This window comes from Undibacterium sp. RTI2.2 (genome assembly GCF_035018705.1).
In the GTDB taxonomy this organism is placed as follows: Bacteria; Pseudomonadota; Gammaproteobacteria; order Burkholderiales; family Burkholderiaceae_D; genus Undibacterium.
In genome coordinates this window covers 1-57,671 of record NZ_JASJXN010000023.1, presented here as the reverse complement: position 1 = coordinate 57,671, position 57,671 = coordinate 1, and the positions used below count along the sequence as shown (strand labels likewise).

The following is a 57,671-nucleotide window of genomic DNA, read 5'->3' as shown; positions in this document are numbered from 1 at the left end:
CAATGCATTCTGGACGGCGCAAGTTCGTAAAGAATCTGAGATCGAAACTAAAGCATCCTCTCAGCATGTCGCCCGCAGTGCTGCCAGTACGATGCGATATTTTGCCAGTCTTCCATCCAATTATAGGCCCCTGACGATACAGCTATTTCGTGAAATGGGTGGTACACGTTTTTTTGTCAGCATTAATAAAAATGCGATTAAATTGAACGAGATGAGTGAGAACCGTTTAGCAACGATGGCAGTACATGATATTAAAATTTCACTCAAAGAAGAGCTGCCAGCTTTAGAAAAACTTAAAATCGGATTTGCGTGGCCGTCCGATCTGGTCGTATCCGATGATGGCTCACAAATCAGTGAGGTGCCGGAAAAATGGGTGCAACATATTTTAATCACGCAGCCAAATCCTGCTCCTATCTTAGTGATCCAAACCGAGATGGCAGATGGTCAGTGGTTATATCTCGCGACGTTAATGCCCAACCCTTATTTTTTTAAAAGTGGTGATCCTTTTTCATCTGACCGCGTATTACTCCAGCTACTTTCACTTGCCGCCGTTTTGGTTTTATCTATTTTAGTCGTACGTTGGACAACCAGGCCGCTAGCTGCTTTATCTGAGGCAGCGCAAGCATTTGGTAACGGTGAACATACGCCACCGTTACCTGAAACCGGCAGCAAAGAATTTGTAAAAACAGCCCGGGCTTTTGGCGAAATGCGGGAGCGGATTCAGCGTTATATTGATGACCGTGAGCGACTGTTTGTGTCGATTTCTCATGATTTGCGTACACCGATTGTGCGTCTGAAATTGCGCGCAGAATTACTTGACGATGATGCTGTCCGTGCCGAGTTTCATGATGATCTGGACGAGCTGGATATGATGGTCAAAGGTGCGCTGCAATGCGTGAAGGATAGTGATATTTATGAAAATCCCACTGAAATCAGACTTGATGCTTTATTAGGACGGATGGTAAAAGGTGCGCACTTAGCAGGGCATGAAATTTTATTTATTGAATCCGGTTTAACCGCTTTTGCGAAACCACTTGCCCTCAAGCGAGCGGTTGGTAATTTATTGGACAATGCGATTCACTATGGCAAACAGGTAGAGATTAATGTCTCTGAACAAATCGATCATATAGCCATAGAGATCCGGGATCATGGCCCGGGCGTGCCAGAGGAAGACTTTCCCCATTTATTGGAGCCTTATGTCCGGCTAGAACATGGCCGGCATCAAAATGCAGGTGGTATGGGCTTAGGTCTGGGCATCGCTCATAGTATTGTCAAGGCGCATGGCGGAGAGTTGCGCTTAGAAAATCATCGCGACGGTGGTTTGATTGCGACCATACTCCTTCCAAAACAAGCCGATTAATCTTGGTTTGCGATGATCGGACTTAAGATTTCTGAGTCAATTTATTTGGTAGAGGTCATTCAAAAAAAGACGCAAAGTAATCTTTCTTGCAATGCGTCTTTTGCACGTCTATTTTATGTCGAGTTAATTAGCTGCCTTCCACTTTTTTAGCGCTTCTAAGGTATTGGTTACATGCTTATCTGGAGCCAGGTCCGTGAATGAGTAAATCACCTTGTTATTAGGCGTAATCACGTAAGAAGTGCGGTTGGCGTATTCAGGTTTCATGACGAGAATTGCATCATAGGATTTCATGATCTTTTGATCTGTGTCGGCCGCGACTGCAAATTTGCTGCCACATTCGCTGACCGAAAACTTGTCTAAAGTCTTGATGTCATCATGAGAAACCCCAACGACAGTTGCGCCAAGGGCACGATATTGCTCCACCGATTCTGCAAATAGATGCGCCTCAATCGAGCACCCTTGAGTGAAGGCTGCTGGATAAAAATACAGCACAACAGGTCCTTTTTTAAGTGAATCAGCGAGTGAAAAGGTAAATTCTTTTCCGCCCAAAGATGCCTGGGTTGTGAAGTTTGGCGCGGCATCTCCGACACTTAACGCAGCATACGCTGGTGCTGCAATTGCAGTAGCGAGCATAGCGCAGGCAATAACTGTTTTCATGAATGTTCCCTTAAGGGTTGAAAAGCAAGGTGATGTGAAAGTGGAATTTTGTCAAATCGCTAGAGTCATTGCTGTAACAAGCTTGCCAGTGACCCAACAATAGATGGACTATTTTAGCGAAATTTTAAAAACGCACACGACGAGCGCCAATAATCATTTGATCGGTAGCGATTTGATCGGATTTTTTGGTATGGGATATATTTTTTTAAGCCGTTTTCTTATATCTTCCCGGCATTTTATGATTTGCTAATTAAAATACTCCCCCTCATTTCTAATAAAATCGGCTTGTAAGACAGTATTTATGTGGACAATAATAAATACATATAGGGAGTATATTTTTACGTATGTTGTTAGTACTGTGCACCAACATATAAGTCTGTTTATTTTTCAAGCTTATTTGACTGCAAAAAAGTCGACTAATTTCGTCCGTACTGATTTTTTGTGTGGGAGTATGGTGCTGCTTTATGCCCGCGCTGTTGGAGTCACATTTCGGATTTAGTCGAGTTTGTTGTTTATTCATTGATATGACGGTTGCCTGATCGTTAGCAGGCCAGAATAATTCGTACAAGTGAGTGTTATTTGCTGTGCCATAGAATATGATCAGGCTTATCGAGCGAGAAAAATAGTACGGCTCTGCATAAATATTTAGTGATTTGCTATTTGTTCTATGCCGAATCGGCAGCAAGCGTTTCACATCATCGTGACTGAATATAAAATTTGAGTTAAATTGACGAATGGAAATTCTTGTACTGGATGAAGAAGTCGCCAAGTTAGAGGTCAGCCTGTTGGCCTCGCGTGTACCCAGCCAACTTCTAGATTTGCTTGAACTTTCGTGGCATTTGCGTCAGCGTGATGCGGCGCGGGCAATTTCTCTGGCTTCTGAGGTGGAGGCTTTGAGCGAAATTGCGGATATTCCCCTTGCCGAACGCAATAGAATTCTTGGTCGCCTCGACCTGATTCGTGGTGAAGTGAAGTGGTTATTTGCCGAGCTTGATGTTGCTGAGGCGACGGTGGAGCGCGCTTTGCTTTTGTTTAAAGGTTTGGATGACGCGATCGGATGTGCCGATGCTCATTGGTTGCTGGCGTTAATCATCGCAGACCGTAGCGATCCCAATCGCCGTGATGCCGAGTTGGAACTGGCATTGGCGGATGCGCGTCGTGCTGGCGATAGCTTACGATCCGATTTGATGGAAGCCACGATGGCGCGCTTTGCCGTGTTTCGTGATTTACATAATGCTCAGGCGCGCTGGGGAACGCGGTTTGGTTCTGATCTCAGTAATTTGCATCCTGGTCTTGCTACCTGGGTTTATGATTATCTGGGACTGATCGCTTTCCAAATCAGTGATTTTGAATCTGCCGCGACCTACCGTTTGCAAATGTACGAAAACGCGATGATTACCGGGCAAGTGCAAAGGATCATCATTGCTGCCACGAATGTTGGCTGCTGCTTTAATAATCTCAATGATTATCAGGGTGCATTGGAATGGATGAAACGCGGTCTGGAAATGGCGCGACCAACTGGTTGGCCAGCCAGTATCGGGCTGGGTTTGATACAAACTGCAGACACTTTACGTCACCTTGGGCGGCTAAAAGCGGCGCATGATTTATTGCTAGAGGCGCTGACGATTCTGATCCCACTTTCTGGTTCGCGTACGTACGCAATCACGCTGGAATATATGGGTGATGTCGCGCTGGATCGCGGTGATTATATTGTTGCGCTTGATACTTTCCTTGAGTTGGAACGACGTGCCACTGCCTTAAATCAATCCGACATGCAAACCATTGCTTTGCGCGGTCAGTCGCATGCTCAATTACATTTGGGGCGACCCGAAGAAGCTCTAGCTGCCGGACTAGCATCGCTGGCGCTGGCGGTCGAGCAGCGTAATGGGTTTAACCAGATTGATGCTTTACGCGTGCTGGCGCAAATACATGCACATCATTCTTTGCCAATATCCGATCCGATTTCTACGCCGACCACAGCACCAACTTCCGCTTTGTATTATCTGAACCGGGCATTGGATGTTGCTGCCACGATTGATGGATATACCGTCCCCGGTAGTTTGCTCGATGAGATTGCGCGCGAGCATGCCAATATCGGCGATACGGCCCAAGCCTATGCTATCGCAGTGAAAGCCATTGCCGCCCGCGAGAAAACTAATAGCGCTGATGCGACTAACCGTGCTGCTGCAATGCAGATCAGTCATCAGACTGAGCGCGCCCACGCCGAGGCGCAATATCATCAAGAACTGGCAATGTCGGAGGCAAAGCGGGCAGAGGCTTTGCAACAAACTAGTCTGACGCTTGAGCGTTTGAGTGCGATTGGTCAGGAAATCACAGCACATTTAGATGCAAACGCAGTTTTTCAAACGCTGTATAAGCATGTTCATGGCTTACTTGATGCGACGCATTTTTCGATATTTTTAATGGAGCCAGATGGCGTTAATTTCAGCTGCGCTTTTGGCATTGAAGATGGGCAGCCGTTGCCAGCGCTGCGCGGCCCGATATCGCATCCAAGTTCCAATGTGGCTAAGTGCGCGCGCGAGCGGGTAGAGGTCATCAGAGAGCAGGCGTCGCAAGGATATAACCCGAATCAGATTCCCGGCACGCGTACTTCCTCTAGCGCCTTGTTTTTTCCTTTGACGATAGGGCAGCGTTTGTTAGGTGTAATGTCGATTCAATCACCGCAGACTCAGGCATATGCAGAGCGCGAGCGTTTGATCTTTCGTACTTTGTGCGCGTATGGCGCGATTGCGCTAGAGAATGCGACAGCCTACCGGCAACTAGAGGCAACCTTAAAGACGCTGCGTGATACTCAATCCCAATTGGTCGATAAAAATATTGAACTGGAACATGCTTACCGAGAGCAGCAGCAAGCCAGTCTTACCGATCCGCTGACAGGCTTACGTAACCGGCGCTTTTTGTTGCAGCATATCGATAACGATGTTGCCATGACTTTACGTCGTAATAAAAAGCGTCTGCAACGTGCCGCAGCAGAGATGCCCGCCGATATTGATCTGGTGTTTTTTATGATTGACATCGATCATTTCAAGTTGATCAATGACAAATACGGTCATGCAGCAGGTGATCTGGTTTTAGTGCAAATGCGGGAACGCTTACAAAAAGTAGCACGCGAAACCGATTACATTATTCGTTGGGGCGGTGAAGAGTTTTTGCTGGTAGCGCGTGGCACTGACCGCAGCGAGGCAAAAATAATTGCAGAACGCTTGCGTGCTGCGGTCAGTAGTCTGGCATTTGACTTGGCAGATGGCGTCAAAATCGCAAAAACCTGTTCGGTTGGCTTCGCCTGTTTTCCTTTTTTACCGGAGCATCCAAGACAGTTAAGCTGGTCTCAGGTAGTAGAGTTAGCAGATATCGGTTTGTACCACGCCAAACAAAGTGGTCGTGATGCTTGGGTAGGAATGTATGCGACTTCGCAATCCAATCCTGAGGGATTATTTCATCGTATAACGCATGAGACTGAGCAAGCTTTACGCAGTGGCGAAATACATGCTGTGAGTAGTGTAAAAAATGCGCTGACGATGAAGACGCTGACTGGATAAAAGGTTGCCATTTTTTTGCGTCAGCAGAAAGGATAAAAAAGCTCAAGACCTTTCACGACAGAGGTATAGAGACACACAGGAGCAACCAATGCAGAGAAAAGTGCTGATTTTCTCTTTACCTCTTTCGTGAGAGATTTGGATTTTTGTGTAAATTCTATGAATATTTGTATTCATCATTTACAGTCCTATTCTAAGTCTCTTTCTAAGTCTCTTTCTAAGTCCCTTTGTAAGTCCTATTGCCAGTCCCATTGTCGCTAGCAATTTTCGGGTTTGTCGGCAATAATTGATCGCCTTATCAGTAGTCGCGGCTTATCTACATACTTACCTACAATGCAGCAATAGCAAGGACGATGAACACATCCACTTCGCCAGTCAAGCAAACTAATATTAAGCAAACTACTGTCAAGCTCATTGTCTGTCATGAATGTGACCTGATTTGTCGTGACCTGGAGCTGGTCGTTGGCGAGACGGCTAGTTGTCCTCGTTGCCAGGCCATGCTGTACAGAAATAGCCGGGCTACGTTAGATCAAGCACTGGCGATTGCGGTAACATCGGCGATTTTGCTGCTGATATTAAATAGCTTTCCGCTGCTCACACTCAAGGTGCAGCAAGCCACTAACAATACAACTTTGTTTCATGCCGCTTTATCGATGTGGAACGATGGGATGCACGCGATATCAATTCTGGTTGTCATCACGACGATGCTGGCTCCGGCCTTGCAAATCATGATGGCTTTGTATGTTTTACATTCATTAAAATTTGGCGATCCAGATAAAGCCGTCGGGGCACCTATGAGGTTTTTACAGAAGCTGCGTCCCTGGAGCATGGTAGAAGTATTTATGCTGGGTTTGCTGGTGTCGCTGGTCAAACTGCAACACATGGCAGATATTATTATTGGCCCCGCCTTGTGGTCATGTGCTGCAATGATCTGTGTGAGTGCGGGACTGACATCCATACTGACGCCGCGTAATGTCTGGGTCTGGGCACATCAGCAAAGCACAAGACGGACTTCTGCTGAGGTCAGGCATGTCTGAGCATGATGTCGCATGTGTAGCAGAAAACCTGGCAGGCAAAAACGGTGCCGAGGCCAATCTTGTGAGTTGCGATATCTGCGAAACCTTATGCTCGACTAAAGATGCATCGCTTACGCATTGCCCATGCTGTGGTGCGTCGTTGCATTTGCGTGACAAAGACAGTCTGGCAAAATCTGCGGCTTATCTTTTGGCTGCGGCTATTTTGTACATCCCCGCTAATTTATTGCCTGTCATGCATACCGAAACCATCTTCGGCGGACAAGACGATACTATTATGAGTGGGGTATTGTTGTTGCTAGAAACTGGCTCCTGGCCGTTGGCTCTGCTGGTATTTTTTGCCAGCATCATGGTACCCATGCTGAAGCTATTTTCAATCAGCTTATTATTGCTGACTTGCTGGAGAAAATCGACTTCAAATCCATTACCCCGCACCCAGTTATTTCGACTTATTGAGGCGGTTGGTCGTTGGTCGATGTTGGATGTGTATGTGGTGACTGTGCTGGTTGCGCTGGTGCAGTTTCAGTCGCTTGCCTCGGTGCATCCGGGCGGTGGCGCGTTAGCCTTTGGTGCTGTTGTCGTGTTGACGATGCTGTCGGCGCAAAGCTTTGATTCTCGTTTAATTTGGTCTGCTATAGAAACTTCTCATGAGTGATCCAACATCAGAAAAACCAGATGGCGCAGGTGGTGCAAGTGTTCCCCCAACTGCTAAGCCAATAGCTAGTCAGCAGGCAGCAAATCCGCAGTCTGGATCTGAGCCTGCAATCACCACAAATTCTGCAGATATCCCCAATGTCAAAGTGAGGCAACGTCGTCGTTTGCCTTCCTTCGTTTGGGCAGTCCCGATTATTGCGGCGCTGATTGGTATTTGGTTAGTCGTACATAGCGTTACCAGTCAGGGGCCAGTGATTACGATTAGCTTTAAATCTGCAGAGGGCTTAGAGGCGGGCAAAACTAAAATTCGCTACAAAGATGTGGATGTGGGCCATGTCACTGCAATCACTTTATCGTCGGACCGCAAGCGCGTGCTGGTATCGGCTCAATTGATCAAAAGTGCCTCCGATATTTTAGCGACCGATACGCGTTTCTTTGTGGTCAAACCACGTATCTCCGGTGGCTCGGTATCGGGCTTAAGCACGCTGTTATCCGGTAACTATATTAGTGTTGATGTCGGCGTAGCGGAAGCGACGACGGATGAGTTTGTCGGACTGGAAGAGCCGCCCCTGGTGACCCGTGATTCTGCTGGTCACGAGTTCGTATTACGTGGGACTCAGACTGGCTCGGTCAATTATGGATCGCCGATTTTTTTCCGGCATATTAACGCCGGACATGTCACCAAATTTACGCTGGATCAAGACGGCAAGGGCGTCACGATCAGAGTATTTATTGATGCACCTTATGATCAATATGTGACCGCTGATACGCGCTTCTGGCATGCCAGCGGGGTGGATATGCAACTCGATGCAAATGGTCTGCGTATCACCACAGAGTCACTGACATCACTGATTGAAGGTGGCTTAGCCTTCCAGGATCATGATGATGCGCTGCCAGGGGGTAAGCCTGCATTTGAAGGCTCAATTTTTACCTTGTTTGAAGACAGAGAACAAGCGATGCGCGCACCGGATACCAAGGTGCGTAATTTCCTGATGTATTTCCCGGAATCCTTGCGCGGTTTATCAAAAGGTGCACCAGTGGATTTGCGCGGTATTGTCATCGGCGAGGTCAAATCGGTGGGCGTAGAGTTTTCCGATAATGGCCGGGTGCCGCGCTTCCCAGTCGAGGTTAATATATTCCCAGATCGCCTCAGGTCCAGAGTCAGATCAGGTACCAAACCACCCGATGATGATACCGAGGCAAAAGAGCGCGCTCTGGTCGATCATTTATTGGCCAGCGGTTTGCGTGCCCAATTGCGCAGCGGTAGTTTGCTGACTGGGCAACTCTATATCGCGTTGGATTTTTTCCCCGATGCAAAGCCCGCCAAAATGGATTGGAGCACCGCATACCCAGTATTGCCAACAGTCGGCGGCGGCTTAGGCGAGATCCAGGATACCGTTGGTCGTATCGCTAAAAAAATCGATAAGCTGCCGATGGAGCAAATGTCTGCTCAGCTCGTACAGGCTTTAGAAAAACTTAACACCACACTAGCTAGTACTGAAAAACTGGTACGCCGTCTGGATACTGACGTTACGCCAGAACTTACTTCCACCTTAAAAGAGGCGAAAGCAACTTTAGCCAATGCCAATGCAATCCTGGCTGAGGATGCACCTTTGCAGCAAGACGTGCGCGAATCCTTAAAACAAGTCGCCAAATCTGCCCGAGCCCTGGCTAATCTGGCCGATATGTTAGAGCGCCATCCTGAAGCGCTGCTCTTTGGCAAACAAAAGGTAAAGCCATGATGAAGAAAAATATGATGAGTAAAATAATGATGGCTAAAGTGTTGGTGAGCAGAGTCGTGGCTTCGGTTTTAAATATTCAGGCTCGCAAAGCGCAAGCATCAAAAATCATTTTGACGCTTTTTACTTTAGCGCTGACAGCATGTGCCACGCCCTACACCGAGCGTTACTATCAACTTACCTATCCGCTCAATAATACAAGCGGTGCACAGGCTGACGACGCTAACGCCGCCAAAGTCACCTATGAGTTAATCGTGGGTGATGTGCGTATTCCGGATTCGATCAACAGAAACCAATTGGTCGTCCAAAAATCGGCGACAGAATCGGTCATCGCAGATGATCAGCGTTGGGTCGCATTACTGGACGAGCAGATTGGGCAGGCGGTAGTTGCCAATCTGCGAAGCCAGTTGCCTGGGGCGTGGATTGCAAACAGGGTTGCTGTCAGCAATACCAGTGCAGCCGGACAAAATTTGCCGCGCTACCATTTGGCTATACAAGTAGCCCAGCTATTGATACAGAGCGGAGATAAGGTGACATTAGAGGCAATCTGGATACTACAAGATGGCAGTAAAAATACACTCAAGCGCGAGCGCACTGCCATCACCGTCCCTGTCAGCGGTGCAGGTTACGATCCGATTGCACCCGCTGTGTCTGAGTCAGTCCGGCAATTATCCGAGCAAATAGCCAAAGGCATGTTAGCTGCCAGAGCGACTCAATAGCATTGGTGCAGGTATCTCGGTTAAATAAACTTTATGAGCTGCGTTTACTCGTCTCTATTGAATATACTCCCCATTATTTTTTACTAATCTGCCTTATAAGGCAGTAAATGATTGGACGATTAAATTATACTAATTGGGAGTATAGGAAATACTTGTATGAATTAAACTCCGTCGAAAGGCGGAAATCATATGCAAACTAGAAGACTTATATGTGTCGTCAGGCGTATTTCTAATGTGAGAGCAGACTGCATTTTTCTTCTTCATCCTCTTTAATAACTCGCTTAATACTTCGCTAAAAATAAAACTTGTAGATGTCATTTTCAGTTCGACGATGCGCAAGACACTCTGTTGGAATCCGGTCAAATTGAACTGAAATAAAAAGACGATACGTCTTCGTTTAACAATATAGTTGTGAAGTATATTTTTTGTCTGCGACTTATCTTGCCTGATCTAAGTTAAGAAGGTTTTTGATGGGTTCGTTCTATCTCTAACTGGAGTAGTCTATGCATCGTCGGAATTTTATGAAGTTGAGTGTAATCGCTAGCGCCACTGGTGCTGCTAGTGTCGCTGATGTCGTTAGTGCTTCCGGCACACTTGCTGCGTCCTCAGCAGCGGCTGAAAAAGCTCATAACATCGTTGAAGCCAGTATCGCTGATCTGCAAGCGGCAATGACTGCGGGATCGCTGACATCAAAAAAACTAGTCACGGAATACTTAGCGCGGATCAAAGCTGTCGATAAAGCGGGTCCGAATTTAAACGCAATTATTGAGCTTAATCCGGATGCACTAGCTATCGCCGATGCCCTGGATCGTGAGCTCAAAGCCAAAGGACCACGTGGCCCTTTGCATGGTATTCCTGTGCTGCTCAAAGATAATATTGCTACTGCCGATAAAATGCAGACCACTGCAGGATCGCTGGCGCTAGTCGGCGCCAAGGCGCCACGCGATGCTTTTTTAGTCGCCAGATTGCGTGAGGCTGGTGCAGTAATTTTAGGTAAAACTAATCTGAGTGAATGGGCCAATATGCGGTCTACCCGTTCTACTTCTGGCTGGAGCGCACGCGGTGGTTTAACCAAAAACCCGTATGTATTAGATCGTAATACCAGTGGCTCCAGCTCTGGCTCTGGTGCGGCAGTTGCCGCCAGCCTTGTCGCTATTGCAGTAGGTACAGAGACAGACGGATCGATCACTTCACCAGCATCGATTTGTGGACTGGTCGGTATCAAACCAACTTTGGGGCTAATCAGTCGTGATGGCATTGTCCCTATCGCCCATTCGCAAGATACCGCCGGACCAATGACACGCTCTGTCAGCGATGCCGCGGTAATGTTAACTGCCATGACCGGCGTCGATACGCATGATGCTGCGACGGCAGCTAGTGCCGGCAAGGCAGTTGACTACGCAAAATATCTGAATGCAGATGGTTTAAAAGGTGCACGTATCGGCGTCGCGCGTAATGCGATGGGTGGCAATATGCGCCTACAGCCAATTGTTGATGCAGCTTTGGATGTCATGAAAGCCAAAGGTGCCATTCTGATCGATGTTGAAGTACCTAATATGAGTAAATATGGTGATTCAGAATTAGAGGTTTTACTGTACGAACTGAAAACCGATCTGAATAAATATTTGGCAGAATTTGGCGTTGGTGCTCCGGTCAAAACCTTAAAAGATGTGATCGCATTTAATGAGCAATATCGTGATAAGGAGATGCCTTATTTTGATCAGGAACTGTTGATCCGTGCAGAAGCCAAAGGCGGTTTGGACAGCAAAGAGTATCTCGATGCCTTAGAAAATAATCATCGATATTCACGCCAAGAAGGTATCGATAAAGTCATGAGCGAGAATAAATTAGACGCACTTTTTGCCCTGACAGGTGGCCCGGCATGGTTGACCGATTATATTAACGGCGATCATTCTGGCGACAGCTTCTCATCACCGGCAGCGGTTGCAGGGTATCCGCACATTACGGTGCCTGCTGGATTTTTTAATGGTTTGCCGATTGGGGTGTCGTTTGTCGCGGGCGCCTATGCAGAACCAACTCTGATTAAACTAGCCTACGCGTTTGAGCAAGCGACCAAGCATCGCCGTGCCCCAGCATATTTAAAACATACCACATAGAGTTATCGCAAATAGTGATTGGCAAGCTGGAGCTAATAATCAAATGAAATCGCATGAAAGAATGGTCGATAAATGAGTGAAGTCCCCGCACTAGAGTGCCGCGCCCTGAAGAAAAGTTATGCCGATGGGCGCGTGGTGTTATCCGGTTTAGATTTCACGCTGAATGCGGGGGAGTACATTGCAATCATGGGCGAATCTGGCGTCGGCAAATCCACCTTACTCAACATGATTGCAGGACTGGATACGCCGGATTCTGGCAGTGTTTTGATCGATGGAGCGATCATGTCGCAACTGACGGATGACGAAGCGACCCGCTTACGCCGTCAGAAGCTAGGATTTATTTTTCAGGCTTTTCATGTCTTACCCCACTTAAGTTTGATGCAAAACATCAGCCTGCCACTCTTGCTAAATGGCGAGTCGCCTGCGCGTGCGACACAGATGCTAAAAGCAGTTGGTCTGGATGGACGAGGCAGTGATTTTCCTCGTCAATTGTCCGGAGGAGAGCTACAGCGTGTCGCCATTGCCCGCGCACTGGTGCATCGACCTACATTGGTCATGGCTGATGAACCGACCGGCAATCTGGACCCGGCCACGGCGCAGGGGATCTTAAAATTATTGCGCGATGAAATTAAAGCCAATGGTGCGTCCGCCATCATGGTGACCCATTCCATGGCAGCGGCATCGACGGCAGACCGGATTTTAATACTGACCAGTGACGGGCTGCATCCCCTGGCTCCGAGAACAGAGCACATTGCTGCATCTCTCCATGCTGAGTAGTTTACACACGCAACTAATGAAATGGCTGGTGTTTGGCGAATGGCGTGCGCATCCAGTACGCGCCATGGCTGCGATCGCCGCGATTGCCTTGGGCGTTGCTTTGGGCTTCGCAATTGACCTGATCAATGGTGCTGCATTAAATGAGTTTTCTGCCGCCGCCAAAAGCTTGACAGGGCAATCTGATTTACAAGTACGCGGTAGCCAAAGTCTGTTTGATGAGTCGGTTTATCCTTTGCTTGCCGAGCATCAAGGGGTATCGCTGGCGAATCCTGTTTTGGAAATCGATGCAACGGTACCAGGGCAGCGCAGTGCTCTGAAGGTGCTGGGTATAGATGTATTTCAGGCGATGGAATTGGCTCCGGATTTAATCGGAGTACCGCAGATTGACCATCCGTTTGATACCTTGTCTGATGACGCCATCTTTTTATCGCCAGCCGCGCAAGAATGGCTTGCGGTCAAGCCTGGAGATCAGTTGCGCTTACAAAGTGGTACTGAGACCGTCTCACTACGGGTAGCTGGTGGCATTGTCAGGGCACGTCCCGGACAACGGATTGCTGTGATGGATATCGCTACTGCGCAGTGGCGTTTTGGGCGACTCGGTAAGCTCTCGCGGATTGATTTAAAGCTGGACAGCGGCATCTCCCGTGATGCTTTTCGTCGCAGCTTATCTAAAGAATTTGCGAGTGAATCGACGAACGAATTTACGAACGAAGTTACGAACAACCGCACGAATAAATTTAATAAGCACTTATTGATCACAGAGAGTGCAGATCAGGAGGCGCGCAGTGCCAATATGTCACGTGCATATCGCGTTAATTTGAACGTGCTTGCTTTGGTCGCCTTATTCACCGGCGCATTTTTGATTTTTTCAACACAGGCTTTGTCGGTACTGCGTCGACGTTCTCAGTTTGCATTGTTGCGTGTGATTGGAATGACGCGGTCGTTGTTGCTGCGACAAATTTTGTTAGAGGGCGGCGTACTTGGCGCACTCGGATCCCTGATTGGACTTGCCGCCGGATATGCTATGGCCGCACTGGCACTACGTTTTTTTGGTGGCGATTTGGGTGGCGGTTATTTTCCCGGCATCCGCCCCAGTGTGCAGTTTGATTTGACGTCTGCTGCCGTTTTCTTTTTACTCGGTACGGGTATTGCGTTGCTAGGAAGTTTGGCACCCGCCTTAGAAGCGGCACGTGCGCAGCCGGGACCTGCATTAAAGTCCGGTAGTGAGGATGTTGCGATGACGCGCTTCTCGTCTCCTTGGCCGGCGATGATATGTCTGGCTTTGGGTGGTGTGCTGACGCAATTGCCGCCCGTATTCGAATTGCCGGTATTCGGTTATCTGGCGGTCGCTTTATTGCTCATCGGCGGTATTGGATTAATGCCTCGCTGTTCCGCAGTAGTATTCACGTCTCTCCTGAATTTTCTACAAAGCCGCGCTGCTTTGCTCAGAAAAAATCAGGTCCTGTTGCTGGTTCTTGCTCGCCTAGCCAACACACCAAATCAAGCCTCGATTGCACTGGGAGGTGTGTTATCGAGTTTTAGTCTGATGGTGGCGATGGCGATTATGGTATCGAGCTTTAGGGTGTCGGTAGATGATTGGCTGGCGCAAATATTGTCTGCCAATTTATATGTGCGCACAGCGTCCAACGGTGAAACTGCGGCAATGAACCCAGCACAACAAAAAATGATTAGCACTCTGGCAGGTATAAAGCGCGCAGAGTTTTTGCGCACAATTCCATTAACGCTAGATATAACACGGCCACCCGTCATCATGATCGCCCGCACGACTGATGCAGCAGATCCCGAGCGCACCTTGCCGCTGACTGAGGATGTGATAGATGCTACCAAGATCGCAGCAGAGACCATGCCGGTCTGGGTGTCTGAGGCGATGCTGGATTTGTACGGATATCGTGTCGGGCAACGCGTCAATTTGCCTGTCGGTACAGGCGTGCATCCATTTACAGTAGCAGGGGTGTGGCGTGACTATGCGAGGCAATCTGGCTCGATACAAATTCGCCTATCAGATTATCAGCGGTTGACGGCGGACCTTACTGTGACAGATGCCGCGCTATTTTTTAATCCTGATATCAGTACGGTGTCCGTTATTAAACAGGTGAGGTCGCTACCATTTGGGAATACGGTTGAGTTCGCTGATCCTGGAGAAATCCGCGCAATCAGTCTTAAAATTTTTGATCGTAGTTTCGCAGTCACTTATCTATTGGAAATCGTTGCGATGATGATCGGTTTGTTCGGTGTCGCGGCGACATTTTCAGCGCAAACACTGGCGCGTACCAAAGAGTTTGGGATGTTGCGCCATGTTGGGGTGACGCGCACACAGATATTACAAATACTGGGTGCAGAGGGAAGTTTGCTGACAGGATTGGGGATTATGGTCGGCTTCCTACTCGGTTGGATTATTAGTCTGGTGCTGATTTTTATTGTTAATCCTCAGTCATTTCATTGGAGTATGCAAATGCATATTCCGTGGTTGATGCTGGCATCGGTCGCCGTTTTATTATTGTTATCGTCTGCCGCGACGGCGGTATTGTCAGGTGCGCGCGCTGTGGCCGGTGATTCGGTGCGGGCGGTGAAGGAGGATTGGTAATGTGGAATCGAAAGAAAAGGAATCATAGCGCTGCTTCGTATTTTTCCATTATTTTCGGCTTGTTATTGGCAGCGTTCGGTGCCGTTAGTCATGCAGCCCCGCCTGATTTTAGTGTAGTGCAACCGGGCACATTGCTACAATTTCCCACCGACTTTGGCGCCCATCCCACGTTTCGTACTGAATGGTGGTACGTCACAGGCTGGCTAGACACACCGGATCATCAAGCGCTCGGCTTTCAGATTACCTTCTTCCGCTCGGCAACCGATCATGACCGTAACAACCCCAGCGCGTTTGCACCATCGCAGCTAGTGATTGCGCATGCCGCGCTCTCTGATCCTAAGATCGGACATCTGTTACATGATCAAAAAAGCGCTCGCTCCGGTTTTGGTCTTGCGTATGCCAAGGTAGGGAATACGGATGTGAAATTGAGTGATTGGCATTTGCTGCGAAACGCTGATGGTAGTTATCAGGCGCAAGTGCGTACGCGTGACTTCTCACTGCAGTTACAGCTCACACCAACACAGCCACTCTTGCTACAAGGCGAGGCTGGTTACTCCCGTAAGGGACCAAAACCAGAGCAAGCAAGCTATTACTATAGTGAACCTCAACTGAAAGTGTCGGGTAAGCTGATGCGGTCAAATAGCTCTTCTGCTGTGTCTGAAAGTGCCGCCAAGTCGGGATCACCTAACATGGAGGTGCAGGGTAAAGCTTGGCTAGATCACGAATGGTCTACCAGCGTGCTGGATGCGCAAGCCACAGGCTGGGACTGGCTTGGTGCCAATCTGGATAATGGTGACGTGCTGATGGCGTTTCAAATCCGTAATCAACGCGGTGATACTGTCTGGTCGCATGCAACGCTGCGCGATAAATCCGGCCAAGCTACACAATTTTTGCCAGAGCAAATTCGCTTCCAACCTGTGCGCACATGGCGCTCACCTCGCACTAATGCGACTTATCCGGTTGCTACCATGATCTCTACTGCAAATATGCAATGGCAAATCACGCCTCTACAAGACGATCAGGAATTGGATTCGCGTCGGTCAACTGGGGCGGTATATTGGGAAGGAGCTGTCACGATCCAGAAAGATGGCAAGCGAGTCGGTCAAGGGTATTTGGAGATGACTGGCTATGTTAAACCGATGAAATTGCAATGAGGCATAGCCAATGCGAATTAAATATACTCCCAATTAGTATATTTAATTGTCCATATAATGATTAGGCGATAGGGTGTATTTATTAAAAATAAGGGGGAGTATATTGATTTCAATGCATTTATTTCCTTATTTTTACTGAAAAATACCGTCACTGCGAGTTAATTTAGATCAGCTCCGCTTACGTTCAACATCCGCTTAACATCTGCTCTAAGCAAACTCAAGGTCTGTTCAATTCGGCATCCCGAGCACCATCCCATCCACCACCTAAAGCCTTAATCAGATACACCGATGTCAGCATTTGCTGACCGTTGATTTGTACTGCCTGACGTTGATTGTTGAGCAGAGTTTGCTGCGCTGTGATGACGTTTAAATAGGTGTCCAAGCCGCCTGCGTAGCGATCATTGGCGAGATCTAGTACGCGTTGTGAACTCCGTACGCTGGCGTTTGCTTGTTTGCCGGCGTCGTTTAGGATGCTTAATCCGGTCATGCCATCTTCAACCTCTTGCATCGCAACCAGTACGCTTTGGCGATAACTGGCGACCGAGGCGGTGTAGGACGCCTCGCTGATTTTGACCGTGGCATTCGTTTTTCCCGCATCAAACAGAGTTTGTGTCAACGCTGTCCCCAAAGACCATAACAAGCTGGGCGCGCTAAATAAATTGCTGATCTGATTGGCATCCCAGCCGCCGTTGGTTTGCAACAGTAGAGTAGGGAAATAAGCAGATCGGGCGACGCCGATATTGGCATTGGCTGCGGCAATCGCGCGTTCGTTTGCGGCGATGTCAGGACGTCGCTGCAACACATCAGAGGGTAAGCCGACCGGCAATGTGGGCGGTAGCATTTTAGCCATCGACGGCGCCAGCTTAAAATTGGGTGCTGGCGTGCCTGTCATGGTGGCTAAGGCATGTTCATATTGTGCGCGGCGGTTCTGCAATAAACTGAGTTGCGTTTTACTCGCGTCAAGCAAGGCCTGTTGTTGTGCCAGATCGAGGCCGGAGGCAACGCCTAATTCATGCCTTGCATCGATGAAATTCAGTGCTTTTTCCTGTAGCTTCACACCTTGGCTGAGCACATCAATCTCGGCATCTAGTGCACGCAGATTAAAGTAATCAGCAGCGAGTTCTGAGGTCAGTACTAATCGTGTATTTTCAAAATCGGCAGCCGCTTGCTCTGAGCTTGCCCGTGCGCTGGCCACGGTGTTGCGGACACGACCAAATAAGTCTGCTTCATAATTCACCGCGAATCCGAGCTGAAAATTATTTTGTACTGTCGATTGGTTTGCCGTGTTGTAGGATGCGAGCGGGCGGTCGGCCGAGGTTTTTTGGCGCGCGGCGCCTGCTTGTAATCCGACTTGCGGAAATAAGCCAGCAGCGCTGACACTGACCTGGGCACGTGCTTGTTCCAGACGTGCCGCTGCGACTTGCAGCGTCTGGTTTTGCGCCATCGCTTGTTGTTCTAGCTGGTTTAGTTGTGGGTCCTGAAATATCACCCACCACTGTCCCTTTGGTATGTGATCGGCTGGAGTGCCTTGTACAAATGGTGCGGTGGATTGCCATACGGCTGGCATCGCGACTTGTGGTTTTTTGTAGTCCGGTGCGCTGGAACAGCCAGCTAACAATGCTAGCGGTGCCAACAACGCTAGGATGGTTGGTGCCCCTGTGGAAGAAATGCGAGCTGACTTCATGAGCCTGCCTTCTTCGGTGAGGCATCACTATTAGCTGACTTTTCGGACATTTTTTCAGCCGCTTTTTCCGCTACCTTTGCCGGCATCACGGTTACCGCGTCGTTATCCGCCAGCGAGTCTGCTGGATTGAGTATGAGTTTGTCAGATAAGCTGATGCCATCTAAAATTTCCAGAGCATTACCCAGATCATGTCCGATGCTGACAGTCCGCAGCTTGACATGACTTTGCGCATCTACGACGGCAATTTGAGTGCCTTCCGGACGGAACAAAATCACATTAGAAGGAACAATTAAGGCATTGGACGTCCCGCTGACGGGTAATGCAACCTGTACGTAGGACCCGGCTAATAACTTGCCATCTTTATTGTTTAAATTGATTTCCATCTGCATTGTACGGGTTGCCGCATCGATCGCACCGGCTGTGCGTGCGACCGTACCCTGGAACGTCTGACCCGACATCTCACTCTGAGTCACTTTGACCGTGTCGCCAGTCTTGATGCGTTGCGCATAGGCTTGTGGCACATAGACATACACACGCAAGGTATCAACTTGCGCCAGCGTAAACAGGGCACGTCCTGCGCCGCCATTGCCAGCATCAATTAAGTCGCCGATTTCGACGTTACGTCGCGTTACCACTCCAGAAAATGGCGCAGTAATTTTTTTAAATTCTTCTAATTTTTGCAAGCGGCGCACATTGGCTTCGGCGGAGGCAAAGTTTGCCTGAGCCTGCGTAAAGGCACTGGAACGCTCGTTTAATTCTTGTTGGGTGACGGCGTCCTTTTTACGCAAAGCTTCCCAACGTTCAGCGGACGATTTGGCAAGTTCTAAACTGGATGCAGCTTGCTGGCGGGCGGCGATGGCTTGCGCTAATTGCTGGTCGATTTCTGGTGTGTCGATCTCTGCCAGTACGTCTCCTTTATTCACTTTACTGCCGATGTCTTTATTCCAGCGCAATACATAGCCGCTGCTACGCGCATAAATAGGCGATTCGATCATGCCTTGTAGCGTGCCAGGTAAGGTTAAGGCATCGGTATTTCCAGACGCTTTGGCGTTCACCGTAGTGACATAGATTTTGGCGTGCTCTGCGGTTGATTCTGCTAGTGCGTTCGATTGAACAACGCGCAATCCCATGGTGATGATTGCACCCAGTACCAGCAGCGCTAGCGTTGAGGCGCCGATCAATTTAGCTCGTTTCAAGATAGGGCCCCGGTGGTGATGTGGATGTGCATGAGGATTGGAATGTTGCTCAGCATTTGCCTCATGGCTTTGCGCGCTATGTATGCCAAGGACGGCGTGGCGTTGATCAGACATATCAGGACTTTCCTTCTTCTACAACAGGCGATGATGGAGGTACGGGGGAAGTATTATTTGTGGCAGCAGTAGCTTGCTTGCGATGCTCAAGGTAGCGATGGATGCTGGCAAAGACGATCGGAACAAAAAATAACGTAGATACCGTAGCGAACAGCAAGCCGCCGATCACTGCGCGACCGAGCGGGGCATTTTGTTCTGCTCCTTCACCAAGGCCGATTGCCATCGGGATCATACCGATGATCATTGCCAGCGCAGTCATTAATACAGGTCTGATGCGGGTAGCTCCGGCTTCCAATGCGGCTGACAGCGGCGGCAATCCATCGTTAAGGCGCTGCCGAGCAAACGAGACCATCAAAATACTATTGGCGGTGGCGACCCCCATGGTCATAATCGCGCCAGTCAGGGCGGGAACGTTCAGTGTAGTTCCCGTTAAAAATAACATCCAGACGATACCAGCCAAGGCAGCAGGCAATGCCGTAATGATGATAAAGGCATCTACCCACGATTGGAAATTGACCACGATGAGTAAATACACCAAAACAATCGCCATCAGCAAACCAACTCCCAAACCGATGAAAGACGACTTCATCGTTTGTATCTGACCACGGATATCAATCCGCGTACCGCGTGGCAATGTTGGTCGTAAGTCGTTCACCAGTTTTTCCACTTGATTAGATACACCGCCCAGATCACGGCCTTCTACGCTGACATACAAATCAATCACAGGTGTGATGTTGTAATGCGAGACCACCGCCATTTGTTGCGCTGGTTTTACGCTGACCAGATTACTCAGAATTTGCGAGGGGACGATACCATCGCCCGCTGTATTCGCAACCGAACTGGAGCGCACAGGCGTACGCAATAGGGAATTTAAATCACTGATCTGATGTTGTGGCGTTTGCACGGCGATGCTATACACAATGCCATTTACCGGATTGAGCCAGAAGGCAGGTGCAGTCTGGAAGCTGCCTGACAAAGACACCAGCAAATTCTGTGCGACATCAACCGGATTTAAACCTAGCTGTTTGATCTGGCTACGATCTATATTTAAGGCTAAGGTAGGCTGATCCATCCTTTGCTGGATATGTACATCCACTGCACCAGGTATCTGTTTAATCTGCTTCATCAGATCACTGGCATAACGGTAATTGGACGGAAGATTATTGCCAGCGATCTGGATATCCATGGCTGCCGGTAAGCCGAAGTTCAGAATCTGCGTCACGATATCGGCCGGTTGGAAGAAAAATTCTACCCCGGGGAAACGCTTTGGCAGTTCACGACGCAGCCGCTCAACATAGGTCGCGGTAGGACGATGATCTTCGTTCAGTGAGATCAGAATTTCGCCATCCAGCGTGCCTATCGTGCCTGCATTGCTGTAGGACAGGTTGATGCCGCTATACGGTAAGCCGAGATTATCGAGCACGGTACCGATTTCTTCTTTTGGAATCATCTCGCGGATGACTTTTTCCACCTCATCGGCGATACGGGCAGTCTCCTCAATACGAGTACCTGTCGGTGCGCGCATGTGAAGACGTATCTGACCAGAATCGACACTAGGAAAGAAATCTCTTCCCAAGCCAAATACCAAACCTAAAGACAAAATACAAAAGCCGAGGAACATGCCGCCAAACATTTTTCTATGCGTGAGTAGCGTAGATAAAATAATGATGTAGCCACCGCGAAATTTTTCAAATGCGGCATCAAATTTGCGATAGACCCGTTGCAGCAAACTTGGCTTGGCCGCCGGATCAGTATGTGAATGATCCATCATCAGCATGACCATGGTCGGCACCAGAGTGCGGGATAACACATAGGATGCCAGCATCGCAAAAACCACAGCTTCTGCCAAAGGCACAAATAAATAGCGTGCAACACCGGTTAGGAAAAACATCGGCAAGAACACGATACAAATACACAGCGTAGAAACCAGCGCAGGGATGGCGATTTCACCGGCACCGTCCAGTATCGCTTTGTGCAAATCAGAACCTTGGTGTAAGTGTCGCTCGATATTTTCTATCGTGACGGTCGCATCGTCTACCAGAATGCCGACTGCCAGCGCCAAGCCTCCGAGAGTCATGATATTGATGGTTTCTCCCAGCGTATATAGCGCCAGTATCGACGCCAGAATGGACAAAGGAATGGATACGGCAATGATGCAGGTACTGCGCCAGTTACCCAAAAATAGCAAAATCATGGCAGCGGTCAATACCGCAGCGATCAGCGCCTCGTGGATGACGCCGGTAATAGCGGCTTTGACAAAGACAGATTGGTCAAATAGTTGGGTGATCTTTAATTCTTTAGGTAGGGTTTGTAAGGCGGTAGGCAAGATATTGCGTAGATTATTGACGATGTCGAGTGTTGATGAGCCACCGTTCTTGAGTACTGATAACAGCACACCACGCTCGCCATTCTGCCGGACAATATTGGTTTGGGGCGAGAAGCCATCGCGTACGCGTGCGACTTCTGACAGATAAGTCATGGTGCCGTTTTTGTTCAGTACTGGAATATTGTTCAGTCCCGCAATCGTGTCCGGTGATCCGTTCATGTTGACGTTGAATTCGGTCGCGCCGATTTTAGCGGTACCGGAAGGCAGCGCCAGATTTTGCGCATTCACGGCATTCACTACATCTGTTGGTGTCAGTCCCTTTGCCAGCAGTGCTTGCGTGTCTAAATCTACTGAAACAAGCCGGGATTTGCCACCAAAAGGGAAGGGCACCGCGGCGCCCGGAATAGTGATTAATTGTGGACGTAAAAAATTGACGGCAGTATCAAACAGCGATTGCTCATTCATCGTCGCACTCGATAACCCAAGCTGAATGACAGGGATGCTGGATGCCGAATATTTAATCACCAGCGGCGGTGTAATGCCTGCCGGTAGCTGGCGTAATTGCGCTTGTTCGATAGAGACTACTTGTGCAATCGCCGTCTGGATATTGGCATTGGGCTGGAAAAAAATCTTGATGATGGAAATGCCAGCCAGCGATTGGGACTCGATATGTTCAATATCGTTGACCGTGGTTGTCAAACTGCGCTCATTGACAGCGGCGATGCGCTGCCCCATTTCTTGCGCAGACAGGCCGTTGTAGTTCCAGATAATACTGACGACGGGGATATTAATTTCTGGAAAAATATCGGTCGCCATCTTGGTTAGCACCAGTGGCGTCGATAATAAAATCAATAGCGCCATCACGATAAACGTGTAAGGCCTTCGCAATGCAATTTGAACGATCCACATCTTAAATCGACTTCCCTAGGAAATACTCGGTTTGATCAGGCTTAACAATAATGGCAATCATCATCACCGAGGTGATGGCTAAAAATTTGCAGCGGAGTTTACAGCGATGGTGGTGCAAAAACAGCGTTTAAATTACTCAGGCGTGGTTACTGCGTCGAACGATGAAAAGTGTAAATGAATTCGCTTACCAGCGTCTAAATCTGACCTGTAAAGTTGTTACCTAAAATGCGTAATTTCTGTAGCAAATGCGCGCAAGTACAGACAAAGCTAAGGCGCTTGATGAAGCATTATTTTTGTGAATTTTATAAGACTTAAGTCGCGCAGAATAAATATACTCCCCATTAATTTAATGAAAATAGCCTTATTGTCCAAATAATATATGGACAATTTATATATACATAGTGGGAGTATATTTATTTGATAGATTGTTTAGCTTAGTAAGCTTTAAGTTAAAAATCGTCGTGAGCATAGATAATTTTTACTGCTACGGTGTGCCTTGCGTTTTTGTAACGAAATGTTTTGCAACGCACAAATTAGCTATTTGTATCGTTTCTGACTCCGCCAGTGGCAACAACCAAAGTAGGTATCAGTTTGGAATAATCTCAAGTAACTTCGTGACCAAAAAATCAAAGCATGTTTTGTAGCGTGCATTGAGTTTCAGATCCTCATGCATCACAATCCAAGTCGGAAATTCTATGCAGAAATCGGCAGGCAAAATGTGAACCAGATTTTCATCACGTTTTGCCAGTAAGTCCTGGCAAATTCCTATGCCAAATCCAGCGCGTATTGCCGCTAATTGAGCGACGCCGCTATCGACCCGCAAGCTGAAATGCTCTCGCCGGAGAAAAGGATATGCCTCTTGGAATGTCCGCATATAAGGCATCACGCTATCAAAACCGATCAAACTGTGATTAGACAAATCGCTAATTTCGATCGGTATGTTGTGTTTGTTCAGATAATTTTGATGGGCGTACAAGCCTAATTTGACAACACCAATACGCCTGCTTACCAATACTTCCTGAGTCGGCTTTGCCATTCGTATAGCGATGTCTGCATCCCGATTTAGTAAGTCCTGATTCAGGTCAGATAGCACGAGTTCTATTTCTAAACCAGGATGAAGCTGTCGTAATTCTGCAAGTATGGGCGGCAAGACTTCAATACCGATAACAATCGATGACGTGATACGCACCGCGCCCCGAACTTCTTTCGCCTCTGCAGAAATGGCTCGCTCCAGGGCTGCGGTAGTTGTTTTTAGATTTTCTGCATAAGGACGTAGTGCAAGCGCGCTGACTGTCGGCGTCAATCCGTTTTGAGAGCGGGTAAATAAAGTGACACCGAGCGCTTTCTCCAGCGCTTCAATCTGTCTTCCTATCGTCGGCTGGGTCAAGCCCAATGCCCGTGCCGCACTAGAGAGCGATCCCTCCTCTAACACCGCAAGAGCTGCTTTGTAATGATCCTAATTGATATGATTTTTATCCATACAAAAATGTATATCAGGTGCACGTATTTCGTCAATTGTATTTATCCCGCTTGAGGGCCAAAATTCAAACGTCACTTACATTTAACAAAAGGAAATCAAATGACTTCAATAAAAAAAGCTCTGGTACTCGGTGCAACCGGCGGAATCGGCGGCGAAGTTGCCAGACTCCTCGTCAAGCGAGGATGGGAGGTTACAGGACTGGTCAGAAATATTCACAGTGTCTCTCAGGGACAGGACGGAATTTTCTGGGTAGCGGGAGATGCAATGAATTCGTTTGACGTCCTCAATGCCGCAACTGGAGCGAGCTTAATTGTGCATGCGGTGAATCCACCTGGCTACCGCGATTGGGATAAATTGGTGTTGCCGATGATTGACAACACCATTGCCGCGGCTAAGCAAATCGGGGCACGCATTTTATTGCCTGGGACGGTATATAACTATGCGCCAGACATAAACTCTGATGTAGATGAAAACTCTGCCCAATTACCTGTCACCAAAAAAGGAAAAATTCGGGTCGAGTTAGAAAATCGTCTGCGTATGGCCTCACTTCAGGGAGTGAAATCATTAATCGTTAGAGCCGGAGATTTTTTCGGACCGCGAACACTAAGCAGCTGGTTCTCACAAGCATTGGTTGTTCCCGGGCGAAAAATTGAGTCTATTCAGTATCCAAGCAAAATGGGAATAGGGCATCAATGGGCTTATTTGCCCGATGTCGCGGAAACCATGGTCAGACTTATTGAGAGCAGCGAAAAGTTAAAAACCTTTGATGTATTTCATATGAATGGTCAATGGGATCAAGATGGTACCGAAATTGCTGATTCCATCCGCAGAGTCGTTGGAAACCCGGCGATTAAGATCAAAAGTTTTCCTTGGTATCTGATGCCTTTAATCGCATTTTTTAGTCCTACGGTGAGAGAGATGCTGGAGCTTCGCTATTTGTGGACGTCGCCATTAAAAATGAGTAACGCGAAATTAATTGAGGTGCTTGGTCAAGAGCCAAATACGCCTTTGGACATAGCAATCAATGCAAGCTTAAAAGGATTGCGTTGCATTTAATGAGTGACTTGACACGTTAAGGAGTAAAAAATGAGCATTCTATGTTTAAACCAAAAAGAGGAAATGTATCGCCATCGCATATTTGGGCAACGAGAAAAATGCGATCAGTCACAATTCTGCGACTCCCTCAAACAGATGAATGGAAAATTAGTTAGGGTATTTCATGAACAAAATAAATCGATGGAGCGTTTTCTATTGATCCCGACGGTCTGGCTGCAAAAAATGGGTATTGTTGAAGTATTGTATTCAGCTGGAGGACTCGGTTCTATTTGTGTAAATATGGCTCTGATACTGATGTCGAAGTATTTCTTCAGACTAAAATCGAGAATGAGTCTGCTGATGTTTGTCGGGGCTTAAGAGAAAAAATAATCGTCATGCTCTGAGTTTGCATCAGATCCGGTTATTTAATCCTTTGTTTCTCCAGCTTGCGTGCTAGCGTGCGTCTGTGCATGCCTAGTCTTCGAGCTGTTTCTGAAATATTAAAGTCGGTTTCGGCCAGAACTTCGTGAATCCTTTCCCACTCCAAATTTTTGATGGAGGTGGAGCGGTTGGTAATTTCTACCTCCGCTGTGCCGGCGATATGCCCGAAGGCAGCTTCAATATCATCCGTGTTGGAGGGTTTAGACAGGTACTGGCATGCCCCAAGTTTGACTGCTTCTACCGCAGTCGCAATACTGGCAAAGCCGGTCAGTACTACAATCAACATTTGGGGATTGTGCTGATGCAGAAGCTGCACGCATGCAAGACCGGATGAGTGGCCGTTTAACTTCAGATCAACGACGGCATAGGCGGGAGAATGATCTGATAGTAATTTCTCAGCATCCTCCATACTAGTCGCGTGCAAAACAGTGTAACCACGTCGCTCAAACGAGCGGCTTAGTGTGCGGGCAAAAGCAGTATCGTCTTCGATAATGAGTAACAGACGACTCTCTGACATAGTGAATAAATTCCTGAGGTTAAATCTCGGTTAAAGCATGATCGCTGCAAGTGGCAATGTTAATTGTACGACGGCTCCGCCCTCGTCGCGATTAGATGCCGTGACATAACCACCGAGTTTGCGTGCCACATTGATGACAAAAAATAGCCCTAGTCCGCTACCCGGACGACCTTTGGTCGATTGATAAGGTTCACCGATGCGTGACAAGATGGTGGGGTCGAAACCATGCCCACTATCTGCGACCGTAAATATGAGTGCATCGTTTTCACGCCGGACTTCCATGCGCAGCCAGTCTGGGGACGCTTCTAAGGCATTGTCGAGTACATTACAGACCATTTGCTTGAGAGCGGTGTCAAAGACGATAGGAATATCTTCTTCAATCTGATTATCAAAACCAAACGAGACTATTGGTCTGGTCGAGATAAATTCTCTAGTGAGATCGTTTAGAAAAGTATTGATCGTGGTTTTGACTGCGGATTCGCCACGTGCTTCTCCGGCCGACAGCAAGATGCCGCTGACGATACTTTTACAGCGTTGTAGCTGCGTTTCCATCTCGCTGATTTCTTCCAGCAGTTCGGCGTTATTGCTGAATTCTGGCATCCGTCGCCAGTCTCCCAATATGACGGAGAGTGTCGCCAGTGGCGTACCTAATTCATGCGCGGCACCAGAGGCGAGCAGACCCATGCGTACAATGTGATCTTCCTCGACCGCCCGTTGGCGCAGATCGGCGAGCTGGGCATCACGTGCGCGCAGATTGTGACCAATCCGGGTAATGAAAAAAACTAGCAGGGCGGCATTCAGCATAAAACAAATAATCAAGCCACCGACATACAAGTGCGATAGCCCGCCGTTTTCAGCCGGCGGTAAAGTCAAAGGCTCAGAAAATAGTGATAGTCCGGCCAGACAGGCACTGGTGAAGATGACGATGATCCAGGTTGACCAGGCTTCTAGCAACACGGCACTTAAAATGACTTGTAACAGATAAAGGAAGGCAAAGGGATTAGAGGTGCCGCCACCAAAATAGAGCTGCGCCGTCAGACTAAACACATCGATGAGTAATGCAAAAACCAGTTCACCATTGGTCACATACACGCGCTCATGCCAGCGCAAATGACTGGCAATATTGAAAGCGATTAAGCATACAAGCACAACCAGCATTTTGACTAAGGGCAAATGGATGCCAAAGCCAAGCATCACGATCAAAATGGTTGACAGCTGCCCAAATACGGCAATCCAGCGCAGCTGAATAAGCTGCAGCATATTCTTGTGCCCAGCGGAGTTTTTGTACTCGATGGCGATGGCGGATTGTTCTGCCAGTGTTTTAGTCGCTGACTTCGTTACCGACTTAGCTGCGGTCTCTTGTTCAGTTTTTTGAGGGACGATCTTTTTTACCATGCTCACTATGTCCGCTTATTCTGATTATTCTGGAATGTTTGCAGATCTTAAATCATATTTAAAATTAAGTGCTGAAGCTCCTGGCGGACTAGAGTCTATGCTGACGAGGCTGATATTTTCTATCTCTGATGACATAAAACCAGGCAGCTCCCGTCATGATTGCGAGTAAGAACCAGACCACAGCATAAACTAAATGGTTGTTATGGAAGTTGATCACGGTCAAGCCTGCGACTGGGTAATTTCTTGAGTCCTCATTGCGCTGGGTATTCAGTTTATCTTGTGATGACGTATTGGGGGCATTAGTACCAGCGTCGGCATCGATAAAAAAAGGAGCTACCTGTGTCAGATCATTTGCAGCTGCAATTGCCTGCACATCACGTGAATACCAGCGATTACCAGCAGGGTCATTTTTTCTTAAAAAACCTCCACCCGGTTCGGTCATACGCATTAACCCGCTGACATTGATCGTGCTAGGGCTAGTTAAATTGGAGTGATCTTTTTGGGATAATGTCCGATACGATTCAGCCATCTTTTCCGGGATAAAGCCGCGATTAATCAGGACGATACTTTGATCTATTGTCTTGAATGGCGTCAGTACCCAGAAGCCGCCTCCCAATTCTGTGGACGCTTGTACCAGAGTGTTTTTTTTAGCCAAAAAATTACCGGTAACTTGGACATGGCGATATTCATCCGCACTTGCATTGATGCGGGGCCATTGAGCAGAAGTAGGGGCGGGTGTTGCAGCAGCATGAACGCGTTGTTCAACACGTTCAATTAAATCAAGCTTCCACTGAAGACGTTTGACTTGCCAGGTTGCAAGTGAAATAAAGCCTGCAAAGATAATACCCATGCAGGCAGTGAATGCTAATCTGAATAACATGGAATGGCGGCTGGCACGATTTGGTGATTCTGTGGTTAGCGTCAGGCCGACGCCATCGCCTGCCATTCCTTGTTCTGGCTTACTCATTGCATAGACGGCATAGTCTTCATGTTATCCGGCGCAGGTAACGGTAATGATGCTGGCGTTGCTGCTTGTGTTGATTGTGTCGCCGGCATTGGCATCACGCTAATCGATTCCGGTTTGGTTTCTGTTTCATGCATCATGCCAGGCATCATATTGTGATTTAAGTGATACATGACCCAGAGCGAACCACTCATCATAATGAAGACCAGCATGCCGGTGAACAGCAACGCCAGCATTGACCAGCCGCCTTCAGACTTAGTATTCATGTGCAGGAAATACACCATATGCACCACGATCTGTACAGCCGCAAATCCCAACAAGATAAATCCAGTCGTACTTGATTTATCAAAGACTTTGCCCATGACTAACCAAAATGGGATTGCCGTCAAAATCACTGCCAGGATAAATCCTGTGGCATAGCTTTTCAGACTGCCATGATCCGCATGCATATGACCATGCTCGTGGTGAGCATCATGATGGCCGCCGTGACCGTGAGCCATGTGTTCTTGGTTTGCGCTCATGGTAAAACTCCCATCAAATAAACAAAGGTAAATACACCAATCCAGACCACATCAAGAAAGTGCCAGAACATTGACAAGCACATCAGTCTTCTGCTGTTCTCTGGCGTAATACCATGACGACCAACTTGGAACATCAATGTAATCAGCCAGATAATGCCGAAGCTCACGTGCAGGCCATGTGTGCCAACTAAGGCAAAGAATGAGGTCAGAAATCCACTGCGCTGAGGACCTGCACCTTCGTGTATCAGATGCACAAACTCATATAACTCAAAGCCAATAAAGCAGGCACCAAGTAGGCCGGTAATGGCGAGCCAGATCAAGGTGGCTGGGACGCGCTTACGCTGCATTTCCAACATGGCAAAGCCGTAAGTGATGGACGATAACAATAGCAACGATGTGTTGATCGCAACCAGGGGCAGGTCAAACAATTCTGCACCTGTAGGGCCACCTGCATAGTTACGACCAAGTACCGCATAGGTTGCAAACAGGCAGGCGAAGATCAGGCAGTCGCTCATCAGGTAGAGCCAGAAGCCGAGCAAAGTGCCATTTTCCGGATGGTGCTCTTTGACATAAAAATCGCTGCTGGCATGCATGCCAGCGTGTGGCGTTGCACTGGTGTTCAAACTGGTATTCAAGTTCGTGCCCTCGTTTGGAAAAGTTACAGTATTAGACATAGCTTGCACCTTGGCCGGTACCTAACAAGTGGGTACGTTCGCCTTCAGTACGGACAACATCAGCAACAGGGATGTAGTAGTCACGTTTGTAATTGAAGGTGTGAACAATAATTGCCACCATCATTGCAGTAAAGCCCAAGCCTGCCAGCAACCACATTTGCCAGATCAGGGCAAAACCACATACGGCACTCAGTAAGGCGATGATAAAACCGGCACCAGTATTCTTTGGCATATGGATTGCCACAAAACCATCTTGAGGGCGAGCGTATTGGTTGCTTTTCATATCCGCCCACGCATCGTTGTCATAGACTTTTGGTGTGAACGCAAAGTTATATGCTGGTGGTGGTGAAGATGTCGACCATTCCAGTGTACGGCCACCCCAAGGATCACCAGTAAAGTCACGCAGGGAGTCACGGCGCTTGAAGCTGACGTATAACTGAATGATGAAAGAGGCGATACCCAAAGCAATCAGGAAAGCACCGAATGCAGCGATCTGGAACCAGATTTGTAAAGACGGATCTTCAAAATGGCTCATGCGTCGTGTCACACCCATCAGGCCGAGTACATACAACGGCATGAAAGCGAAGTAGAAACCGATAGTCCAGAACCAGAAGCAGCATTTACCCCAGAAATCATCCAATTTGTAGCCGAAAGCTTTTGGGAACCAGTAGTTGATTCCAGCAAACATACCAAACAATACGCCACCAATAATCACGTTATGGAAGTGAGCGATCAGGAACAGACTATTGTGCAGAACAAAATCGGCAGGCGGTACCGCCAACAACACGCCTGTCATACCGCCGATGACGAATGTGATCATAAAGCCCAAAGTCCATAACATAGGTAATTCAAAACGAATACGACCACGGTACATTGTGAACAACCAGTTAAATATCTTCGCACCAGTCGGGATAGAAATAATCATGGTGGTGATACCGAAGAACGAATTGACACTCGCGCCAGATCCCATGGTGAAAAAGTGATGTAGCCACACTAGGTAGGACAAGATCGTGATTACGACTGTCGCGTAGACCATTGATGTGTAGCCGAACAGACGTTTGCTGCAGAAGGTCGATACAATTTCAGAGAAAATACCGAAAGCAGGCAAGACCAAAATATAAACTTCGGGATGACCCCAAATCCAGATCAGGTTCACATACATCATGGCGTTGCCGCCCATATCGTTGGTGAAAAAGTTAGTGCCGACCATACGATCCAGCGACAACATACCTAATACCGCTGTTAGAACAGGGAAGGCTGCAACGATCAACACGTTGGTGCACAGAGCAGTCCAGGTGAACACAGGCATTTTCATCATGGTCATGCCAGGGGCACGCATTTTAACGATTGTCGCAATCAGATTAATCCCCGAGAGCAAAGTCCCGACACCTGCGATCTGTAGCGACCAGATGTAATAGTCCACCCCCACATCCGGGCTGGACATAATGCCAGAGAGCGGTGGATACGCCAGCCAGCCAGTGCGGGCAAATTCACCCACAAACAATGACGCCATTACCAGGCCACCGCCGAATGCAGTCATCCAGAAACTAAAATTATTCAGGAAAGGAAAGGCCACATCGCGTGCACCTATTTGCAGTGGTACGACATAGTTCATCAAGCCAGTGACCAAAGGCATGGCGACGAAAAAAATCATAATCACGCCATGTGCCGTAAAAATTTGATCATAGTGATGTGGCGGCAAAAAACCGGCAGAATCACCAAACGCCAACGCCTGCTGCAGTCGCATCATGATCGCATCAGCGAAGCCGCGTAGCAGCATCACCAGTGCAAAAATTACATACATAATGCCGATTCTTTTGTGGTCGATACTGGTAAACCAGTCACGCCACAACATGCCCCATACACGGAAATAAGTCAGTGCCGACAGAACTGCTACACCACCGATACCGACAACAATAAATGTCGCCAGCAGGATAGGTTCATGGAAGGGAATTGCATCCCAGGTGAGACGGCCGAAGATCAGCTTCGTCAAATCGATATGGTCTTGCATCATTGTTTTCCGATGGTAAGAGGGGATGCTGTACAAATTTCAGCGTCGATATTGAAGGACAATCGTGTTGCGTTATCTTGCTTAAGGCGTTGCGTAAAAATACTGGTGAAATCTGCTTTGGCATTGGATGCAGCATAGGCTTTTGCGTTAGCTCTGGCATCGCTCATCATCATTTTGTCCATGCAGACTTCGCCTGCACCAACGCAACGATTCAGGATGGCATGATACAAATCCGCATCAACGCTCGCGTAATGACGCACCGGGTCACGCTGACTCGGTTTTTCTAGTTCCAGATAATTTGCCCGATCCAGTGTTTGTGCTTTCGCTTTGGTAGCTTGTACCCACAGATCGAAGTTTTTGGCGCTCATGCCATGAAACTTGAAACGCATATCCGAGAAACCTGCACCGCTATAATTTGCAGAGAAACCCTCAAATTCGCCTGGCTTGTTAATTACCGCGTTGAGTGAGGTTTCCATTCCAGGCATGGCATAAATCTGACCAGCCAGCGCAGGAATGAAGAAAGAGTTCATGACACTGGATGCTGTGATCTTGAAGTGAACAGGTACATCCACTGGTGCCGCCAGCTCATTTACCGTAGCGATACCAAGATCCGGGTAGATGAATAACCATTTCCAGTCCAGCGCTACTACTTCGACATTTAACGTCTTGGTACCCATAGGAATAGGGCGGTTTTCATCCAGGCGCGACAGCTTACGGTAAGGATCTAAGGTGTGCGTGCTGATCCAGGTGATCAGACCCAGAGCGATAATAATTAGCAGCGGTGCGCCCCAGATCACGAGTTCTAACTGGGTTGAATGATCCCAGTCAGGTTCATATGTCGCTGCGGTATTGCTTTTCCGGTAGCGCCATGCAAATACGATGGTGAGAATGATCACCGGTACGATGATCAGTAACATCAGTAGTGTTGAAACCCAGATCAGGTGACTTTGCTGAGCAGCAATATCACCTGATGGATTCATTACTACCGTGTTGCAGCCTGCCAACAAAACTGCAGGGAGGAGAGCTAATCCGCGACGTGCAAATAATGGAATCATGATGTGATAAGTCAGTAGGTGTGAAAATTTATGCTAATGTACTCTTACCGATATGCCTTGGCGATTGGACGTTTTGTCCTAGTTTTCAAATAAGCACGAAAAAAAGAGTAACGTTCAGCGACCTAACTAAAATTCGAGAGACAACTATGGCCAGCATGAGTACAAACGATAACGAACTGCCTTCCAACTATATGACAGATTCTACAATTAGGAATGTCAGAAATACTAAATCTGATCATTCCTCGATTGCCCCGGGAGAGATCGCAATTGGTGTTGTGATCGGTCGAGCATCAGAATATTTTGATTTCTTCGTGTATGCGATCGCGTCGGTGCTGGTTTTTCCTCAGGTTTTTTTTCCTTTTGAGCAACGATTAGAAGGCACTCTTTACGCCTTCGTGATTTTTTCATTTGCATTCTTAGCCCGTCCGTTTGGTACAGTGACTTTTATGGAAATCCAACGGCGATTGGGGCGTGAAGCTAAGCTCACCATTGCCTTATTTTTGCTTGGTATTTCCACCGCTGGGATCGCGTTCCTCCCGACTTACTCCCATCTTGGCGTAACTTCTATCGTGTTACTTTCTTTGCTGCGGATAGGGCAGGGCATTGCGCTGGGCGGCTCTTGGGACGGTTTGCCTTCTTTACTTGCTCTAAATGCGCCACAAAATAAACGTGGCTGGTACGCGATGTTAGGGCAATTAGGCGCCCCGGTTGGCTTTATGATTGCTGCCGGTTTGTTCGCTTATCTGGTCACAAATTTGTCTATTGAAGACTTCTTGGATTGGGGCTGGCGCTATCCGTTTTATGTCGCGTTTGCGATTAATGTAGTCGCGTTATTTGCCCGTTTGAGGTTGGTTTCTACTAACGAATATAAGCGACTATTGGATGAGCGTGAGCTGGAGCCAACGAATATCGTTGAGATGACCCGCTCACAAGGTCGTAACCTGTTGATTGGTGCGCTCGCGGCTTTGGCTAGCTACGCACTGTTTCATCTTGTCACGGTGTTCCCGTTATCCTGGATTACGATTTATTCCAAACGCTCGCTAAGTGGGTTTTTAGAGATACAGATGATAGGCGCGGTGTTGATGATCGTCGGCATTATTATCTCTGGCCTGGTCGCAGATCGTATCGGCCGTCGTAAGATGTTATTCACCTTGGCGCTGATGATTGCCGTACTGAGCGGATTTGTACCGGCTTTGTTAGGTGGTAGCGAGCTTGGGCAAGATATTTTTATCTTGTTAGGTTTTAGTATATTGGGGTTATCTTACGGCCAAGCTGCCGGTGCCGTGACTGCCAATTTTGCACCTAAGTATCGCTATACTGGTGCTGCCTTAACCTCTGATCTGGCATGGCTAGTGGGCGCAGGCTTTGCACCATTAGTGGCACTTGGACTGTCTTCTCATTTCGGTCTTGAATACGTCAGTCTGTACCTGTTATCCGGTGCAGCGTGCTCGATGGCAGCACTTAGCTTGAATCGAGCTTTAGAGATTAAGAATTAAGCTAGTTTTATTGTTTTGAGTGGAAAATTAAAATACACGGCTCATTGTTTTGAGACGTGTATTTCAGCCCGGATATAAGCTGATAGCTAACAACGTTAGTTATAATTTTTATATCTTGGTTTAAAAATTCATGAACGTCAGATTTTTATAAATCTATTTAAAGTGCTTGGTGCCTCAATACTGTAATAAGGCATTTTTATGTGAATTTACAGGAAAATTGTTACAACGAATCCACCATTACTATGATTTGAAATACGCAGCGTACCGTCATGTTGTTGAGTAATTTTTTCTACAATAGCTAGTCCCAACCCTGAACCATTTGCCTGGCTTCGTGATACATCACCTCTTGTAAAGGGGCGCAATAATCTGATCAAGTCTTCCTCGTTCACCCCATTACCGTAGTCTCTCAAACTAATAATAAAGCCTTGTTTTTTTTCTTTATTTTTATATTCACAGTGGAGATCGATGTTGACTAAATCGGTACCGGATGTTTTTCCATAGCGCCGAGCATTTTCAATAATATTGTTAAATAGTCTTTTTAGTTCGATCGCATTGCCATTGATCCACATGTCAGGAAGTATCGACGAATTTATCTGAACATCGGTTAATCGTGAAAATTCTTCTATTACCCGCAAAAGTAAATCGCTTAGATCAATTTGATTGAGTGTTGCTGCATCGATGGGTTTAGCATAGTCAAGGAATTGCCCGATGATCTCGTCCATTTGACCCAAATCGGATTGCATGCCTTGTCTTGACTCAGCAGATAAATTTGCCATTTCTACTTCAAGTTGCATGCGAGCTAATGGGGTTCTTAGGTCGTGCGATATTCCAGCAAGAATAATTGTACGGTCTAAATCTATTCGCTCTAAGTCTTCCATCATTTGATTGAAACTAGAGTTGGTTTCCCTAATTTCTTTTGGCCCTTTTTCTGGTAAAGGCCTAGGCTGTTTTCCTTTGGCTAACATGCGTGCCGCAACACTGATTCTTGCTAATGGATCATTAATCAATTTTGAAATAATTGCTGCACCTATCAATGTTAAAAATAAAGTAATTGCAGCCCAACCTAATACCTGTATTCCAGTTGCTTGTTCTATTCGCTCTTGATCTAGTCTCAGCCAGTATCTATCGTCATCAATTTCAAAGCTGACCCAAAAACCGTCTACGCCATTCATTTTTTTGGCAAAACGAGTATGAGTTCCTAATTTTTTTTGAACTGATGCGCGCAATTCTTCAAATGCTGGAGTCCTGTCTTGCGATTCAATGTCATCGGTTTCTTCTAATAAGTAAACACGAATTCCGTCATTACTTGCCAGGTCGAATAGTAGCTCGCGTCGTTTATCTGGCGCTGAGTGGGTCAGAGCCGCACGGGTAATAGTGACAATGGAGGATATTTGTGCGGCTATTTGCTGGGCTCTTGGTGCGCGTTCCACCATTCTAAAACTGGCGAACCAAACTGCCATACTACTCATGACGAGTAAAGCTAACAAAAAAAATGTGCGCCAAAACAGACCACTTTTTGGCCATTCGAAACTATTCAGGTAAGAGCGCATTAAGTGATGGCTTGGGTAGCGTTAGTTGAACTGCTAAGTCATCACGCGTAGTTGCAATGTGAGTACAGTAATTTTGCAACCACTACACCAAAAGGATTTAACGTGATTGGCCGTCGGGGATGAATACATACCCTAAGCCCCAAACTGTTTGTATATACAGAGGATTTGAAGGATCCGGCTCAATTAATTTTCTAAGGCGTGAGATCTGGACGTCTAGACTGCGATCAAAGACTTCGTATTCACGGCCACGTGCCAATTCCATTAATTTTTCGCGTGAGAGAGGTTGTCTTGCATGCCGCGCAAACACTTTAAGTACTGAAAATTCACCAGTAGTTAAGCTGATATTTTCGTGATCTTTTTTCAGTGTTCGAGTAGCCAGGTCGAGTATAAAATCACCGAACTCGAATGTTTGAGGCCCCTCCGATGGAGCGCCAGGCAATTCAGTCGGAACTTTTCGGCGCAAAACAGCATTAATACGTGCGACTAATTCACGTGGGCTGAAAGGTTTAGGTAAATAATCATCCGCTCCCATTTCCAAACCAATAATACGATCAACCTCTTCCCCTTTTGCCGTTAACATTATGATTGGCGTTTGATCTCCTGCCCCTCGAAGACGACGACAAATCGCAAGTCCATCTTCTCCTGGTAACATTAAATCTAACACTAATAAGTCATAGCGCTCGCGTATCCAAAGCTTATTCATTGCTTGAGCATTCTCGGCACTGACAACATTAAAGCCTTGTTCTGTGAGGTAGCGGCGCAACAAATCTCTCAAGCGCACGTCATCATCCACAACTAAGATTTTAGCTTTGCTAATGTTTGGACTGTCCATAGAGGAATTTATATTATTCATAGCGTTATGTTACCGCTAGAAATAAAATTGATTAGCTTTTTTTGTGAGCCATTACAAACTGTTACACACTTTACTGATTTGCTGCGTGGTTTGAATATAACAAGGCATAGACTGAAACTAAGCTATGAAATATAGTAAGTGATAGAAAATAAATAGGCTATGTTTATTTGTTTGATAAGTAAAAAAATATTGTTATATTAAATCGTCCTCATTTTTTGAATACTAAATAAATATGCTGTACTCAAGATACTCCTTTGTTTTTGCACTTGCGATATTTGCCTCATGCGAGGTAGGTGCCGACCCTGGGCATGCCAAAGTGGGTTTTCTTGGATTTGGCAAGTCTCAAAATAATAAATCATCAGAACACAAAGACGTTCAAGCACAGCGTCAAGAAGAGAAAAAAGCCAACAAAGAAGTTAGCATTGACGCTGCAATGGACGATGTTAACGCAGATAAAAAAAATTCAGGCCGTGCTGACGGTAAATCGGGCGCAATTCAAAAACGCAGCCGCCTTACAGCAGACGAGCGCCGTGCTTTAAGGCGGCAAATTCAAGATGCAGGACAAGAAATTTATATCCCTGCAAAGTAAATTATTTTTTCTTGCTACCGACGATTCTGTTTCATGATTTTCTGCTGTTCTCTCTGCCAGTCACGATCCTTTTCTGTGTCTCTCTTATCATGCTGCTTTTTACCCTTAGCTAAACCGATCTGACATTTAATTCTTCCATTGGTATAGTGCATGTTAAGAGGAACTAATGTGTAGCCAGCTCGCTCCACTTTTCCGATCAACTTCTTAATTTCTTCCGCATTTAATAATAGTTTGCGAGTGCGTACAGAATCTGGATGGATGTGAGTTGAGGCTGTTGGCAAGGCGCCAATGTGCGCGCCGAATAGAAAAATCTCTCCACCCTTGACGATTACATATGCTTCTTTTAGTTGGACGCGTCCAGCTCGGATGGACTTGACCTCCCAGCCTTGTAATACAACGCCAGCCTCGAATTGTTCTTCCACAAAATAATCGTGGAAAGCTTTTTTGTTATCAGCAATACTCATGCAGTATAAAAATTAGTTTTATATTCACTTTCTTCATGTTTTGATGCAAACAACGTGCATTTTTTCATTTGAAAAGGGAATGAGTCGGTTAAAATTTCAGATACGAAAATATGATTTTAGCAAATGGGTCTGATCAATGGCAGTCGTACATAAAACGGTTTTTGTTACCTACAGCGCAGCACAAATGTTTGCATTAGTTGAGCGTGTAGAGGATTATCCTCAATTTTTGCCTTGGTGCGGTGATGTGAGCGTCGCACAAAGAACCGAGCAAGATTTAGTCGCTTCATTATCCATCAATTACCATGGTATCAAGCAAAGATTTACTACCAAAAATACTAACACTCCGCCGAATTTGATGGAGATGACCTTGGTTGATGGCCCGTTTAAGCAATTGCTTGGCCGGTGGAAATTTAGTGAATTGCGAGAGGATGCATGCAAAATAGACTTCGATTTAAACTATGAATTTTCTAGCACGATACTAGAACATTTGATTGGTCCTGTGTTTAGTAAAATCGCGAATAGCTTCGTCGATTCTTTTTGCGCTCGTGCCGAGAAGCTGTATGGGTGACTCCAACATGATCGTTGTGCAAGTTTGCTACTGCGACCAAAAAGAAATAACGCTACTCAATATTTGTGTTTCAGAAGAATCCACTTTATTAGATGCATTTAAAAAAAGTCGAATCTGTGAGCTGCGTCAGGATGTTAATCTAGCTAAGTGCAAAATTGGAATCTTTGGTAAGTTGAAATCAGAAAATACGATTTTGCGTGCTGGTGACCGAGTTGAAATTTATCGGCCATTACTGGCTGACCCAATGGAGGCTCGCCGCCGAAGGGCAAAAAAATATTCAACATAAATTATTTGCAATCAGCAATCGCTCGTTTGACGTCCGCCGACTCTTTAGCTCTTTGGGCGTCGTCCATATAATTTCTTTCACCGTTTTTATCTGTCGTCGCTATTCTTGCTCCTGAGTCCAATGTCTGTTGGTAAGATTTGGCTCGTTCGCAGTTTTTTCCCCTGTCAGCTTTGTTTTGAGTTTCTTCTGCAGCTTTTTTTTCTGCTTCTGCTTGCTCTGTCCGCCTTTTCTGAAAATCTTCGTTTTTGGTCGCAGTAGTCACCGGTTTTTCGAGTTTTTTTGGAGTATTGCTTTTATCTGTATTTTCTGAAGCGCCAGTTGCTACTGATTTATCTTCCGCAGTTTTAAATGGTGTTTTTAAAATCCGACTTTTCGGTGTGTTGATTGGCGGCGGCATATCAGAAAATTGTTTGCTACCTTTTTCGTCCAGCCATATATATTGAGCATATGCAGACACATGTACCGTAGCAGAAGTTAAGGCAATCAATGCGCTTCCAATGATGAAGGTTTGATATTTAGACATATTCAGCTTTCAGGTTTTATAAACAATTGTAATTATAAATATTACTTAGACTATCATTTACAAGAGTTTTACACTTGGCAAGACGAGTCTGCAAGTTTTCTGTATAATTCGGTTTTGCGCCTATAGGAAATACTATGCGTTTACTCCAAAAAGCACTCACTTTTGATGACGTGCTACTCGTTCCAGCATACTCGGACATCCTCCCTAAAGATACATCCCTTACGACGTTTCTAACGCGTAACATCAAACTTAATATTCCTTTGGTATCGGCTGCAATGGATACCGTTACTGAAGCTAGATTGGCGATTGCTATGGCACAGGAAGGTGGTATTGGTATTGTTCATAAAAATCTTACTGCAAAAGAGCAGGCAAGAGAAGTTGCTAAGGTTAAGCGGTTTGAGTCTGGTGTATTGCGTGATCCAATTACGATTCCGCCGACTATGAAAATCCGTGATGTCATTGCGCTCTCCCAGCAGCATGGCATCAGTGGTTTTCCAGTAGTTGAAGGTAAGGCAGTTGTTGGAATTATCACAAATCGTGACTTGCGTTTTGAGGAAGAACTTGATGCAGAAGTCCGCGCCAAGATGACACCACGCGACAAACTTGTTTTTGTCAAAGAGGGCGCTGATCTCGCCGAGGCTAAGCGTTTAATGAACAAGCATAGGCTTGAGCGTGTTTTAGTTGTTGATGATCAATTCGAATTACGTGGATTGATTACAGTCAAGGATATTCAAAAATCGACCGAGCATCCATTTGCATCGAAAGACGAACATGGCAAGCTGCGCGTCGGTGCTGCCGTTGGTGTTGGTGCTGATAATGATGAACGTATCGATTTACTTGCTAAAGCAGGGGTCGATGTTATTGTTGTTGATACTGCACACGGTCACTCTAAAGGTGTTCTCGATCGGGTTCGCTGGGTAAAAACAAATTATCCGCATATCGAAGTCATTGGTGGCAATATCGCCACAGCCGCCGCAGCGTTAGCGCTAGTTGAACACGGTGCGGATGCTGTGAAAGTTGGTATTGGCCCAGGGTCTATTTGTACTACGAGGATTGTTGCTGGCGTTGGTGTGCCGCAAATCACCGCGATCGCGAATGTCGCGAATGCACTTAAAGGTACTGGAGTGCCATGTATCGCCGATGGTGGCGTGCGTTTTTCTGGTGACGTCTCTAAGGCCTTAGCCGCAGGTGCATCAACTGTGATGATGGGAAGCATGTTTGCCGGTACTGAAGAAGCGCCTGGCGAAGTTATTTTGTTCCAGGGCCGTAGTTATAAATCCTACCGCGGCATGGGAAGTCTGGGAGCAATGGCAGACGGTTCCGCGGATCGTTATTTCCAAGATGCTTCTAACAACGCCGATAAACTGGTTCCTGAAGGAATTGAAGGACGCGTAGCCTATAAAGGTAGCGTTTTAGCTATTTTGTACCAATTGGTTGGTGGTGTGCGCTCGTCCATGGGCTATTGTGGTTGTGCTTCTATCGAAGACTTGCATACCAAAGCAGAGTTTGTTGAAATTACTTCGGCTGGTATGAAAGAGTCACATGTTCACGATGTCCAGATCACGAAAGAGGCTCCAAACTACCGGGCTGATTGATTAAGACATATCGGTTGACGGCCCGCTTGGCTTAGTTTGTATAAAAATAGAAGGAGAGACATGGCAACACAGCTAGAACGTTCTAGCCTGACGACATCAATTCAAATGAACGTGGGCAGTAGCGGCCTTCCTTCTGAGACATTTGAAGTCAAGATCGCAAGGTTTGAACGCGTCGCATTAAGACTGTTTAATGTGTCAAATTGCCTTATTAATTTGGGTGATTTTTCTACCAGATTTGATCCCAATGAACGCTCTATGGCGTCATTTGAAGCCATGTTTTGCCAGAGTCTTCCGCTAGCCAGTGATTTGTTAGTCGCAGGAGATGCGGCAAATCATCCTGTTTTATCGACGCATGAGTTGGTATTGGGCGCGCCGTATATCCGTTTTTATGTGGCTTACCCGATTACTGATCAGACCAATAATGTTATTGGCAATATTGTATTGATCGACTACCAGGCACGTGAATTCGATGATGAATCTCGCCTCTTGCTTGCTGATTTAGCTGTTTTGATTGAGCGTGAAATAGCATTTGGCGTCATGCATCAGGCTCAGCTGGAATTGATCAAACAAAATCGCAGTCTCAAGCGCGACTCATTAATTGATCCGGTTTTAGGTACCTGGAATAAAGCCGCGATTGTTCGCTCGCTCAAAATTGAGATGGAGCGATGTAGCAAGGCTGAAAAGCCACTGTCATTGATTTTTTCTACTCTCGATCAGATACTCAGCATCAGAGATAAGCACGGGATAGCTTTCAGCGATATAGCGATGATCCGGGTTGTTAGTCGTATTCGCTCATGTGTTCGTCCATTTGATGCATTGGGTCGGTTTGGCAACGATATTTTTTTGATTGTCTTGCCCGGCGCCTCGCATTTGGTTGCAACTGCTGTTGCTGAGCGTATCAGAATATCAGTGATGTCACACCCGGACACTATAGAGCAAGAGTTAGTCAGTTTGACCGTCAGCGCTGGCATCGTTTCGACTGATATGTTTCCTGCCGCAGAACCAGAGGTTTTAATTAGCCTCGCAGAAAAAGCGCTTCTATCAGCTAAGCAAGCAGGCAGCAATCATGTAGCGCAAGCGACAATTGATCAGCCAGATATCATCATTTAATCTGGATATTGAGCTAATTTATTTACTAAGCTTTCAGACCGAATTTAATTGCCGAATTACCAATCGAATTACTAATCAGATTTTACATCCAACGCCATGCATTCCAAAATTCTCATTCTTGACTTCGGTTCACAAGTCACCCAATTAATCGCTCGTCGTGTCCGCGATGCTGGCGTATTTTCTGAAGTACATCCTTACGATGTTAGCGACGAATTTATTCGTAACTACGGTGCTGCCGGTATTATTTTATCTGGCGGCCCGAGTAGCGTGACCGAAGGCGATACTCCACGCGCACCAGCGGCTGTGTATGACGCTGGTGTACCCGTCTTGGGAATTTGTTATGGCATGCAAACCATGGCCGAGCAATTAGGCGGCAAGGTAGAAACCGGTAAAGTCCGTGAGTTTGGCTATGCAGAGGTAAGAGCCCGCAGCCATACCGCTTTGCTTAAGGATATCCACGACTTCGTCACGTCAGAAGGTCATGGCATGCTCAAAGTCTGGATGAGCCACGGCGATAAAGTGAATGAAATGCCGTCCGGTTTTAAACTAATGGCTTCAACAGACAATTGCCCGATTGCAGCAATGGCAGACGAAGATCGCCGGTTTTATGCGGTGCAATTTCATCCCGAAGTTACTCATACTCTGCAAGGCGAGGCGATTATTGCCCGCTTTGTACACGATATTTGTGGCTGTACATCGGATTGGAATATGCCCGATTATATCGCCGAAGCAGTCGCGTCTATTCGTGCACAAGTTGGTAGCGATGAAGTCATTCTGGGTTTATCTGGAGGCGTCGACAGCAGCGTGGCTGCTGCATTGATCCATCGCGCAATCGGTGATCAATTAACTTGCGTATTTGTCGACCATGGATTGTTACGTCTGGATGAAGGCAAAATGGTCATGGAAATGTTTGCCAATAATCTCGGTGTCAAAGTGATTCATGTCGATGCAACTGCCCAGTTTATGGGACATTTGACTGGTGTTACTGATCCAGAGGCCAAGCGTAAAATCATTGGCCGTGAGTTTGTTGAAGTGTTCCAGGTAGAATCCGCCAAGCTCGAAAACGCAAAATGGCTGGCGCAAGGGACGATTTATCCCGATGTGATTGAAAGTGCAGGCAAGGGCAAAAAAGGTTCGCACACGATCAAGAGTCATCACAATGTAGGTGGCTTGCCAGATACGCTGAATTTGAAATTGCTTGAGCCTTTGCGTGAATTGTTCAAAGATGAGGTTCGTAAACTCGGTGTAGCACTTGGTTTGCCTCATGGTATGGTATATCGTCATCCTTTCCCGGGTCCCGGTTTGGGCGTCAGAATTTTGGGCGAAGTGAAAAAAGAATTCGCCGATTTACTGCGTCGTGCTGATGCGATTTTTATTGAGGAATTGCGTAACACTCAAGTTGAAGGTTTGGCCGCGGACAAAGCCATGTCCTGGTATGACGCGACCAGTCAGGCATTTGCCGTATTTTTGCCGGTCAAGTCAGTCGGCGTGATGGGCGATGGCCGTACGTATGAATATGTAGTCGCTTTGCGCGCAGTTCAAACTCAAGATTTTATGACAGCGCATTGGGCACATTTGCCGCATGAGTTGTTAGGTCAAGTATCTAACCGTATTATTAACGAAGTACGTGGCATCAACCGCGTTGTTTATGATATCTCCGGTAAACCACCAGCCACGATCGAGTGGGAATGATTTTAGGTCTTTCGGCAGCTTTCGCGGACTATCGGAAAAGTAACTTAACTTATTGATTTATATAGGTTTATATCGCGAAAGCTATCGGCATCTATTGACGACAAGCGAAACTTTTTGTCGGTAATCCTGACGGTAATGAAAGCTAGGCAAGTCATCTAAAAATATTTACCGTCTGACTGTTTTCGGCGCTGACGGTAAAAAATAAGAGAAAAGGCTAGTATTCATGCGGGTTTCAGAGCATTCTGTGTCTTTTGAGCCGTTGACGGTAAAATTGCCGTTCTCAGGAGGACACCATGCTGACCGATACCGCACTGAAGAATCTCAAACCCAAGGATGCGCCCTACAAGGTGACGGACAGGGATGGCATGTATGTGACGGTCTCGACGGCGGGTACCGTCACGTTCCGTTATGACTACCGGATCAATAGCAGGCGCGAAACGCTGACGATTGGCCGTTATGGGCCAGGCGGTCTGTCGCTGGCCCGTGCACGCGAAAAGTGCATCGACGCGAAGCGGGCAGTTTCGTAAGGACAGTCCCCGGCGCAGGAAAAGCAGCGAGAGAAGAGGCGCCTTTCGGACGCCAAAACCTTCCAGGAATTTACCGACGAGTGGTACGAGGGTGCGCGGATGGCCGACAGCACGCGGTCGATGCGCAAGAGCATCCTTGACCGGGATATCCTGCCTGTGTTCAAGAGCCGCTTGCTGAGCGAGATCAGTCCTGATGACCTGCGCGATCTGTGCGACAAGGTGAAGGGGAGGGGAGCGCCAGCAACGGCAATCCACGTTCGCGACATCATCAAGCAAATCTACGGTTTTGCCATCTTGCACGGCGAGAAGGTGGCCAACCCTGCTGACGACGTTGGACCATCGTCGATCGCCACTTTCGTGGCACGGGATCGAGCGCTGTCGCCGTCCGAGATACGCATCATGCTCAAGCAGTTGGAGTACGTCGCTTCGTACCCGACCATCAAACTGGGTCTGCGGCTGATCTTGCTCACGCTGGTGCGCAAAGGCGAACTGATCCACGCGACGTGGGATGAGATCGACTTCGAGAATGCACTGTGGACTATCCCAAAAGCCCGCATGAAGGCCGGCAAGGCCCACAACATCTATCTGTCCCAGCAGGCGCTCGACATCATGATCGCACTGCGCACCTGCGCCGGTGGTTCAAGATACCTGTTGCCTTCGCGCTATGACGGCGACAAGTGTATGTCGAACGCCACGCTGAACCGTGTCGGGCAGATAGTCGTGGAGCGGTCGAAAGCGAAGGGTCTGCCAATCGAAAATTTCACTGTGCATGACCTGCGCCGCACCGGTTCAACCATCCTCAACGAGCTGGGATTCAACAGTGACTGGATCGAGAAGTGTCTTGCCCACGAAGATGGCCGTTCATCACGCGGCATCTACAACAAGGCTGAATACGCCGAGCAGCGCCGCCACATGCTGCAAGAGTGGGCCGATATGGTTGACGCCTGGGTGGCCGGCGAATCGCACACCCCGACGTTGCTGCCCCCGTCGATGAAGATCATCACGACACAGGCGTTGCTTTGACGGGGCGGTGCTTGCGCTGACGCACGTCCGGCGAGGGGGCTCGTTTTATCTGCGCGCTGTCGGAAGCTTGGCGACGCGCATCAAGCCATGCCTCTACCTCCGTCAAATCCCACACCACGCAGCGTGCGGTTAGATTGAACCTGCGCGGAAATTCACCGCGCCGTTCCATGTCGTAGATCGTGGTGTCGGCCAGAGGCACGATTTGTCGCAACTCGGGACGGCGGATCGTGCGTCGGAACGGCAAGATATTTGGCGCGATCAGTCGTGGTAGCGGCATGCCGTGCAGGTCGTTTGCATCAGAGTCGTTGTTCGACCTCGCGGCCTGCAAACTTCGATCTGCTTTGTTCATGATCTTCTCCATCAGCAGGGCAGTTGCTGCGTGCATTGCAACGGCCGATATAAATACGGTCCTGTGATGGTGATCTTTCCGGCATCTATTGAAAACTCGCTCAGGCGTGCATGAGCGTATTCCGATTGCGCTCACGCGGTGTGGTTGTGCATCACTTCGCCTTGCTCTTCTTGAAGCCGCGATCCCGCGCCATGAACGCTTCGAGCATGTGCGGGATCAGCGTCGTGGCATCAATCGGCTCGCCGTAGGTCTGAGCATGTTGCGCGGCGTAGCGTTCCAAATCGGTCTTCAACGCGGTGGTGAGCGCAATGGTGATTTTGACTGTCTCGGTCTTGGTCGGCAGCGGCCCCAGCCGCAGCTTGCTGGTGGATATGCTCATTGCGACGATCCCCTCTGGAAGAACAGCGGTTGATATGGCCGCAGGATCAGATCCTTGTTCACCATGACCCGCATCGGAAAGCCGGGCCGGATAGTGAGCGTCGGCTGGATGCTCACATTGCGTTTGGTGATCTCCTGACCGACCTGGTTCACTGTGTCCTGCCCGCTCTGGCGCGTGGCAATGATGATTTTGCTATCGCTGCCGGTGCGATCAGGCGCAGCCAGTTCGGCACCGACTCCGAGCAGCGTGGACAACGCAGCGCCAGCGAGGATGCGATCCCAATGCCAATCGACGCCATCTTCCAGTCCGGCATAACCCGCCGGGTCGATGCCGGGCAGGCGGTCGAGCGAAATGGATGAGGTATCGGGCAAGATCAACCGCGTCCAAACGAGCAACACGCGCCGCTGGCCGAACGACACCTGGCTGTCGTAGCGGCCGATCAAGCGCGAGCCTTGCGGAATCAGCAGGAAGCGACCCGTGGCCGTGTCGTAGACCGCCTCGGTGACATTGGCGATGACCTGTCCCGGCAGGTCGGAATTGATGCCCGTTACCAGTGCTGCCGGAATGATGGTGCCCGCCATCACCTGGTAGGGAGAGGCTGGCAGTTGCAAGCTGGCCGGATTGCGGGTCGCGGTGTCGCCGCCAGTGGCGACAAACGCCTGCTTCTGATCCTGCCGGTTTTGCACCGCCGTCGGGTCGGTCGGTTGCGCCGATGCGGCCGCAGGCGCCATCGGATTGAATGGCTGGTTGGCAGATACCGACTCGGGCATGGCCGTAGCCGCAGTGGGCGACGGTGCTGCCTTGACCGCACCGCTGCGAAAGAAAACCCCCGAATGTGCCGCGTCTTCGGCATCACCCGGCTGCGCAGAGCGCCCAGCCTGCGCGGGCGCTCCCGCATTACGCTGCGCCACTATGGCCGGACCCAAGTCGCCCGGCAATGGCTCGCCCAAAACGGGCACCGGTTTGGCAGCCACCGGCACCTTGGAATAATCCTTGGGCAACTGGTCGAGGTTCTCGGCATGCGAGACACGGTCCACGTTGTACAGCTCGGCGGCCGCGTTGCGCTCGCGCTTGTGCGATTGCAGCGACCACAGTGTGCCGCCCAATACGACCGCACCCAGCGTTCCCGCAAGGACGGCCAGCATGCGCCGGTTCAGTCGCGTGACCGGGCGCGGCGAAGCGCGCAGAGCCATGGTGTCCGGGTCGGCCTTATTCGACCCAGTTGGTGGTGGCGTGGCGGGCGTGCTCATGCTCAATGCCTCCGTGCCGTGTTGCCCACACCATCGGTGCGCTCAATGCGAACAACGGCGGCCTTGTCAGCGCCCAGTCGCAACTCGGCCGCACCGAACAATCGATCCACCACGTAAAACGGCGAGCGGAAGCGGTAGTTCACGAGCTGGCCATCCCCCTGCGCTCCGATCACGAACAGCGGCGGCAACTCGCCTTGCGCGATGCCGGCGGGGAACTGGATGTAGACCCGCTCGCCGTCGTCGAAGGCGCGCAGCGGCTTCCACGGTGGGCTGTCGCCGGAAATCGCGTAGCGGAACTTGATCTGCTCCAGCGACAAACCGGAGTCCACCGGCGCAGCCGTCTGAGCCTGTTGCGCTTGCTTTTGCAAGGCCAGCAGGCGGTCCTTCGGGTAGTCCCACGATGCGGAGGCCATCCACGCCTGCGGCGTCGAAGACAGTTCAAGCAGGTAGGTGCGGCGATTGGTGGTGATGACCAGGTTCGTCTTCAACCCGACGCGCGTTGGTTTCACAAGGATGTTAACACGCAGGCTGGCGCCCGCACCGCTGGCCGTGTCGCCGACGATCCAGCGCACGGTGTCACCGGCCGAGACCGTCACCAGTTCTTCGCCCTGCTGCAAGGCGATGACGGTGACGCGGCCCGGACTTGTGTAGACCTGATATAGCGCGCCGTCCGCATAAGGCCAGACCTGGATGGCGTTGATGTAACCTTCGCGGCTGGGGGCCACGCGCGCTTCGGCATTGGCGCGCGCCACGCGAGTTTTCTCATCGGGCGATTCGGTTGCCGGTTTGTCCTCGGGTGCGTTGCGCAAGGACTTCAACTGCTCGGGCAGCGGCAGCGGTTTCGGCACCTCGACTACCTCGATGGGTTTGGGTGGCTCAGGCAACGCGTGCGCCGCCACAGATTCATCCAGCGTGATTTCAGGTGGCGGCTGTCCATACGTGGCGCAGCCGGCGACGGTTGCCAAGGTGGCACTCAGGATCAACGGCAAAGCGACAATGCGGATTTGTGTTTTCATGGTTTCTTCACTCCTTCAGTTGCGTCGAGTTCACGGCTCCAGGACAGGCCGTTGACATAGATTCCCAGCGGGTTCTTGCGCAGTCGCTCTTCGGTGCGCGGCGGCTGCAACACCACGGATAGCATGACGGTCCAGCGCTCGGTGCCCGAAGGCGAACCGTTCGCATAGTTGCGTTCGATCCAGCGCACCTGGAACGAGGATTCGCTGGCGCGAACCACACTGGTGATCTCCACCGCCGTCGAGGTCTGGCCGATGCGCGCGAATGGATCGTTGGTGCGTGCGTAGTCGTTCAGCGTGGCCGCACCCTTGTCTGTCGTGTAGTCGTAGGCTTCGAGCCAGTTTTGGCGGACGACGATCGGATCGATCGACAGCGAACGCACGTCGGTGACGAAGCGCGCCAGGTGGTAGGCGATCTGCGCGTCGTTCGGCTTGTACGGCGTGGCCGCTTCGCCGACCGCACGCACCTGGCCACCGGCGGCCACCTCCACCACATACGGTGTGACGATGGATTGCGCTGAGCGCCACACCAGACCGCCCGCCATCAGCAATGCCAGCGACAGACAGCCGAAGGCCATCAGCCGCCAGTTCTTTGCCTGTACGCGGGCACTGCCGATACGCTGATCCCAGACCTGCGCAGCGGCTTGGTAGGGGGTGACAGGCTCGGGCGTTTCCGAGTAGCGCACCTGGGGTCGTTTGAATAGCATGAATTTTTCTCCTCAAGGGTTAGCGTCAAGTGCTGGATTCATCGCGCAGGCTCGGGCTGGCGCCGCTGCCACCATGGTCGCCCGAGCGCAACGTGTGCGCCGCCGTCGAGACCGCACTGCTTGCCTGCTGTTTGCGCCGCATTTGTTTGGCCCAAGCGGGCTCGCCCGCAGGGGGCTTGGCGTCAGTAGATTCGGCTAATTCGGGTGCACCGCCTGCCGCCGCAGGCGCAGCAGCCTCCGCGACGAAATTCGCTACACGGTCCTTGACCGCTTTCGCACCCGCTGCGACACGCTGGCCGACAGCACCGGCACCGCTCTTGGCCACATTGGCGAGGCCAGCGCCAGCGGCGCGAACGCCGCTACCGCCCGATGCCGCAGCACCGGCCTGGTAAGCGGACTTCGCACCGCTTGCCATAGAGCTGGTTGCACGCCCGGCCGAAGCGGCGCTGCCGATGGCCGCGCGCGCGGCACCCGGCGCCATGCGTGCACCTGCCGCCAACGCTGCGCCACCTGATGCGATAGCGGCACCACCAGCCACTGCCAAACCAGCGACACCCAGCGCCGTTCCGGCAGCAGCACCAGCGCCGAGCTGCGGTGCGCCGGACACCAGTCCGGTCGCAATCCCAGGCCCGAAGATCCCCAGTCCCAGCATCGCCAGCGAGGCCAGCATGATGGTCAGCGCCAGGTCGATGGATGGTTCGGTGCCGGGCGGCACCTGAAACTGCGCAAACAGTCCTGTACCGATGCCCACGATCACGGCCAGCACCAGCACCTTGATGCCCGACGACACCACGTTGCCCAATACGCGCTCGGCCAGAAATGCCGTCTTGTTCCACAGCGCAAACGGCACCAGCACGAATCCCGCGAGTGTGGTCAGCTTGAATTCGATCAGCGTGACGAAGAGCTGCACCGCCAACACGAAGAAGCTGATGATCACTACCAGCCAGGCGAGGAACAACACCGAGATGACATCAAGGTGCGCGAACACTTCCGGGAAGCCGGTCATGCTGGTGATCTGCACCATGATGGGCCGCGCTGCATCGACGCCGACCTTGGCCAGTAGGCCCGGCCGCAGAAACTGCGCTTGCGTCAGGGTGGAACCCGACGCCACCAGCCCGAGCCCGGCAAAGGAGCGAAACAGAATGCCCGCCAGATTGTTGAAATTGCCGATGATGAAAGCGAAGGCGCCGACGTACAGCGTTTTCTTGATCAGCTTGCCGATGACTTCTTCGCCGCCCATGGCCCAGAACAGCCCGGCCAGCGTCATGTCGATCACCACCAGCGTGGCGGTGAGAAACGCCACCTCACCATGCAGCAACCCGAAACCCGAGTCGATGTAGCGCGAGAAGACATCGAGGAAGTGGTCGATGACCGACAAGTCGTTCATGGCTCAGTCCTTCGGTGCGGAACGTGGCGTAGCCGGTGACGCAGGTGTAGGTGTGTATGGCGTGCCGCTGCCCATGAAGCGCCGGCGCGTGGCCTCGGCGGCCATGTTGCATAGCGCATCGCCGACCTTGGCGTGGTCGGCTATGCACTGGGCGCGGACATCTTTCAGTCGTTCGGGATTGGCCATCAGCGATTCGACTGACTCGGTGGGTGCCGGCTTGCCGCACGCGGCCAGTAGCAGGGTGCAGGCGGTAACGGTGACAAGGGTCTTCATGGTCGAGTCCTCATTGGTTGTAGTAGTTGACTGGGGCGGGCGTGTAGGGCGTGCCGTCGCCCTGGAAGCGCCGACTCACCTCGCGGGCACGTTCCTGCACCGCGACCTGCCGGGCCTGCTCCAGCGCGGTGGCCCGGTCCTGCGTGATCTGGAGCTGTTGTGCCTGGATGGCTTGACGGGATTGCAGCGCCAGCAATTGGTTCGTCGCCTGCGTGGCCTGCAGCGCGCCAACGGCGGACTGGCTGCGGTTCACGAGGTCGGTCAAGGTCTGCTCGTCGGATGCGAAGTTCTGTACTGCTTGCGATTGCACCTTGGTCGCGGTGCGCAGCGCCTCCAACGAATTGCGCCAGCGCGTGCGGGCGTCGGTTGACATCTGGCTACCCGACGTGGAGGCGGAATAGGCATTGGGATAGAGCCGCGCGAACTCGGTTTCCATCTGCGACAGGTTGAAGGCAAGCCCCTGCGCCTGTTGCAGGAGCTGGTTCGTCGCGGACAGTGCTGCACGTAGCTGATTAAGTGCGCTGAAGTCCAGACTGGTCAGATTCTTGGCGTCGTTCATCAGCATCTGCGCCTCGTTCTGAAGCTGCTTGATCTGGTTGTTGATCTGCTCCAACGCTCGGGCGGCCGTCATGATGTTCTGCACGAGGTTGGTCGGATCGATCACGACCCACTGCGCCTGCGCAGCAGGCATGGTGCCGACCAGAACGGCGACGGCGATGGCAAGCAAGGTTTTCTTCATGGCTGTTTCTCCTGGGGTGTGAAGGGGCGCGATGGGTAAGAGGGGATCAGGTCTGCGGCCCAGTCGAGGCCGCGATGGCGCAGCCAGGCGGCTGCGAAGTCCGCAGGTGGAACTGAGGCGGAAACGGTGTCGATAGCGCGTTGGTCTTCGGGTTTCGCTGCACCGGCAAATGCCAGCGCCACCGGCCCAAGTCCCAGATCGAAGACCCGGTTGCCGAGCCTCGACTGGTAGTAGTAATCGCGCTTGGGCTGGGCGGTGGCCACGATATTGATCTGCCGCGCATTGAGGCCGAAGCCTTCGTAGATTGAGCGAATCTGCGGTTCGGTCGCCTGCGGATTGGGCAAGAAGATACGGTTCACGCAGCTCTCGATGATGGCTGGCGCAATACTGGAATCTTTGATGTCCGCCAGAGATTGCGTGGCGAAGATTACCGACACGTTCTTTTTGCGCAGCGTTTTGAGCCACTGGCGAATGCGCGCGGCGAATACCGGGTCATCGAGGAACAGCCATGCCTCATCCAGGATCAACAGTGTTGGGGCACCATCCAGGCGCTCCTCGAAGCGCGCGAACAGGTAGCGCAGCACGGCCAGCGCAGCCGCCTTGCTGTGCATCAGTTCTTCCATCTCAAAGCATTGCACGTCGGCGAAACCGAGCCGGTCGTGGTCGGCATCGAGCAGCTTGCCGTGCGCACCGCCCAGTACATAGGGTTGCAAGGCTTGTCGCAACGCGTTCGATTGCAGCAGAACAGACAGGCCGGTCATTGTGCGCTGATCAAGCGGCGCGCTGGCGAGACTGTTCAGCGCGGACCACACAGCGTCCTTCACGTCTGGCCCAACCACCACGCCTTCGTGAATCAAACGTCCTTCGACCCACTCGGCCGCCCAGGCGCGGTAGCTGTCCTGGTCGATGCGGGCCAGCGGCTGGAAGGCGATAGCGCCATCTGCGCCCAAGTCGTAGTGCTCGCCACCGAGCCCGAGCACGGTGGCGCGAATCGAACGCCCCATGTCGAACGCGAAAATGCGTGATCCGGCATAGCGGCGGAACTGCATCGCCAAAGTGGCCAGCAGTACCGACTTGCCCATGCCGATGGGGCCAACCACCAGCGTGTTGCCCACGTCGCCGATGTGCGTGACCAGCCGGAACGGCGTCGCACCATCGGTGCGGGTCACGATCAGCGGCGGGCCGTCAAGATGCGCATTGCGCTCTTGACCGGCCCACACTGCCGACACCGGCAGCATGTGGGCCAGATTTAAAGTCGAGACAATGGGCTGGCGCACGTTGGCGTAGGCGTGCCCCGGAATCGACGACAGCCAGGCATCAACCGCGTTCAAGGTTTCGGGGATCGTCACGAAGCCGCGCCCCTGGATAGTCCGCTCCACTGCGCGCAACTTTTCGTCGGCGGCCGTCGCATCGGTATCGAATACCGTCACGGTGGCGGTGACGTAGCCGAATGACACCTGGTCACTGCCCAGTTCCTGCAATGCGGCATCGGCATCCGCTGCCTTGTTCGAGGCATCGGAATCCACCAGCGGGCTTTCCTGTTGAAAGATGGTTTCGCGCAGCAGCGCGACGATGTTTTTGCGCTTGGAGAACCACTGACGGCGCAGCCGTGTCAGTTCCTTCTCCGCCTCGGCCTTGTCCATGCACAGGAAGCGGGTGCTCCAACGGTAGGCAAAGCCCAGGCGGTTGAGGTCATCAAGCAGGCCGGGCCAGGTCGAGGTCGGGAAACCGCGCACCGACGCCACGCGCAGGTGCTGGTTCCCGAGCATCGGTGCCAGCCCACCCGTCAGCGGCTCATCGGCCAGCAGCGCATCCAGGTGCATCGGTACTTCGGGCACGGCCACCGAATGGCGGCGCGTGGACACGCAGGCATGCAGGTAGGTCAAGGTCTGGCCATCGTCGAGCCAGGCAATCTCCGGCATCACCCCTTCGAGCAAACCGAAGAAGCGTTCGGTCTCGGACACGAAGCCCTCCAGCCGTTCGCGCCAGTCCACGCCTTCGACCTTGCTGTTCTCATACAGCAGCTTGGCGGCGCGAGCCGTTGATTCCTCTGGCGGCAGGTAGAGCAGCGTCAGGTGGTATGTGCTCTCGAAGTGGCTATCGGCTTCCTCAAAAACGGCGCGGCGCTCTTCATCGACCAGCCACGACAGCGGCTCGGGAAATACCGACTGCGGGTAGTCGGCCGCTTCGCGCCGTTCGGCCTCCACGAAAAGCGCCCAGCCCGAACCGAACCGGCGCAGCGCGTTGTTCAATCGCGCCGCCGTGGCGATCAGTTCGCCCTGTGTCGCGCTGTCCAGGTCCGGCCCGCGAAACCGCGCCGTGCGCTGGAACGAGCCGTCCTTATTGAGTACGACACCCGGCGCGACCAGCCCGGCCCAGGGCAACCAGTCTGACAACAGCGCGGGGCGTGTGCGGTATTCGGCAAGATGCATCATGGCGTGTTCTCCGTGGGGCTCATACGTCTAACAACATGCGGTGCTTGATGTGTCGCGCGAACACCGCCATGAATTGCGCGTCCATTCGCGCGCCCCACACCGCCAACGAGTGCCCGACGATCCACAGTGCAAGACCGGGGAGCCAGAGTTGCAACCCGAGACCGACCGCAGCCGCGAGCGTGCCGTTGGCAATCGCCACCGTGCGCGGCGCGCCGCCCAACAAAATCGGTTCGGTCAATGAACGATGCAGCGGCACTTCAAAGCCGGGTGCGTCAGCAGGCAGCGTGTTCATGCGATCACCGCTCCACCGGCAAAGCTGAAGAAGGTCAGGAAGAACGAGGACGCGGCAAACGCGATTGACAGGCCGAAGACGATCTGCACCAGCTTGCGAAAGCCGCCGCTGGTGTCGCCGAACGCCAGCGTCAGGCCGGTGGTAATGATGATGATCACCGCGATGATGCGGGCCACCGGCCCCTGGATGGACTCCAGCACCGATTGCAGCGGTGCCTCCCACGGCATGTTCGAGCCCGCCGCGTGCGCAGGCAGCGCCACGCACAGCAACAGCGCCGCCATGACGATGATCTGCATACCAACTTGAAGGCGGGCGTTGTGCAGAAGCGGATTTACGGAAGTGTTTGAAGTGTTTGAAATGTGCAAAGGTGTCATGACAGTTCTCCGGGTGTTGATAAAAGTGAAGGGAAAGAAGGCATCAGCTCCGTGCTGAGTTGGTAGCCGTGGCTGTCGAAGCCGGTGACGCGGGCGATTTCCTGCACGCGGCGCGCATTGCCGCGACCGGCGATATAGACGATGACGTTCACGGCCTCGGCGATCAGGGCGCGTGGTGCGGTCACGGCGACTTCAAGAATCAGTTGTTCCAGCCGCAGCAACGCACCCGCTGCGGAACCGGCATGGACGGTTGCGATGCCGCCCGGATGGCCGGTGCCCCAAGCCTTGAGCAGGTCGAGCGCTTCGGCGCCGCGCACCTCGCCCACGACGATGCGGTCCGGCCGCAGCCGCAGGGTCGAGCGCACCAGCTCGGCCATGGTCACGACGCCCGCGCGAGTGCGCAGCGGGACATGGTCGAGTGCCGTGCATTGCAGTTCCACCGTGTCTTCGAGCACAATCACGCGGTCGCCGGTGTCGGCGATCTCGGCGAGCAGGGCATTGGCCAGCGTGGTCTTGCCGGTGCTGGTGCCACCCGCAATCAGGATGTTCTGGCGTTCGCGCACGGCGCTCCGCAGGAAGGCCGCCTGCGCCTCGGTCAGGATGCCGTCGGCCACATAGGTGTCGAGCCGGATCAGGTTGACTGCGCGCTTGCGTAGCGCGAAGACCGGCCCCGGTGTCACGGGCGGTAACGCGCCCTCGAAACGCTCGCCCGTTTCGGGCAGTTCGGCGGATAACAGCGGCTTGCCCGCATGCACTTCGGCGCGCACATGGGCGGCGACCAGTCGGATGATGCGTTCGCCGTCGGCGGGCGTGAGGCTGACTCCCAGCGGTTCGCGCCCGCTGCTCAGTCGATCGATCCACAACGAACCGTCGGGGTTGAGCATGACTTCCACCACGTCGGGGTCGTTCAAGGCCTTGGCGATGTCCGGCCCCATCGCCGTGCGCAGCATGCGCACGCGACGTTCCAATGCCAGCGAGGCCGACAAGCCCTGATCGCGCGGCGGGTTGCTCATGACGGTGCTCCCGCAGCTTCGTCGGCAGGCGCTGCGGCGTGAGCGTTTTCTTGCTGGCCGAAGAACTGGCTGGGGTCGGGCTGGATTTCCTCCACCACGTCCTTGACCAGGCTGCGCCCGCGCAGCAAATGCCGACCGAGTTGTTCGACAAACTGCTCGAAGCGTGCGCGCCCCTGAGCGCGGGCCGCTTCCTGATGCGCTTCCGGCACCGGCGTGCTGACGGTCAGGAAGTAGCGCACATAAAGCGCCAGCGTCTCGATCAGGATGTTCTGATCCCGCTCCAGCTTGTCGAGCTGGCGGGATAGTCGATCCAATCGCTTGGCGATGGCGGCTTCGCGCTGGTCGCCGGAGTCGGGCGACAGGAACGAGGCCAGCGCGGCGGCGATGATGGAGGACTTGGACAAGCCCTTCATGGTCGCCAGCTCGTCGAGCCGCTTGGCGTGCTCGTGTTCGATGAAAAGGTTCAGGCGTGTGCGGCTCATAGGGATATCCCGTCATCAGGGTCAAGTGCGGCTAGCCGCGCCGTGCGTAGCAGGCGTGGATCGAGCTGGGTGGGCAGCGACAAATCGTCGTCATCGAACAGGCCCAGGTCGTCCATTGCGTGTTCTGGTTCCGGCGTGAATACGACTTCGGACAGTTCCGGCTGCTGCTGGTGGCCGCCGTCGTCGATGGCCCCGCCGTGTGCGGGGATGACCAAGCCGGAAGTCGGTGCGGCGGGGGCGGGTATAGCCAGCCCGGTCCAATCGTCTGGCCGCAATGGCGGTGCGTCGGCGTAGTGCCCGAGTTGCAATGGCGGCGGCGGCTGCATGCGCGTCTTGAAATTCGCATCCAGGTAGTAGCGAATTTTTTGCGCCCTGATCGGTGGATGACCGGACACCATCACCACCTCGTCGTCGGGCGGCAGTTGCATGACCTCGCCGGGTGTGAGTAGCGGTCGTGCCGTCTCTTGCCGCGATACCATCAAGTGACCGAGCCACGGGGCCAGGCGATGGCCCGCGTAGTTGCGCTGCGCGCGCAATTCGGTTGCGGTGCCCAATGCTTCGGAAATGCGTTTGGCCGTTCGTTCGTCATTGGTGGCGAACGCGATGCGCACATGGCAGTTATCGAGGATCGAATGGTTTTGGCCGTAGGCCTTGTCTATCTGATTCAAGGACTGCGCGATCAGGAAGGCGCGCAGTCCGTAGCCCGCCATGAAGGCCAGGGCGGACTCGAAGAAGTCGAGCCGACCCAGTGCCGGAAACTCGTCGAGCATCAGCAGCAACTTGTGGCGGCGGGCGATGCCGTCCGAACCGTCGAGCGACTCGGTCAGGCGTCGCCCGATCTGGTTGAGGATCAGGCGGATCAAGGGCTTGGTGCGGCTGATGTCCGAGGGCGGCACCACCAAATACAGCGACACCGGGTGATCGGCATCAATCAAGTCGGCGATGCGCCAGTCGCAGCGCGACGTGACTTCGGCCACAGTGGGATCGCGGTACAGGCCCAAGAAACTCATCGCGGTGGACAGCACACCGGATCGTTCGTTTTCGCTCTTGTTCATCACCTCGCGCGCCGCTGATGCGACAACCGGGTGCGTTGTTTCGCCCAGGTGCCGTGTCGTCATCATCCGGTGCAGCGTCACCTCGAACGGGCAGGCCGGATCGGACAGTAAATTGGCGACGCCACGCAGCGTTTTGTCTTCGTTGGCGTAGAGCACATGCAGGATCGCGCCGACCAGCAGTGCATGCGAAGTTTTTTCCCAATGGTTGCGCCGCTCCAGCGCGCCTTCGGGATCGACCAGGATGTCGGCGATGTTCTGCACGTCGCGCACTTCGTGCATGCCGCGCCGCACTTCGAGCAGCGGGTTGTAGGCGGCCGAGCGTGCATCGGTCGGGTTGAACAGCAGGCAGTGCGAGAAGCGCGAGCGCCAGCCGGCCGTCAAAGTCCAGTTTTCGCCCTTGATGTCGTGGATGACGGCGGAGCCGGGCCACGAAAGCAGTGTCGGCACCACCAGGCCGACACCCTTGCCGGAGCGGGTGGGCGCGAAGGCCATCACATGCTCGGGACCTTCGTGGCGCAGGTAGTCGCCATCTTTGCGGCCCAGGAAAACGCCGGCAGGGCCGGTCAGCCCGGAACTGCGGATTTCAGCGGGCAGCGCCCAGCGTGCCGAACCGTAGGTCGTGACCAGCTTGGATTGTCGTGCGCGCCACACCGACATGGTGACGGCCACCATGGCACCGGCTAAGCCGCTGCACGCGGCGATTGCACCGCCGCGCAGGAAGATGTTGGGTGCATAGGCGTCGAAGAAGTACCACCACTCGAACAGCCGCCACGGGTGATAGATCGGCGTGCCAAACAGGTCGAACCATGGCGCGCCGAGGCGCATCTGATATCCCAGTGCTGCCGCCGTCCACTGGGTGGCACTCCATAGCCCCAGCTGTCAAACAGCGTGCAATACTTACCAGATTAGGGGTGGAAACAGCGTCCAAAAGTTTCCACCCTAGTGTGTCACC

General features: G+C 50.9%; 49 protein-coding genes and 1 pseudogene (1 of these 50 running past the window's edge). 20 read left to right on the top strand and 30 right to left on the bottom strand.

The window, feature by feature from the left end; translation table 11 throughout:
- On the top strand, positions 1-1,360 hold the 3' portion of the coding sequence (locus QN395_RS13720; RefSeq protein ID WP_416200098.1) for an ATP-binding protein. The gene continues 149 nt to the left of window position 1, outside the view; the window shows 1,360 of its 1,509 coding nt (coding positions 150-1,509); its start codon lies off the left edge, out of view; the stop codon is at positions 1,358-1,360.
- Positions 1,361-1,483: 123 nt separating this feature from the next.
- On the opposite strand, the gene QN395_RS13715 is transcribed toward QN395_RS13720, so the two are convergent.
- Entirely contained in the window at positions 1,484-2,017 is a 534-nt protein-coding gene (locus QN395_RS13715; RefSeq protein ID WP_322118332.1) for a peroxiredoxin, read from the bottom strand.
- A gap of 734 nt (positions 2,018-2,751) precedes the next feature.
- Between QN395_RS13715 and QN395_RS13710 the strand changes: the two genes are divergently transcribed.
- From QN395_RS13710 to QN395_RS13670, 9 genes are all read left to right on the top strand, one after another.
- Positions 2,752-5,577 (top strand): sensor domain-containing diguanylate cyclase, encoded by a 2,826-nt coding sequence (locus QN395_RS13710; protein WP_322118333.1) that lies wholly within the window; start codon positions 2,752-2,754, stop codon positions 5,575-5,577.
- A 350-nt stretch (positions 5,578-5,927) separates the two neighbouring features.
- Positions 5,928-6,611 (top strand): paraquat-inducible protein A, encoded by a 684-nt coding sequence (locus tag QN395_RS13705; RefSeq protein WP_322118334.1) that lies wholly within the window; start codon positions 5,928-5,930, stop codon positions 6,609-6,611.
- Between the two features lie 28 nt (positions 6,612-6,639).
- Positions 6,640-7,263: a paraquat-inducible protein A gene (locus QN395_RS13700; RefSeq protein WP_416200152.1), complete on the top strand. Its 624-nt coding sequence runs from the start codon at positions 6,640-6,642 to the stop codon at positions 7,261-7,263.
- Positions 7,256-9,004 carry an intermembrane transport protein PqiB gene (locus QN395_RS13695; protein ID WP_322118336.1) on the top strand — a complete coding sequence of 583 codons (1,749 nt, stop codon included), beginning with the start codon at positions 7,256-7,258 and terminating at the stop codon, positions 9,002-9,004. The genes QN395_RS13700 and QN395_RS13695 overlap by 8 nt, the downstream gene beginning before the upstream one ends.
- Positions 9,001-9,720, top strand: coding sequence for a PqiC family protein (locus tag QN395_RS13690; RefSeq protein WP_322118337.1), 720 nt, complete (start codon positions 9,001-9,003; stop codon positions 9,718-9,720). The genes QN395_RS13695 and QN395_RS13690 overlap by 4 nt, the downstream gene beginning before the upstream one ends.
- 503 nt (positions 9,721-10,223) lie before the next feature.
- Positions 10,224-11,837 carry an amidase gene (locus QN395_RS13685; protein ID WP_322118338.1) on the top strand — a complete coding sequence of 538 codons (1,614 nt, stop codon included), beginning with the start codon at positions 10,224-10,226 and terminating at the stop codon, positions 11,835-11,837.
- A gap of 72 nt (positions 11,838-11,909) precedes the next feature.
- Positions 11,910-12,614, top strand: a complete 705-nt coding sequence (locus QN395_RS13680) for an ABC transporter ATP-binding protein (protein WP_322118339.1) — start codon at positions 11,910-11,912, stop codon at positions 12,612-12,614.
- On the top strand, positions 12,604-15,219 hold the full coding sequence (locus QN395_RS13675) for an ABC transporter permease (protein WP_322118340.1): 2,616 nt from the start codon (positions 12,604-12,606) through the stop codon (positions 15,217-15,219). The genes QN395_RS13680 and QN395_RS13675 overlap by 11 nt, the downstream gene beginning before the upstream one ends.
- Positions 15,219-16,373: a carotenoid 1,2-hydratase gene (locus tag QN395_RS13670; RefSeq protein ID WP_322118341.1), complete on the top strand. Its 1,155-nt coding sequence runs from the start codon at positions 15,219-15,221 to the stop codon at positions 16,371-16,373. The genes QN395_RS13675 and QN395_RS13670 overlap by 1 nt, the downstream gene beginning before the upstream one ends.
- Before the next feature lie 217 nt (positions 16,374-16,590).
- Here the strand turns inward: QN395_RS13670 and QN395_RS13665 are convergent, their stop codons facing one another.
- From QN395_RS13665 to QN395_RS13650, 4 genes are all read right to left on the bottom strand, one after another.
- The gene (locus QN395_RS13665; RefSeq protein WP_323492391.1) at positions 16,591-18,057 is read right to left on the bottom strand and encodes an efflux transporter outer membrane subunit; all 1,467 of its coding nucleotides are present in this window, start codon (positions 18,055-18,057) and stop codon (positions 16,591-16,593) included.
- Positions 18,054-19,367: an efflux RND transporter periplasmic adaptor subunit gene (locus QN395_RS13660; protein WP_322118343.1), complete on the bottom strand. Its 1,314-nt coding sequence runs from the start codon at positions 19,365-19,367 to the stop codon at positions 18,054-18,056. Before QN395_RS13660 ends, QN395_RS13665 begins: the two co-directional genes overlap by 4 nt.
- A 1-nt stretch (position 19,368) precedes the next feature.
- The gene (locus QN395_RS13655) at positions 19,369-22,602 is read right to left on the bottom strand and encodes an efflux RND transporter permease subunit (protein ID WP_323492390.1); all 3,234 of its coding nucleotides are present in this window, start codon (positions 22,600-22,602) and stop codon (positions 19,369-19,371) included.
- A 586-nt stretch (positions 22,603-23,188) separates the two neighbouring features.
- On the bottom strand, positions 23,189-24,034 hold the full coding sequence (locus QN395_RS13650; RefSeq protein WP_322118345.1) for a LysR family transcriptional regulator: 846 nt from the start codon (positions 24,032-24,034) through the stop codon (positions 23,189-23,191).
- A gap of 147 nt (positions 24,035-24,181) precedes the next feature.
- Between QN395_RS13650 and QN395_RS13645 the strand changes: the two genes are divergently transcribed.
- Both QN395_RS13645 and QN395_RS13640 read left to right on the top strand, forming a co-directional pair.
- A complete protein-coding gene (locus QN395_RS13645) occupies positions 24,182-25,138 on the top strand; it encodes an NAD(P)H-binding protein (protein ID WP_322118346.1) in 957 nt (318 codons plus the stop codon).
- Positions 25,139-25,168: 30 nt separating this feature from the next.
- Complete coding sequence (locus QN395_RS13640; protein ID WP_322118347.1) at positions 25,169-25,495, top strand: hypothetical protein; 327 nt, start codon at positions 25,169-25,171, stop codon at positions 25,493-25,495.
- Between the two features lie 43 nt (positions 25,496-25,538).
- Here QN395_RS13640 and QN395_RS13635 read toward each other — a convergent pair whose 3' ends face one another.
- The 7 genes from QN395_RS13635 to cyoA all read right to left on the bottom strand — a co-directional run bounded on the left by QN395_RS13635 (position 25,539) and on the right by cyoA (position 32,695).
- Positions 25,539-26,075 carry a response regulator transcription factor gene (locus QN395_RS13635; protein WP_322118348.1) on the bottom strand — a complete coding sequence of 179 codons (537 nt, stop codon included), beginning with the start codon at positions 26,073-26,075 and terminating at the stop codon, positions 25,539-25,541.
- Between the two features lie 30 nt (positions 26,076-26,105).
- The gene (locus QN395_RS13630; RefSeq protein WP_322121555.1) at positions 26,106-27,470 is read right to left on the bottom strand and encodes an ATP-binding protein; all 1,365 of its coding nucleotides are present in this window, start codon (positions 27,468-27,470) and stop codon (positions 26,106-26,108) included.
- Positions 27,471-27,558: 88 nt separating this feature from the next.
- Positions 27,559-28,437 (bottom strand): SURF1 family protein, encoded by an 879-nt coding sequence (locus QN395_RS13625; RefSeq protein ID WP_322118349.1) that lies wholly within the window; start codon positions 28,435-28,437, stop codon positions 27,559-27,561.
- On the bottom strand, positions 28,434-28,955 hold the full coding sequence (gene cyoD, locus QN395_RS13620; protein ID WP_322118350.1) for a cytochrome o ubiquinol oxidase subunit IV: 522 nt from the start codon (positions 28,953-28,955) through the stop codon (positions 28,434-28,436). Before cyoD ends, QN395_RS13625 begins: the two co-directional genes overlap by 4 nt.
- Positions 28,952-29,548 (bottom strand): cytochrome o ubiquinol oxidase subunit III, encoded by a 597-nt coding sequence (cyoC, locus tag QN395_RS13615; protein WP_322121556.1) that lies wholly within the window; start codon positions 29,546-29,548, stop codon positions 28,952-28,954. Before cyoC ends, cyoD begins: the two co-directional genes overlap by 4 nt.
- A gap of 73 nt (positions 29,549-29,621) precedes the next feature.
- Positions 29,622-31,640: a cytochrome o ubiquinol oxidase subunit I gene (gene cyoB / locus QN395_RS13610; protein WP_322118351.1), complete on the bottom strand. Its 2,019-nt coding sequence runs from the start codon at positions 31,638-31,640 to the stop codon at positions 29,622-29,624.
- Positions 31,640-32,695 carry a ubiquinol oxidase subunit II gene (gene cyoA, locus QN395_RS13605; protein ID WP_322118352.1) on the bottom strand — a complete coding sequence of 352 codons (1,056 nt, stop codon included), beginning with the start codon at positions 32,693-32,695 and terminating at the stop codon, positions 31,640-31,642. The genes cyoB and cyoA overlap by 1 nt, the downstream gene beginning before the upstream one ends.
- Before the next feature lie 191 nt (positions 32,696-32,886).
- Here cyoA and QN395_RS13600 point away from each other — a divergent pair, with 191 nt between their 5' ends.
- A complete protein-coding gene (locus QN395_RS13600; protein ID WP_322121557.1) occupies positions 32,887-34,191 on the top strand; it encodes an MFS transporter in 1,305 nt (434 codons plus the stop codon).
- Positions 34,192-34,397: 206 nt separating this feature from the next.
- Here the strand turns inward: QN395_RS13600 and QN395_RS13595 are convergent, their stop codons facing one another.
- Both QN395_RS13595 and ompR read right to left on the bottom strand, forming a co-directional pair.
- On the bottom strand, positions 34,398-35,741 hold the full coding sequence (locus QN395_RS13595) for an ATP-binding protein (protein WP_322118353.1): 1,344 nt from the start codon (positions 35,739-35,741) through the stop codon (positions 34,398-34,400).
- 97 nt (positions 35,742-35,838) lie between these two features.
- Positions 35,839-36,594 (bottom strand): two-component system response regulator OmpR, encoded by a 756-nt coding sequence (gene ompR / locus QN395_RS13590; protein WP_323492389.1) that lies wholly within the window; start codon positions 36,592-36,594, stop codon positions 35,839-35,841.
- 316 nt (positions 36,595-36,910) lie between these two features.
- Between ompR and QN395_RS13585 the strand changes: the two genes are divergently transcribed.
- Positions 36,911-37,183: a hypothetical protein gene (locus tag QN395_RS13585; protein WP_322118355.1), complete on the top strand. Its 273-nt coding sequence runs from the start codon at positions 36,911-36,913 to the stop codon at positions 37,181-37,183.
- Positions 37,184-37,197: 14 nt separating this feature from the next.
- On the opposite strand, the gene smpB is transcribed toward QN395_RS13585, so the two are convergent.
- Positions 37,198-37,647, bottom strand: coding sequence for an SsrA-binding protein SmpB (smpB, locus tag QN395_RS13580; protein WP_322118356.1), 450 nt, complete (start codon positions 37,645-37,647; stop codon positions 37,198-37,200).
- A gap of 136 nt (positions 37,648-37,783) precedes the next feature.
- Here smpB and QN395_RS13575 point away from each other — a divergent pair, with 136 nt between their 5' ends.
- On the top strand, positions 37,784-38,215 hold the full coding sequence (locus QN395_RS13575; RefSeq protein WP_322118357.1) for a type II toxin-antitoxin system RatA family toxin: 432 nt from the start codon (positions 37,784-37,786) through the stop codon (positions 38,213-38,215).
- Complete coding sequence (locus QN395_RS13570; RefSeq protein ID WP_322118358.1) at positions 38,208-38,501, top strand: RnfH family protein; 294 nt, start codon at positions 38,208-38,210, stop codon at positions 38,499-38,501. The genes QN395_RS13575 and QN395_RS13570 overlap by 8 nt, the downstream gene beginning before the upstream one ends.
- A gap of 1 nt (position 38,502) precedes the next feature.
- Here QN395_RS13570 and QN395_RS13565 read toward each other — a convergent pair whose 3' ends face one another.
- The gene (locus QN395_RS13565) at positions 38,503-39,024 is read right to left on the bottom strand and encodes a DUF4124 domain-containing protein (protein WP_322118359.1); all 522 of its coding nucleotides are present in this window, start codon (positions 39,022-39,024) and stop codon (positions 38,503-38,505) included.
- Between the two features lie 134 nt (positions 39,025-39,158).
- On the opposite strand from QN395_RS13565, the gene guaB reads away from it, so the two are divergent.
- The 4 genes and pseudogenes from guaB to QN395_RS13545 all read left to right on the top strand — a co-directional run bounded on the left by guaB (position 39,159) and on the right by QN395_RS13545 (position 44,971).
- Positions 39,159-40,619, top strand: a complete 1,461-nt coding sequence (guaB, locus tag QN395_RS13560) for an IMP dehydrogenase (protein WP_322118360.1) — start codon at positions 39,159-39,161, stop codon at positions 40,617-40,619.
- 60 nt (positions 40,620-40,679) lie between these two features.
- Positions 40,680-41,729, top strand: a complete 1,050-nt coding sequence (locus QN395_RS13555) for a diguanylate cyclase (protein ID WP_322118361.1) — start codon at positions 40,680-40,682, stop codon at positions 41,727-41,729.
- Between the two features lie 96 nt (positions 41,730-41,825).
- The gene (gene guaA / locus QN395_RS13550; RefSeq protein WP_322118362.1) at positions 41,826-43,421 is read left to right on the top strand and encodes a glutamine-hydrolyzing GMP synthase; all 1,596 of its coding nucleotides are present in this window, start codon (positions 41,826-41,828) and stop codon (positions 43,419-43,421) included.
- A gap of 293 nt (positions 43,422-43,714) precedes the next feature.
- Positions 43,715-44,971: pseudogene (locus tag QN395_RS13545) on the top strand (tyrosine-type recombinase/integrase).
- Here the strand turns inward: QN395_RS13545 and QN395_RS13540 are convergent.
- The 14 genes from QN395_RS13540 to QN395_RS13475 form a co-directional block, all read right to left on the bottom strand.
- Positions 44,949-45,320 (bottom strand): helix-turn-helix transcriptional regulator, encoded by a 372-nt coding sequence (locus QN395_RS13540; RefSeq protein ID WP_322118364.1) that lies wholly within the window; start codon positions 45,318-45,320, stop codon positions 44,949-44,951. The pseudogene QN395_RS13545 and the gene QN395_RS13540 overlap by 23 nt on opposite strands.
- Before the next feature lie 151 nt (positions 45,321-45,471).
- Positions 45,472-45,699 carry a DUF2274 domain-containing protein gene (locus tag QN395_RS13535; RefSeq protein ID WP_323492760.1) on the bottom strand — a complete coding sequence of 76 codons (228 nt, stop codon included), beginning with the start codon at positions 45,697-45,699 and terminating at the stop codon, positions 45,472-45,474.
- Complete coding sequence (locus QN395_RS13530; protein ID WP_323492759.1) at positions 45,696-46,949, bottom strand: TrbI/VirB10 family protein; 1,254 nt, start codon at positions 46,947-46,949, stop codon at positions 45,696-45,698. The genes QN395_RS13535 and QN395_RS13530 overlap by 4 nt, the downstream gene beginning before the upstream one ends.
- Positions 46,950-46,951: 2 nt before the next feature.
- The gene (gene trbG / locus QN395_RS13525; RefSeq protein WP_323492758.1) at positions 46,952-47,965 is read right to left on the bottom strand and encodes a P-type conjugative transfer protein TrbG; all 1,014 of its coding nucleotides are present in this window, start codon (positions 47,963-47,965) and stop codon (positions 46,952-46,954) included.
- On the bottom strand, positions 47,962-48,669 hold the full coding sequence (trbF, locus tag QN395_RS13520; RefSeq protein WP_323492757.1) for a conjugal transfer protein TrbF: 708 nt from the start codon (positions 48,667-48,669) through the stop codon (positions 47,962-47,964). The genes trbG and trbF overlap by 4 nt, the downstream gene beginning before the upstream one ends.
- A gap of 25 nt (positions 48,670-48,694) precedes the next feature.
- The gene (trbL, locus tag QN395_RS13515; RefSeq protein WP_323492756.1) at positions 48,695-50,056 is read right to left on the bottom strand and encodes a P-type conjugative transfer protein TrbL; all 1,362 of its coding nucleotides are present in this window, start codon (positions 50,054-50,056) and stop codon (positions 48,695-48,697) included.
- Positions 50,057-50,059: 3 nt separating this feature from the next.
- Positions 50,060-50,329: an EexN family lipoprotein gene (locus QN395_RS13510; RefSeq protein ID WP_323492755.1), complete on the bottom strand. Its 270-nt coding sequence runs from the start codon at positions 50,327-50,329 to the stop codon at positions 50,060-50,062.
- Positions 50,330-50,339: 10 nt separating this feature from the next.
- Positions 50,340-51,068, bottom strand: a complete 729-nt coding sequence (trbJ, locus tag QN395_RS13505) for a P-type conjugative transfer protein TrbJ (RefSeq protein WP_323492754.1) — start codon at positions 51,066-51,068, stop codon at positions 50,340-50,342.
- On the bottom strand, positions 51,065-53,503 hold the full coding sequence (gene trbE, locus QN395_RS13500; RefSeq protein WP_323492753.1) for a conjugal transfer protein TrbE: 2,439 nt from the start codon (positions 53,501-53,503) through the stop codon (positions 51,065-51,067). Before trbE ends, trbJ begins: the two co-directional genes overlap by 4 nt.
- Positions 53,504-53,522: 19 nt before the next feature.
- Complete coding sequence (locus tag QN395_RS13495) at positions 53,523-53,795, bottom strand: VirB3 family type IV secretion system protein (protein ID WP_323492752.1); 273 nt, start codon at positions 53,793-53,795, stop codon at positions 53,523-53,525.
- Complete coding sequence (locus QN395_RS13490; RefSeq protein ID WP_322125596.1) at positions 53,792-54,169, bottom strand: TrbC/VirB2 family protein; 378 nt, start codon at positions 54,167-54,169, stop codon at positions 53,792-53,794. Before QN395_RS13490 ends, QN395_RS13495 begins: the two co-directional genes overlap by 4 nt.
- The gene (trbB, locus tag QN395_RS13485) at positions 54,166-55,182 is read right to left on the bottom strand and encodes a P-type conjugative transfer ATPase TrbB (protein WP_323492751.1); all 1,017 of its coding nucleotides are present in this window, start codon (positions 55,180-55,182) and stop codon (positions 54,166-54,168) included. Before trbB ends, QN395_RS13490 begins: the two co-directional genes overlap by 4 nt.
- Positions 55,179-55,664 (bottom strand): CopG family transcriptional regulator, encoded by a 486-nt coding sequence (locus QN395_RS13480; protein ID WP_323492750.1) that lies wholly within the window; start codon positions 55,662-55,664, stop codon positions 55,179-55,181. Before QN395_RS13480 ends, trbB begins: the two co-directional genes overlap by 4 nt.
- Positions 55,661-57,595 carry a conjugal transfer protein TraG gene (locus QN395_RS13475; protein ID WP_323492762.1) on the bottom strand — a complete coding sequence of 645 codons (1,935 nt, stop codon included), beginning with the start codon at positions 57,593-57,595 and terminating at the stop codon, positions 55,661-55,663. Before QN395_RS13475 ends, QN395_RS13480 begins: the two co-directional genes overlap by 4 nt.
- Positions 57,596-57,671 lie beyond the last annotated feature (76 nt).

Coding starts and splice junctions, on each gene's coding strand:
- cyoD (WP_322118350.1), bottom strand. CDS start 28,955: ATGAGCGCAAACCAAGAACACATGGCTCACGGTCACGGCGGCCATCAT.
- QN395_RS13715 (WP_322118332.1), bottom strand. CDS start 2,017: ATGAAAACAGTTATTGCCTGCGCTATGCTCGCTACTGCAATTGCAGCA.
- QN395_RS13480 (WP_323492750.1), bottom strand. CDS start 55,664: ATGAGCCGCACACGCCTGAACCTTTTCATCGAACACGAGCACGCCAAG.
- cyoB (WP_322118351.1), bottom strand. CDS start 31,640: ATGCAAGACCATATCGATTTGACGAAGCTGATCTTCGGCCGTCTCACC.
- guaA (WP_322118362.1), top strand. CDS start 41,826: ATGCATTCCAAAATTCTCATTCTTGACTTCGGTTCACAAGTCACCCAA.
- QN395_RS13640 (WP_322118347.1), top strand. CDS start 25,169: ATGAGCATTCTATGTTTAAACCAAAAAGAGGAAATGTATCGCCATCGC.
- QN395_RS13675 (WP_322118340.1), top strand. CDS start 12,604: ATGCTGAGTAGTTTACACACGCAACTAATGAAATGGCTGGTGTTTGGC.
- QN395_RS13635 (WP_322118348.1), bottom strand. CDS start 26,075: ATGTCAGAGAGTCGTCTGTTACTCATTATCGAAGACGATACTGCTTTT.
- QN395_RS13665 (WP_323492391.1), bottom strand. CDS start 18,057: ATGAAGTCAGCTCGCATTTCTTCCACAGGGGCACCAACCATCCTAGCG.
- trbB (WP_323492751.1), bottom strand. CDS start 55,182: ATGAGCAACCCGCCGCGCGATCAGGGCTTGTCGGCCTCGCTGGCATTG.
- cyoC (WP_322121556.1), bottom strand. CDS start 29,548: ATGCATGCCAGCAGCGATTTTTATGTCAAAGAGCACCATCCGGAAAAT.
- QN395_RS13600 (WP_322121557.1), top strand. CDS start 32,887: ATGACAGATTCTACAATTAGGAATGTCAGAAATACTAAATCTGATCAT.
- QN395_RS13490 (WP_322125596.1), bottom strand. CDS start 54,169: ATGACACCTTTGCACATTTCAAACACTTCAAACACTTCCGTAAATCCG.
- trbG (WP_323492758.1), bottom strand. CDS start 47,965: ATGAAAACACAAATCCGCATTGTCGCTTTGCCGTTGATCCTGAGTGCC.
- trbL (WP_323492756.1), bottom strand. CDS start 50,056: ATGAACGACTTGTCGGTCATCGACCACTTCCTCGATGTCTTCTCGCGC.
- QN395_RS13685 (WP_322118338.1), top strand. CDS start 10,224: ATGCATCGTCGGAATTTTATGAAGTTGAGTGTAATCGCTAGCGCCACT.
- QN395_RS13670 (WP_322118341.1), top strand. CDS start 15,219: ATGTGGAATCGAAAGAAAAGGAATCATAGCGCTGCTTCGTATTTTTCC.
- QN395_RS13535 (WP_323492760.1), bottom strand. CDS start 45,699: ATGAGCATATCCACCAGCAAGCTGCGGCTGGGGCCGCTGCCGACCAAG.
- guaB (WP_322118360.1), top strand. CDS start 39,159: ATGCGTTTACTCCAAAAAGCACTCACTTTTGATGACGTGCTACTCGTT.
- QN395_RS13555 (WP_322118361.1), top strand. CDS start 40,680: ATGGCAACACAGCTAGAACGTTCTAGCCTGACGACATCAATTCAAATG.
- trbJ (WP_323492754.1), bottom strand. CDS start 51,068: ATGAAGAAAACCTTGCTTGCCATCGCCGTCGCCGTTCTGGTCGGCACC.
- QN395_RS13690 (WP_322118337.1), top strand. CDS start 9,001: ATGATGAAGAAAAATATGATGAGTAAAATAATGATGGCTAAAGTGTTG.
- QN395_RS13680 (WP_322118339.1), top strand. CDS start 11,910: ATGAGTGAAGTCCCCGCACTAGAGTGCCGCGCCCTGAAGAAAAGTTAT.
- smpB (WP_322118356.1), bottom strand. CDS start 37,647: ATGAGTATTGCTGATAACAAAAAAGCTTTCCACGATTATTTTGTGGAA.
- QN395_RS13655 (WP_323492390.1), bottom strand. CDS start 22,602: ATGTGGATCGTTCAAATTGCATTGCGAAGGCCTTACACGTTTATCGTG.
- ompR (WP_323492389.1), bottom strand. CDS start 36,594: ATGAATAATATAAATTCCTCTATGGACAGTCCAAACATTAGCAAAGCT.
- QN395_RS13510 (WP_323492755.1), bottom strand. CDS start 50,329: ATGAAGACCCTTGTCACCGTTACCGCCTGCACCCTGCTACTGGCCGCG.
- trbE (WP_323492753.1), bottom strand. CDS start 53,503: ATGATGCATCTTGCCGAATACCGCACACGCCCCGCGCTGTTGTCAGAC.
- QN395_RS13495 (WP_323492752.1), bottom strand. CDS start 53,795: ATGAACACGCTGCCTGCTGACGCACCCGGCTTTGAAGTGCCGCTGCAT.
- QN395_RS13710 (WP_322118333.1), top strand. CDS start 2,752: ATGGAAATTCTTGTACTGGATGAAGAAGTCGCCAAGTTAGAGGTCAGC.
- QN395_RS13625 (WP_322118349.1), bottom strand. CDS start 28,437: ATGAGTAAGCCAGAACAAGGAATGGCAGGCGATGGCGTCGGCCTGACG.
- QN395_RS13630 (WP_322121555.1), bottom strand. CDS start 27,470: ATGGTAAAAAAGATCGTCCCTCAAAAAACTGAACAAGAGACCGCAGCT.
- QN395_RS13565 (WP_322118359.1), bottom strand. CDS start 39,024: ATGTCTAAATATCAAACCTTCATCATTGGAAGCGCATTGATTGCCTTA.
- QN395_RS13595 (WP_322118353.1), bottom strand. CDS start 35,741: ATGCGCTCTTACCTGAATAGTTTCGAATGGCCAAAAAGTGGTCTGTTT.
- QN395_RS13695 (WP_322118336.1), top strand. CDS start 7,256: ATGAGTGATCCAACATCAGAAAAACCAGATGGCGCAGGTGGTGCAAGT.
- QN395_RS13645 (WP_322118346.1), top strand. CDS start 24,182: ATGACTTCAATAAAAAAAGCTCTGGTACTCGGTGCAACCGGCGGAATC.
- QN395_RS13575 (WP_322118357.1), top strand. CDS start 37,784: ATGGCAGTCGTACATAAAACGGTTTTTGTTACCTACAGCGCAGCACAA.
- cyoA (WP_322118352.1), bottom strand. CDS start 32,695: ATGATTCCATTATTTGCACGTCGCGGATTAGCTCTCCTCCCTGCAGTT.
- QN395_RS13660 (WP_322118343.1), bottom strand. CDS start 19,367: ATGTCTGATCAACGCCACGCCGTCCTTGGCATACATAGCGCGCAAAGC.
- trbF (WP_323492757.1), bottom strand. CDS start 48,669: ATGCTATTCAAACGACCCCAGGTGCGCTACTCGGAAACGCCCGAGCCT.
- QN395_RS13705 (WP_322118334.1), top strand. CDS start 5,928: ATGAACACATCCACTTCGCCAGTCAAGCAAACTAATATTAAGCAAACT.
- QN395_RS13530 (WP_323492759.1), bottom strand. CDS start 46,949: ATGAGCACGCCCGCCACGCCACCACCAACTGGGTCGAATAAGGCCGAC.
- QN395_RS13570 (WP_322118358.1), top strand. CDS start 38,208: ATGGGTGACTCCAACATGATCGTTGTGCAAGTTTGCTACTGCGACCAA.
- QN395_RS13540 (WP_322118364.1), bottom strand. CDS start 45,320: ATGAACAAAGCAGATCGAAGTTTGCAGGCCGCGAGGTCGAACAACGAC.